Origin of the sequence: Agrobacterium tumefaciens, assembly GCF_017726655.1 — a bacterium.
Classification (GTDB): Bacteria; Pseudomonadota; Alphaproteobacteria; order Rhizobiales; family Rhizobiaceae; genus Agrobacterium; species Agrobacterium tumefaciens_B.
In genome coordinates this window covers 2,336,930-2,394,600 of record NZ_CP072308.1, presented here as the reverse complement: position 1 = coordinate 2,394,600, position 57,671 = coordinate 2,336,930, and the positions used below count along the sequence as shown (strand labels likewise).

Genomic DNA, 57,671 nt, shown 5'->3' with positions numbered 1-57,671 from the left:
CACTTCAAGCGGGTCAAGGGAGCGGAAATCTCCAGCATGGTGAAGGACGAGGTGGAGCCGCTCGGCGGCTTTACCGGCGACGCCTTCGTCCAGCCGGCGCTTCTCGGCGGTCAGGCGCTGTCCGCGCTGTTCTTCATCCTCGTCCAGAACTTCTGGCTGGGCCTGATCGCAGCTTTCATGGCGGCGATCCAGGTCGGCATCATTCCGAAAATGCGCCGCCGCCTGATCGAACTCGGCCGCCAGCGGCAGCTGAGTGCACGTCAGCTTGCCGGACGCATCGGCGAAATGGTTGACGGTATCGGCACGATCCATGCCTATGACACGTCCAACTACGAGCGCGCGGATGCTTCCCATCGCCTCGGCGATATCTTCAAGATCCGCTACGATCTCTACCAGTGGAAGTTTCTGGTCAAGTTCATCAATAACTTCCTTGCCCAGCTTACTCCCTTTTTCTTCTATGCGCTCGGAGGCTATCTCACCCTCAAAGGCAGCCTCGACGTGGGCCAGCTCGTCGCCGTCATCAATGCCTATAAGGAACTTCCCGGCCCTCTGAAGGAGCTGATCGACTGGGATCAGGCCCGGCAGGACGTGCAGGTGAAATACGAGCAGGTCTTCGAACAGTTCGATGCGCCGAACATGATCGACGAGAAGGTGCAGAAACTCTCGCCGGGCGCCGTCGCGGCCATCAGCGCACCGCTCGTCGTCGCCAATCTGACGCTGGAAGACGATAGCGGCAGCCGCCTTCTGGAGCAGGCTTCGCTGAAGATCGAGCCGGGCGAGGTGATCGCGATCGTCGGCGGGTCCGGAGCCGAGGCGCTTGCGGATGCGATCGGCCGCACGCTCTGGCCGATATCGGGCAAGATCAGCCTCAATGACGTCGACATCCTAGAACTGCCGGAATCGCTGACGGGGCGACGGATTTCCTACGTGTCGTCGGACAGCTATTTCTTCCACGCCAGCCTGAAGGATAATCTGCTTTACGGCCTGAAACACGCGCCTCTCTCGGACAAGGAGTATGAGGGCGCCGCACTGGAACACCGCAAGTGGGAAATCCGTGAGGCGAAGATGGCGGGAAATCCGCTCATCGATATCAACAGTGAATGGATCGACTACGCCTCGAGCCCCGCGGGCGACGGCCGCCCGGAAAATCTGATCCAGGCCATTCTAGACGTACTCGACAGCGTCGAACTCTCCCAGGATATTCTGGAGTTTGCCCTGCGCTCCTCGATCGATCCTCTGACGGACCTGCATCTTGCCGCCCGTATCGTGGAGCTGCGGCATGTGCTGCGTGCCGAACTGGAAAAGGAAAACCTGAGCGGCCTTATCGCTCCCTTCGAACTGGAGAGCTACAATAGCGAGGCGACGGTCGGTGAAAACCTGCTGTTCGGCACCATGCGCGACTCGTCGCAATCCATCAGGACCGTTATCGAAAGCGATTATTTCCGCTCGCTGATGCGTGAAACGGGGCTCGTCAAAACCCTGTTCGAAATGGGGTACACGATCGCGGAAAACATCGTGGAAATCTTCGCCGACCTGCCGGGAGACCACCCGTTCTTCCAGCAGCTGACCTTCATGACGCCGGATGACGTTCCGGTCTATCAGCAGATGCTGCAACGTCTTCAGAGCCGCAGTTTCGACGAGGCCAATGAAAACGAAAAACGGGCGATGCTGCGGCTCAGCTTCTTCTACATCGAACCTCGCCAGCGTTTTGGTCTTCTGACGCCTGAGATCATGAACAGGATTGTCGAGGTCCGGCACATGTTCCATGAGAACCTGCCCGACAGCCTGAAAAACGTGATCGAAATCTACGATCCAACCAAATACATGAGCGCGACCAGCCTTCTGGACAACATCCTCTTCGGCAAGGTCAGCCACCGTTACACCGACGCCTCGCGCCGCATCACCCGGATCGTGGCCGATGTGATGCGCAAGCAGGGCGTTTACGAGCGGGTGCTGGCCGTCGGTCTCGATTTCAACCTCGGCGCCGGTGGCAAGCGGCTCGGACCGCTCCAGCGCCAGAAGCTAAACCTTGCAAGGGCGCTTATCCGCAAATCCGACTACTACGTCTTCAACCGCCCTCTCCCGGGGCTCGACCCAAGACAGCAGGAAGAAATCGTCGAACGCGTCATCACACTCCTGAAACAGAACAACAATAATCCGGCGATCATCTGGGTTCTGTCGAACGCGCATCTGTCGCGCCTGTTCGAGCGGATCATCGTTGTGCACCAGGGGTCGATAACGGCTGACGGAAGTTTCGAGACTTTGGCCGAGGAAAACGGTACATTCAAGGAAATGGTCGCGACATAACGTAAACAATGTGGCCGAGGTGGAACAGGAACAGGGTAAGACAATGCTGTTTAAAGACGAAATTCAGATGCTGAAGCGGGTTCCGTTTTTTTCGGAAATGGAGCCATCGAAACTCAAGCTGCTGGCATTCGCATCAGACCGGGTCTCCTATCACGCTGGCGATACACTGTTCCGCCAGGGCGATGTGGGCGATGCCGCCTATGTTCTTCTTACCGGCAAGGTGGATGTCCTGGTCGATTCCCCCTCTGGCACCCTGAAGGTCGCCGAAATGACCGGAAACGCCATCGTCGGCGAAATCGCCATCCTGTGCGACAGCGTCAGAACGGCGACCATTCGTGCCTCCACCAATGTGGAAGCCCTGCGCATCGGCAAGGAGCAGTTCTTCAAACTGATGTCGGACTTCCCCGATATCACGATCAAGGTCATGCGCGTTCTTGCCGAACGCCTCACCCAGACCACGGCAGAACTCAGCAAAGCGCGTACCACCTCCAAAACATGAATGGCATATCTGTGCTACCGGACGCGGCGACATTGGAAAAATAAATGTCGTACTATTGCAATATAAATGAAATGCTGACTGAATAAGGGGAAAGGCGGCCGCTCCAACGAGGGCGGATATAAGAATCTGTAGAGACAACGGGCTTCATGGGAGGAAAGCGTGCAAGTTTCCGTTGTTATTGGGGTGTGCCATGGCGTTCAATTCCGACACAACACGTCGGGAAAGTAATAGGAATTTTCGGGTAAAGATCTGGGGTGCGCGGGGAACGCTTCCCGTTTCAGGTGAAAACTTCCGAAAATACGGCGGGAATACCATCTGCATCGAGGTGAGATGCGGTGATCACGTTCTGTTGTTCGATGCGGGTTCGGGCCTTCATCCGGCGGGTCTTGCCCTGCGCGCCGAAGGCGTTACCGACGTCAATCTCTTCTTTTCCCACTGTCACTACGATCACATCGTTGGCTTCCCCTATTTTAAACCCTTCTATAACAGCGCCAATGACGTTGCCATCTGGTCGGGCCACCTCTGCGGCTCCATGACGACGAGGGAAATGCTCAAAGACTTCATGAGCCCCCCCTGGTTCCCGGTCCCACTGGAGATTTGCTGCGCGAAGATGGCGACGCGGGACTTCCTGCCGGGCGATGTGCTCGATGTTCATCCCGGACTCTCGATCAGAACCGGCATGCTCAATCATCCCGGCAACGCCGTTGGGTACCGTCTGGACTGGGAAGGAAAGTCGCTGGCCATCATCACCGATACGGAGCATGAGCCGGGACAAATCGACGAAAACGTGCTCGAACTGATCAGGGACGTCGATCTCTTTCTCTACGACGCCATGTTTACAGATGAGGAAATGGGTCTCTACCGCGGTTATGGCCACTCTTCCTGGCAACAGGCGATCCGTCTTGCCAAACTTGCCGATGCTAAGAATGTCGGCTTCATCCACCACGCGCCCAGCCGCAGCGACGAGGAACTGGATACTATCGTCAAACTGGCGAAAGCCGAGTTCAGCGGTGCGTTTGCCGCCATGGATGGCCAGATTATCGACATCTAAGCGAGCCAATCTGATATGGCTGTCGCCGGCGCGATAGTTTTCCCAGCGCCTATGAAGTAGCTTCATTGGAGCGTGCGATCGAACACGCACAATTGACCGCATGCGATCGATTGCTCCACGATATTGCCACGAGGCGGCCCGCATTAAGGGGCCACCACATCATACTGCATTTTGATTCCATGCCGTGAAGGCTATCTGACGGGACTTGCATGATCCGTTTCTTTTCAGAAACCAATTTGAGACGTGCCCGGATCCTCTCCGGCCTCATCATATTTTCTTTCGTTTTCTCCCATCTTTTCAACCACTCCCTCGCGCTCATCTCGATCGACACTGCTGAGCGCGCGCGCAAATGGTTCAGCCTGATCTGGCTCAACCCTGTCAGCAGCCTGCTGTTTTACGGTTCGGTTCTGGTTCACGTCTGTCTCGTGTTGCGCTCGCTCTACCTGCGGCAGACACTGCGCATGCCGCTACGGGAAGCGCTGCAGATCGTCTTTGGCCTTTCGATCCCATTCCTGATCATCAGCCACGCGGTCAACATCCGCGTGTCGCATATGATGTATGGCATCGATGTCGGCTATTATTCGGTGGTGCGGCGGCTCTGGATCAACAATCCCATGGGCGGCGCCTGGCAAAGCCTCGCCTTGGTTGTCATCTGGGTCCACGGATGTATCGGCCTTTATTTCTGGCTGCGGTACCGGGACTGGTATCCGCGCATCGCCGGCCTTTTCATGACCGTGGCGGTCATGCTGCCGCTTCTGGCGCTCCTGGGCTTCAGTGATGCCGGCCGCTGGCTTCAGGAAATCGATCAGAAATACGCTCTTCCACCTGGGCTGATGGACAGCACCATCCAGAGAGACGAACTGCCGCTGCAGCGGGAGATGGAGACCCGGATCAGTTTCGTCACAGGCACAATAGAAGCGGTTTTCGCCGGCGCTGTTCTCCTCGTCTTCATGTTGCGTGGGGTGCGCAGTTTTCGCCAGCGATTGACCGCCATCGGCATCAACTACGAACATGGCGCGCAGGCGCGTGTTCCGGCGGGGTTCAGCATTCTCGAAGCGAGCCGGCTTGCGGGCATCCCGCACTACTCCGTCTGCGGCGGCAAGGGACGGTGCTCGACCTGTCGCGTCAAGGTTTTGCATAGCAATGGGCCGCTTCCCCCGCCCGGCGACATCGAACAGACGACGTTACGGCGCATTCATGCCGATTCCGATGTACGGCTGGGCTGCCAGCTGCGTCCCACCAAAGATCTGGATATCGCACTTCTGGTCTCACCGCCCCAGCAAAGCGACCTGCCGGCAGATGCCCAGCCGGCCAGGCCTGGCCGCGAAGAGGAAATAGCCATCCTCTTCTGCGATCTCAGAAACTTTACAACGCTATCCGAAGCAAAGCTTCCTTACGACGTCGTCTTCCTGCTCAACCGCTATTTCACCATCGTCGGCCAGGCCGTCGAACATGCGGGCGGCCATCTGGACAAATTTATCGGCGACGGCGCCATGGCGCTTTTCGGACTGGGTGACGATGCGGAGAATGGCTGTCGCGATGCCATGAAGGCGGCCGCGACCATTTTACGCGATATAGCAACGCTTAACGAGGGGCTAGAAAAGCAATTTTCTGTCCGTCTGGACGTGGTGGTCGGCATTCATTCGGGCCCGAGCATCGTCGGCGTCATGGGATACGGTGCTGCAAAAACATTGACGGCCATCGGCGATACCGTCAATGTTGCAAGCAGGCTCGAATCCAAAGCCAAGGAGTTCGGCGCCGCCATCGTGGTTTCCGAACCTGCCATCATTCAGGCGGGGCAGCCGATTGCCGATCTCAGAAGCGAACAGATCGTCATTCGCGGCCGTAATTCGCAGATGAAGGTCTTCCTGCTCTCTGCAGAAGAGAGCCAACGCTATCTATGAGATAGCGCCGTGCCAAGCATGGGGGAACGCCGGCATCAGATCTTTCTGTAAAGGAAATAGCGGTCCGTCGGCACGCTTTCCGGCACCGGCAACGGCTTCAGCATGGCGTGATCCAAAGGCAACCCGCTGATCGCGACGCCGCCCTTCGCCAGCATGCCGGCCGCAAGATCGGGTAACCAGGTAAGGGTCACGGCATCCTTTTCGGGGTACCCCGTACCGATATCGGCGTGCACCATGGCCGCCTCCGCGCCGATAAAGGCTGGGGCGGTTTGCGCAATTTCACCAATCACGAGATCGCCCTCCGCTGGAACCGAGGAAGCGTGTGCGCCCATGGCCCTGTCGAAGGCAATGATGCGCCGGTCGGGAAAAAGCTCGCGCAGATGATTGAACGTTCGGCCGTTTCCGAGCCCGATTTCCATGAGCGCCCCCTCGCGCGGCAAATCGAGATCAGCGGCGACATGATTGAGGATGTCCCGCTGCGCGCTCAGCCGTCGAATGAAACTGTCCAGTCTGCTCATGCTATCAGGCCTTGATAATGTGTTTTGCAGCGATATTACGCCGCGCGAAGACATTGCGTGTGTCGATGATTAGGGGTGACCATGTGCTCAGGGCGGCATAGTCGACATCATCGTGGTCGGTTGCCACAAGAACCGCGTCGAAGCGGCCAATTGTGGCTCTGTCCCACGCCACCGATTTCATGCCCATGAGATGACTGTATTCACGCGTTTTCGGGATTTCGGCAACGAAAGGATCGAAATAGGCAGCGTCGCCACCGCGCTCCTTGATAATCTCGAGCAGCTTGAGCGAAGGGCTTTCGCGAATGTCGGGCACGTTCTTTTTATAAGCGAGCCCAATCACCAGCACCCTGGAACGGCTGAGCGCCTTGCCGGCATGAATATCGAGCGCTTCGGCAAGCCGGCCGATGACATGCCTCGGCATGCCGGTGTTGATTTCGCCGGCAAGCTCGATGAAGCGTGTGGGCAGCTCGTATTCCCGCGATTTCCAGGTGAGATAGAATGGGTCGATCGGGATACAATGGCCGCCGAGACCCGGACCTGGATAAAAAGGCATGAAACCAAACGGCTTGGTTTTTGCCGCGTCGATGACTTCCCAGATGTCGATACCCATCGCCTCGTAGACGACCTTCAGTTCATTGACGAGGGCGATATTGACGGCACGGAAGACGTTTTCGGTGATCTTCACGGCCTCGGCGGTGGCGTTGGTCGAGACCGGAACGATTTTTTTGACCACCGAGCCGTAAAAAGCCGCCATCAACTCGCCGGCCGCGCCCCCATCGCCGGCAACGACCTTGGGGATTGTCGAGGTCTCGAAATCGCGATTGCCGGGGTCTTCACGTTCGGGCGAAAAGCCAAGGAAGAAATCGACGCCAGAAACAAGCCCGGTGCTTTCCAGAATGGTCTTCACCACACCATTAGTCGTTCCGGGATAGGTAGTCGATTCCAGAACTATCAGCTGTCCCTTGCGCAGATGGGCAGCAATGTCCCGACAGGTTTTTTCAACATAGGAAAGGTCCGGCTCACGATATCTGGTCAAGGGCGTCGGCACACAGATGGCGATGACGTCGCATTCGGCCAGTCTGGAAAAATCGTTGGTTGCGACGAAACCGTCGTCCTGCCGGACATCGCCGAGCACCTCGTCCGAAACCGCCTCGATATAGCTTCGACCGGCGTCGATCGCCGTGATTTTACCGGGATCGATATCGAAACCCACAACCTTGAAACCGCCCCTGGCGATCGTCATGGCAAGCGGCAGGCCGACATAGCCAAGCCCGATCACGCCAGCTTTGGCGCTTTTGTTTTGAATGCTGGAAAGCAGGTTCTTGGAGATGTCTGGGGAAGTCAAAGCGTGTCACGCTCCGCGCATGTGCAAAAGATGCTTCTCAGTTGGGCAAGAATGAGGAGCCTGTCAAGGCTCGGCCCTTTCAAATTCCGGTTGACGCCCAAGCCGTCGGCAACGCACAACCATCGCCATGAAGATCGCCTTTTATGCGCCGCTCAAATCGCCCAACCATCCCGTTCCCTCCGGCGACCGGCTGATGGCACGTTTGCTGATGAAGGCGATGACGATGGGTGGCCATGAGGTTTTTGTCGCTTCAGAACTGCGCAGCTTTCTGAAACAACCGGACGAGCCGGCACGGTCATTGCTTGCCGATGAGGCCAGGCTCGAAATCGAAACGATCGCGGAGCTATGGCGTCAGGACGGCGCACCGGACCTCTGGTTCTGCTACCATCCCTATTACAAGGCCCCGGATCTGCTCGGACCGGAACTGGTGAAGCGTTTCGGCATCCCCTATGTCACGGCCGAGGCATCCTATTCGCCGAAACGCAACGATGTGGGTTGGCAGGCAGTTCAGGACGCGCTGCTCGCCGCACTGAACGGGGCCGCGGTCAATATCTGCTTTACCGCGCGGGATCGTGAAGGGCTTGTACGCGCTTCCCCGAGCCTGCAATGGGCCATGTTACCACCCTTTATCGACGCCGGGTCGTTTCGCGGCAACGCGCCCCGGCCACGGCCATCAAGGCTCATCACCGTCGCCATGATGCGGGCGGGCGATAAGCTCTCAAGCTATCGTAGCCTGTCCGAAGCGCTCGCTTTATTGCCTGAAACTCTCGGCTGGACGCTGGACATCGTCGGCGACGGCCCGGAACGCACGGCCGTGGAGAGTATGTTCAGCGTGTTTCCCGATCACCGCCTTGTCTGGCATGGGGAAAAGAGCCCGACAGACATCGCGGCACTTCTTTCAAGAGCATCCCTCTATGTTTGGCCGGGCCATGGCGAGGCTTATGGTCTCGCCTATCTCGAAGCGCAGGCTGCCGGCCTGCCCGTCGTGGCCGAAAAGGTGGCCGGTGTTCCCGAAGTGGTAAAATCCGGCACAACAGGATTACTGACACCGGAAAATGATACAGCCGCTTATGCCGAGGCGATCAAGACCCTGCTCGGCGATGACAGGCAGCGTGAGGAACTGGCAAAAGCGGCCCGCCAATTCGTCATCAATGAACGATCTCTGGAAAACGCCGCAGCGAAGCTGAACCATATCCTTTTGCAGGCAAAGGCGCGACGATCATGAGTCTGGAAAAACTTAACGCGGCATTGGATGAATGCAGCCGGCGCGGCATAAAGGCCGATCTCTGGCTTCGGGACGACGATGCGGTGGAACCGACACCGGCACTCGATACGCTGCTCGATCTCTGCGCCGACTTCAGCGCTCCAGTGACGCTCGCGGTCATTCCCGAAAAGACGACGGAGAAACTCGCACGCCATCTTGAGGCTTCGCTTATCGCGAAGGTTGCCGTCCACGGTTGGTCGCACACGAACTATGCCAGCGAAAAAGAAAAGAAGCAGGAACTCGGATCGCATCGTGAGGCTGCTGTAGTGCTTGACGAATTGCAGTCCGGGCTTGAAAAGCTGCGCGATTTGCATGGCAGCCGTTTCGTGCCAATGCTCGTGCCACCATGGAACCGCATCGACGCCGGTATCGTGGAAAGGCTGGCGGGTCTTGGCTACCGCGCCCTCTCCGTTTTCGGTCCGGAGAAACCCGGTCTTCCGCCACGCCTGAACACCCATGTTGACGTGATTGACTGGCACGGTAGCCGAGGTGGTCGCGACGCTGATGTGCTATTCGCAGAAACCGCCGCCCGTATTCTGAGCGCAGCCGAAAGCGGCGCTGCGACCGGGATCCTTGCCCATCATCTCGTGCATGATGGCGCGGTTTGGGATTTCCTGAGACGGCTTTTCGAGGTCACCTGCGGTCATCCGGCCGCCCGCTGGCGGTCTTCGAAGGACCTCGTCGACAACATCTCACCATGATTTCCAGGCGATGAGCATGCCGCTCGCCGCGTTCGAAAGTGTGCGTCTGATCGCCTCGACCTCTTCAAAGGGCGCGCGATCCTGAAGAGACGCGGCGACGAAACCCGCCGGCGCAAGGCTGATGCTTCCCGCTCGCGCTGTGATGGTGAAGATCAGCGGGCCGGTGGACCACCAGGCCGGCGCACGCGGCATGTCCCTCAAAATCCCTGGAAATGACTCGAGCATCTTGCGGAAGACCGGATGGCCAACAGGTGTAGCAATGAAGGAATTGGCAAGCAGCGTGCTGCCCTGCCCCGTGTCGCGCGGCGTTTTTTCATCGAACACCGTCAACCCCACCAGAGGGAGAAAGGCGTCAAAGCTCACATCGTCGCTGGCCGGATACCAGTCGCAGTCAAGATAGATCCCGCCAAAACGCTCCAGCAGGATGTAACGGGCAACATCCACCGCGCCCGGATAATCGCCTTCATCCAGCATCGCCTTAAAGACGCCGTTCGATAAGACCCCTTCCCGCTCCAGATCGGCCTCGCGCCAGAGGCGATAGTCATAGCCGTGCTTCGCAGCGTGCGCCGCCCAGGCCTCAACCGACACGGGGGGCGGTTTGTTTCCGATCCATATCTGGTGGATACATCTTGGCACGGGCTCGCGGCTTTTGAGGCTGATCAAGCGGCGCTCCTCCGTGGAAAACCGCGCATATTTCTCCAGCGCCTGCGGCGGCGGAACCAGCGTATATTGATACCCGATCCTGGCGACCAGATCACCTTCGGCCTTGGCAAGCCGCAACCTTGCCGCATGCAGCCGGCGCGGCAGGCCAAGCACGGTCTGCTCCCCCATCAGGTGCGCATCTTTTGCTGCAGCCAGTGATAGGAGAAGCGCATGCGCTTCCGCATATTGGCCATCAGTTTGCAACTGACGGGCTTTCTCCAGCTGGCCGTCGTAATATTTCTTATCGGGCATGGATCCTCGTCCAGAAAGGCTCGTTAACTTATGGTCAAACAAAAGGCATGAGGCAGGCACCGCATTTCGGAAGCCGGCTTTGAATTTGCTAAACAATTCATTGTTTCAGAGGCATAGACAGACAACAAGCCCTACGATAACGTGAATTTAAGCCCTCCTGAGCAATTGTCACAAGGCAACGATAGAGAGACGGCAAGGAACACTTTGGCATGAGCGCTGGCGCAGATTTGCTCCGTATCGAAAATCTGCGGGTCTCATTTTCTCTCATGGGCGGCACCATCGATGCCGTCAGGGACACCAGCCTTCGCATTCTTCCGGGAAAAGTGACAGCCTTGGTGGGCGAATCCGGCTCAGGCAAGTCGGTCATCGGCCAGACGATCATGGGCATTCATCCCAAGACGGCGCGGGTGAGCGGCCGCGTGCTCTTTACCGATCCAGAAAATGCCGCCGCCGGCCCCGTCGATCTCTTGCAATTGCCGAAGGATGGACGGGAAATACGCTCGATCCGCGGCAATCGCATCGGCCTGATCTTTCAGGAACCCATGACCTCCTTTTCGCCGCTGCACACAATCGGCAACCAGATCGATGAAGCGCTTCGCATTCACAGCATCCTGTCACCGGCAGAGCGTGCTGAAAAAATGTACGAGACCCTCGACCTCGTCGGCTTTTCGAATCCAAAGAAGGTCGTGAACATGTACCCGTTCGAACTGTCGGGCGGCATGCGACAGCGCGCGATGATCGCCATGGCGCTCATCTGTCGTCCGGCACTTCTCATCGCCGATGAGCCGACGACCGCGCTTGATGTGACGATACAGGCGCAGATTCTGAAACTGCTGCGCGATCTTCAGAGCCGGCTCAACATGAGCATGCTGCTCATCACCCACGATCTGGGCGTGGTGGCAAACATCGCCGACGAGGTTGCCGTGATCTATCAGGGCGAAATCATGGAAGCCGGCACCGTCGACGACATTTTCAAGGCGCCTGCCCACCCTTATCTGAAGGGGCTGATGGCGGCTGTGCCTCACTTCGACATGAAGCCGGGCGAAAGGCTGAAGGCGCTGCGTGAAATCAACATCGACCACGAAAGTCTGGTCGGCAAGAAGACCGCCGCGGTTAACAAGACCCCAGGCCCGCTGCTGACGGTAGACAATATCAGCAAGACCTTCACGACCCGCAAATCGAGCTGGTTCCGCAAAGGCGCTGCCAATGCGACGAAGGCTGTCGATAGCGTCAGTTTCGAAATCCGCCGTGGCGAATGTCTCGGCCTGGTCGGCGAAAGCGGCAGCGGCAAAACAACCGTCAGCAAAATCCTGATGCGCGCGGTTCGCCCCGATGAGGGCTCGATAACTTTCCATCGGAAGGAAGGCGATATCGATGTGCTCAATGCCAAGGACGGCGAGCTGAAAGAGCTTCGCTCGAAGATACAGATGGTCTTCCAGGACCCGATTTCCTCGCTCTCGCCGCGCATGACCATCGGCAACATTCTGAGCGAACCGCTTGAAATCCATGGACGCGGCGACGCCAAATACCGGGCGGAAAAAGTTCGCGGTCTGGTCAGGGCGATCGGCCTTGGCGAAAGCGCACTGAACCGTTATCCGCACAGCTTCTCCGGTGGCCAGCGGCAGCGTATCGGTATTGCCAGGGCGCTGGCACTCGGACCGGAACTGCTGATCTGCGATGAACCCGTTTCTGCCCTCGACGTGTCCGTGCAGGCACAAATCCTCAATCTACTGAAGGACTTGCAGCAGGATCTCGGGCTGACCTATCTCTTCATCTCGCACAATCTGGCGGTCGTGGACTATATGGCGGACCGTGTAGCTGTCATGTGTGAAGGCCGTATCGTGGAGCTGGCGCCGCGCGAGAGCCTGATGCGCGCTCCCGTCCACCCCTATACAAAATCGCTGCTCGCAGCCGTGCCCTTCCCCGATCTCGATCGCCCGCTTGATTTTAGCACCATCGGCAAAATCAGCGCGACGGGCAAATTCGACTGGGGCAAACAATTCCGGGATGACGGCGACGGCCAGATGGTTTCAGCCGACCTCGGCGAGGGTCATTTCGTGCTGGCCAACGGCAATGCCGATATCAGGGAGCTTCGCCCTTGATCACGCGTCGCACCACCCTTGCCCTTCTGGCCTCCGTTTTTATGCCGGCCTTTGCGCGCGCCGCTTATGTTGATCCTGACTACTTCAAGGAAAAGCGCGAGAAAGGCGAATTACCGGGCGTCGCCGACCGGCTGCCGAAAAACCCGCGTGTGATCGACGTGAAAGCGCTCGGACGCGAGCCCGGAAAACACGGCGGCACGGTGCGCATGCTGATCGGTGGGCAGCGAGATATCCGCCTGATGCCCATCAGCAACTATGCCCGGCTCGTCGGATATGATGAGAAATTCGAGCTGCATCCGGATATCCTCGAAAGCTACGAGGTCCAGGAAGAGCGCATCTTCACCTTCAAGCTGCGTGAGGGCCACAAATGGTCCGATGGCAGCGATTTCACGTCAGAGGATTTTCGCTATTTCTGGGAGGATGTCGCTCTCAATAAGGAAATCCACAAGGGTGGCCCGCCAATCGAGCTTCTCGTCAACAACAAGCCACCCCAGATCGAGGTGATCGACAAGCTGACCGTGCGTTACAGCTGGGATGGCCCGAACCCGGATTTTCTGGCGAAGCTTGCGGCAGCGTCGCCGGCGCGGCTGTTCTTGCCAGCCGCGTACATGAAGCAGTTCCACGTCAAATATCAGACGCCGGAAAACCTCGCCAAGCTCATCAAGAAAAACAAGGCGGATGACTGGAGCGGTCTGCACATCAAGATGTCGCGGCAGGTGCGCCCGGAAAACCCTGCTCTGCCAACACTTGACGCCTGGCGCAACACCACCGCACCACCGGCCGAACAATTCGTCTTCGAACGCAATCCCTACTACCACCGCGTCGATGAAAACGGGCTGCAACTGCCCTATCTCGACCGCTTCCTGCTGAACGTCACCTCGTCCGACATCATTTCCGCCAAGACAGCCTCGGGCGATAGCGACCTGCAATATTTCGGCCTCGATTTTGCCGATTACACGTTCCTGAAGGACGCGGAGAAGCGTTTTCCCCTGAAGGTTAATCTCTACAAGCGCTCCCAGGGCTCGCGCATCGCGCTCCTGCCAAATCTCAACTGCGCCGATCCGGTCTGGCGAAGCACGTTCCAGGACGTGCGTGTGCGCCGCGCTCTGTCGCTTGCCATCAACCGGCACGAAATCAACATGGTCTGCTTTTACGGGCTCGCCAAGGAAAGCGCCGACACCGTTCTACCGGAAAGCCCGCTTTACCGGCAGGAATTTGCGGACGCCTGGAGCGCCTTTGACCGCGCAGCGGCAAATAGATTGCTCGATGAGGTCGGTCTCGACAAACGCGACGATGCCGGCCTTCGTCTTCTGCCGGACGGCCGCCCGGCTTACATTATCGTCGAGACCACGGGCGAAAGCACGCTGGAAACCGACGTGATGGAGCTGGTCACGGACCACTGGCGGCATATCGGCATCGCGGTTTCCGTTCGTCCTACCCAGCGTGATGTTTTCCGAAAGCGCGCCATGGGCGGCGAAGTCTTGATGTCGGTGTGGATGGGGATGGATAATGGCGTGCCCACGGCCGACATGCTGCCGTCAGGGCTTGCCCCCACAGGCGACGACCAGCTTCAATGGCCGGTCTGGGGCATTCACTATCTCTCGGGCGGCCGCGAGGGGAAGGAGCCCGACCTGAAGGAAGCAGCCCATCTGCTCGATCTCCTGAAGACCTGGCGCAGAAGCGTGACAGAGGAAGAACGCGAGGCGATCTGGCTGGAAATGCTTGGCGTTTACACCCAGCAGGTCTTTTCCATCGGCATTGTCAACGGCGCGCTGCAACCGGTTGTCCATGTGAAGCGCATGCGAAACGTGCCGGACAAGGCGCTTTTCGGTTATGAACCGACATCGTATCTCGGCGTCTACATGCCGGATACGTTCTGGTATGACGGAGAGGCCTGATATGCTGCGGTATATTTTAAAGCGCATCCTCGTCATGATCCCAACGCTGATCCTGATTTCGATGCTTGTCTTCACCATCATCGAGCTGCCGCCGGGTGACTATTTCGAAAGTTATGTCGCCGAGTTGCGCGCCATGGGCGAGACGGCGAACCTTGCTGAAATCGAGGAGTTGCGCGCCCGCTATGGTTTCGACCAGCCTGCACCGATCCGCTACTTCCGCTGGGCGACGGGTATGTTGGTCGGCGATTTCGGATATTCCTTCGAATATCAGCTGCCCGTCAGCGATGTCGTGGGCGACCGCCTCTGGCTGACGGTGCTCGTGTCCTTCCTGACGATCATCGTCACGTGGCTCATTGCCTTCCCGATCGGCATCTATTCCGCCACCCACAAATACAGCTGGGGCGATTATGGCCTCACCTTCCTCGGCCTGCTCGGCATCGCCATTCCAAACTTCATGTTGGCGTTGATCCTGATGTATTTCGCCAACATCTGGTTCGGCATCTCCATCGGCCACCTGATGGACCGGGAGTACCTCAATCAGGCGATGAGCTGGGCGAAGTTCAAGTCGATCCTCGAGCATATCTGGATACCGGTGCTCATCATTGGCACGGCGGGCACCGCCGGCATGATCCGTCGGCTGCGCGCCAACCTTCTGGATGAGCTGCAGAAACAATATGTGGTGACCGCTCGCGCCAAGGGTCTGCACCCCTTTAAGGTGCTGACCAAATATCCGCTACGCATGGCTCTCAACTTCTTCATCTCGGATATCGGCTCTATCCTGCCCGCCATTATATCGGGAGCGGAAATCACAGCGGTCGTCCTGTCGCTGGAAACAACCGGCCCGATGCTGATCAGGGCGTTGCAGAGTCAGGACATGTATCTGGCCGGCTCGTTCCTGATGTTCCTTGCCTTCCTGACGGTCATCGGCGTTCTGGTTTCGGACATAGCCCTTGCCATACTCGATCCCCGAATCCGCTTTGGAGGTGGTAACGTCAAATGACTTCATCCATCCCGAAGCCCGGCGACGCCCTTCCCCATTATGTCTCGACAGCGCCTTTCGATCCTTCTCTGATCGAACCCAACACATCGGGCATGGCCGCCTTCAGCAAGGCGTCGCAGCTGCGCCTGATGTGGTGGCAGTTCCGCCAGCACAAGATTGCCGTCTGGTCCGGCGCTTTTCTGCTGGTGCTTTATCTGTCCATCCTCATCTGCGAATTCCTTGCGCCCTATAATCTGCACACCCGCAACATCGATCATATCTACGCGCCGCCGCAGTCCATTCATCTCTTCAACGACGGAAAATTTGTCGGGCCCTTCGTTTATGGCCGCGAGATGACGCTCGACATGGATAATCTGCGGCGCGTCTACCGCGACGTGCCAACGGATATCCAGCCGCTGCGCTTCTTCTGCAAGGGTGACACCTATCGTTTCTGGGGCCTGTTTGAAGGCAGAACCCACTTCGTCTGCCCGGCCGAAGGCGGAGAAATGTTCCTGCTTGGCACCGACCGGCTCGGCCGTGACGTGCTTTCCCGCATCATCTACGGCGCGCGCATTTCGTTGACTATCGGCCTTCTCGGCGTCGCGATGAGCTTCGTTCTCGGCATTGTGATCGGTGGTCTCGCGGGATATCGCGGCGGCACATTCGACCTGATCGTCCAGCGCATCATCGAGGTGCTGCAATCCATTCCGAGCATTCCGCTCTGGCTGGCGCTCGCCGCAATCATGCCGGTGACCTGGAGCCCCATCCTCGTCTATCTCGGCATCACCATTATTCTCGGCATGCTGGACTGGACGGGCCTTGCGCGCGCCGTGCGTTCCAAACTGCTGGCGCTTCGCGAAGAAGACTATGTTTTGTCAGCACAATTGATGGGCGCCGGAACTTCGCGCATCATTGGCCGACACCTCATTCCCGGCTTCATGTCACATCTCATCGCTTCGGCGACGCTCACCATTCCCGGCATGATCCTCGGCGAGACTGCGTTGAGCTTCCTCGGCCTCGGTCTTCGGCCACCGATCACAAGTTGGGGAATTCTGCTCACGGAGGCGCGCAGCGTCAGCGTCATTGCGCTATATCCGTGGCTTCTCATCCCGACGATCCCGGTCGTTCTCGTCATCCTGGCCTTTAATTTCTTCGGCGACGGACTACGTGATGCGGCGGACCCCTTCAGATAAAATGGAATACACCTTGATCTATTGCCCTTCAGCCATCGCCTTTTTTGTGGAAGGCAAAAAGAGGTGTGGCCCATGAGCTCCCGTTTGAACGACGCGCGCATTCTCATGTACAGCCATGATTCCTTCGGTCTCGGCCATCTGCGGCGCTGTCGCACGATCGCGCACGCGCTGGTGGAGGACTATCGCGGCCTGAACGTTCTCATCATTTCAGGCGCCACCATTGCCGGTGCATTCGATTACCGCGCCCGCGTCGATTTCGTGAAAATCCCGAGCGTCATCAAGCTCCGCAATGGTGAATACACCTCGATGGACAGGCACATCGATCTTCAGGAAACGCTGAAGATGCGCCGCTCCATCATCTATCATACCGCCGAAAGCTTTAAGCCTGACATCTTCATCGTCGACAAGGAGCCCATGGGCTTGCGCGGCGAGGTGGAAGAGACGCTCGCCTATCTCAAGGGACAGGGCACCAAGCTCGTCATCGGCCTGCGCGACGTCATGGATGCGCCGCAGCTGCTCGAGGCCGAGTGGAAGCGCAACAATGTCATGAACAAGATCGGCAAGCTCTATGACCATGTCTGGGTCTATGGTCCGCCTGATTTTCACGATCCGCTGACAGGGCTCGACGTTCCGAAGACCGTTCGCGACAAGATGGATTTCGTCGGCTTTCTCCAGCGATCCAAGACGCAGGCCGAGACAGTGGCTCACCGGCCGGAAGGCGATTATCTTCTCATCACCACCGGCGGCGGCGGCGACGGCAGTGAATTGATCGACGACGTCATCAACGCCTATCACCATGACCCAGAACTCACCCACAAGGCGCTCGTCGTGCTTGGCCCCTATATGCCGGCAGACCAGCGCCAGCGCTTCATGAGCAGCGTCGCCGATATCCCGCATATCGAGATCATCGAATTCGATAACCGCATGGAAGACCTCGTCGCTGGTGCGCAGGCCGTTGTCTCGATGGGCGGCTACAATACTGTTTGCGAGATATTATCCTTCGATAAGCCCGCCCTCGTTGTGCCCCGCACGGTACCGCGGGAAGAACAGCTGATCCGCGCCAGTCGTGCATCCGAGCTTGGTCTTTTCGACATGCTGCTGCCGGAAGATGCCGAAAACCCGGCAAAAATGGCGGCAGCGCTGAAGGCCCTGCCCAATCGCGCGCCGCCTTCGGTCAGCGCGCGCGGCTTGAAGCTCGACGGTCTCGAAAACATCTCCCGCAGAATTGCCGAATGGCTGCCGCCCGAGGGTGAGAGATCACAGATGACGCTGAGCGCCTGATGTCGGCTCGACACCAATTTTTAGAGACATACACGCTGTGACTGATACGAAAAAGATCGTGGTGCTCCTGAAGGGCTACCCGCGCCTGTCTGAGACGTTCATCGCCCAGGAACTTCTGGGGCTGGAAAAGGCGGGGCTGGAACTCGAACTCGTGTCGATGCGCCGGCCGACGGACAAGAAACGTCATCCTGTCCACGATGAAATCCGGGCGCCCGTCACATATCTGCCGGAATATCTGCATGAAGAGCCTTTGCGGGTCCTGAAAGCGCTCTGGGCCTGCCGCAAGAAGCGCGGTTTCAGCAGAGCGCTTCGCCGTTTTTTCAGCGACCTGCCGCATGATTTCAGCCGAAACCGCTTCCGCCGCTTTGGGCAGGCCGCGGTGCTCGCGCATGAATGGCCAGAGGATGCCGAATGGCTGCATGTCCATTTCATCCACACGCCCGCGTCGGTCGCAGCCTATACCCATCTCATCACGGGCGTGCCGTGGACGATTTCGGCGCACGCAAAGGACATCTGGACCTCCGGCGACCGCGACCTTGCCGCCAAGCTGCAAAGCGCCCGCTGGGCCGTTACCTGCACCGCTGGTGGCTTTCAGCACCTGCAGACCCTTTCCGGGGCGCGGCGGAATGTGCATCTAAGCTATCACGGTCTCGATCTCACCCGATTTCCGCATTTCGAAACGCCCCGCCCAGCGCGGGACGGATCCAATCCGGATGACCCCGTTCGGATTTTGAGCGTCGGTCGGGCAGTGAAGAAAAAGGGCATCGATATTCTGCTGCGGGCACTCGCTTCGCTTCCCCATGGCATCCATTGGCGCTTCACCCATATCGGCGGCGGTGACGAACTGACCCCACTGAAAAAACTGGCCGACGAACTCGGCATCGCCGACAGGATCGTCTGGACCGGCGCCATGGACCAGAAGCAGGTGCTGCAGAATTATCGGGAAGCCGACCTCTTTGCGCTGGCCTGCCGCATCACCAGCGATGGCGATCGCGACGGTCTACCCAATGTGCTGGTCGAGGCAGCGAGCCAGGCGCTGACCTGCGTTTCCACCAATATTTCAGGCATTCCGGAGTTCTTCGTCAATGGCGAAAACGGTCTGCTGACGGAGCCGGAAAATCCGGCAGCCTTTGCGGAAGCGCTGCGCAGCGCGATCACCGATCCGCAACTGCGCCAACGTCTGGGCGCTGCCGCAGAAAACCGTGTGCGAACCGCCTTCGATCATCGCACCAGTATCGCGGAATTGAAGGCTCTGTTCGAGACCGAGTGGGAAAAGACACCATGACCGAGATGGAAAAACGTCCCTGTGTTTTCTTTTACGTCCAGCATCTTCTCGGCATCGGCCATATTGCCCGCGCCAGCCGCATCGCCAATGCTCTGCAGGCGGATGGCTTTGACGTTGTTCTCGTCACCGGCGGTACTCCAGTTCCGGGTTTTCCGGGTGAAGGCATCCGCCATGTGGAGTTGCCGCCGATCGCCGTGAGTGACGGCAGCTTTTCCGGCCTTGTCGACAGTGCCGGTAAGCCGGTTGACGACGCCTTCAAGAACCTCAGAACCGATATGCTGATCGGCGCCTATCACGGCGCGAAACCCGATATCGTCATCATCGAGGCTTTCCCCTTTGGCCGCAGACAGGTGCGCTTCGAATTGCTGCCGCTGCTGGACGAGATTGAAGACAGCGAACAACGCCCGCTGGTCATGACATCGCTGCGTGATATCCTGCAGGAAAAGACCAAGCCGGGCCGGGACGAAGAGACCGTTTCCCTGGTGAAGAAACATTTCGACGCGGTGCTGGTGCACGGTGATCCCGACTTCGCCAGGCTGGAAGATACCTTCCCCCTCGCGAACGAGATCAGCCAGCGCATTGTCTATACCGGGCTCGTCGCCCCGCTGCCACCGCCGGAGCCGGTGGAAAAATTCGATATCGTCGTTTCCGCAGGTGGCGGTGCTGTCGGTGCAGCGCTCATCCGGGCAGCGCTTGAGGCCGTCCCGTTGCTCCCTGGCATCAAAAGCTGGTGCCTCGTCACCGGCCCGAACATGCCGCAGACGGATTTCGATGCGATCTCCGCTGAAGCGCCGGACAATGTCTCCGTCTTCCGCTTCCGCAAGGATTTCGCCAGTCTTCTGGCAGGCGCGCGGCTTTCGGTCTCGCAGGCGGGCTACAACACCGTTTGCGACATCCTCCAGGCGAAATGCCGCTCGCTCCTGATCCCCTTCGCAGCCGGTGGCGAGACGGAGCAGAGCGCCCGCGCGGAACGGCTGGCGCGGCTCGGGCTGGCGCAGGTGCTGGAGGAAAAAAACATCTCTGGACAGTCCATGGCCGACGCCGTCGAGGCAGCTCTGGCGCTGCCGGAACCGGGCAAGGTTCACCTCGATCTCGATGGCGCCGCCGGCACCGCTAGAGCGCTACGCCGCCTTTATGACGAGCGGTGAGAATTGCCTTTAATTGGCGCACGGCGGCTTCGTCCGTCGCCTTCCGCCCTGCACCGGTGAAACCAAGCTTCGCCACCATGCTTTCCGGATCATAGGATGGCACGGCGGAACAGGAAGCGTGGATTTCCGTGATCGGAAAGCGACACAGCAAAGCCTGAACGCTTTGCGGGCGCACACCGGCACCCGGCATGATGACGATGCGGCCCTTGGCGACATCTGACAGACGCGCCAAAGTCTCGATGCCCTCCAGCGCCGAGCGCGCACCGCCTGAGCTGAGGACGCGAGGAAAACCGAGCGAGATAGCAGCCTCCAGAGCCTCATCCAAATCGGGCGCGACATCGAACGCGCGGTGAAGCGTCATGTCCAGCCCATCCGCGTGGCGGCGCAATTCTTCAAGCAACAGCATATCAAGCGAGCCATCGGCACGCGATGCGCCGATCACCACGCCGGAAAGCCCTGCCACGCGTGCCGCATCGATATCGCGCTTCATCACGTCGGCCTCGTCGCGCGTGAACACGAAATCGCCGGCGCGCGGCCGGATCATCACGCTCACGGGCAGTCCATAGGTCGCCGCCCGCTGCATGAACCCTGCCGATGGGGTGACCCCGCCGCCCGAGAGCGCGGCACAAAGTTCGATACGGTCTGCCCCGCCCCTCACGGCCGCTTCCAGACCCGCCACATCGTCCACGCAAATTTCGAGAATCATAGGTACCTCTTTCATCCGGGTGGCCGTTACCTGCGGCGGCCGGTCCCATCAAGCGTGTAGAGCATATAAACGCCGCCCAAACCGACGATCGCACCGAGTATCGACGTGCCGGAATAGCTGGTGACCAGCGTTCCCAAAGCAAAAATGAGAGCGCCGAGACCAGCCCCAAGGAAGATGTTCACGGCGATCAGCGAGCTTCCGAGCCCCGGCCGGTCTGCGATCAACTCCTGTAGATAGGTGATGGGAATACTGATGATGGCGGCTGCACCCAGCGCGCTGATGAGGGTTTGCGCGTAAATGTGCCATGGCGCGGTCGCGAGCCCCTGCAGGACAAGGTATATCGCATAAAGTACCGAGCCAGCCGCAAGCGTGAGCGTTTGCGGCATCTTCTTCTCGATCCAGCCCCAAAAGAGAATGAAAACGATTTCCAGCGCGGCAACGATACCGGCGACGATGCCGATATCTGCGACCGTACCCCTTGCCTGTCCGGTGATGATGAGCGAGCGGATAGAGTCGTTCAGATGCAGCATCGAGCAGATCAGCGCGATGGCGATGATCCGCAACAGCACCCGCCGCGATCCGATTTCCGAAAGCGAAGCCATAAAGCCGAAGCGCGCCTCCGTATTGACCACCGCCGGCGTCGCCGCGCGTGGCAAGCAGAAAGCAACCAACAGGAAGCAGACAAGCGCGCAAATGCCCGAGAACAGGAAGGCCAGAAGCATATTGCCGGAGTTCACAAGGAAAATGCCGACGATACCGGGCACCAGAACCCAGGACAGGGAGATGGTGGCGCGCATGATCGAATTCACCGCGATCATGTCGCCGGTCGAGAGGTTGCGTGCGTCCGCGCGCACATGCGCGAAGATCAGCGAATTCATCGCCCCGAAAATCGGAAGCAGAAGGAGCTTGGCGCTGACGAAAGCCGTGGCGTTGCCGACCAGATAGACCAGAAGATAACCGCTAACGCCGAAAAGCGCGATGAACAGCATGGGTTTACGATATTCTCCCAGCCTGTCGGCCACGATCCCCATCAACACGCTGGCACTGACGTTGATGATGGCGGCAAACAGCATCAGCATCGAATAGACGCTGTTGCTGAGCCCGATTTCGCGAATACCGATGACTGCCTGATAGGGGGCCGTCGCGGCATTCGAGAAGCCAAAAAACAGGATGGCGAGCGCCCCGATGCGGATCGACGGATTGTTGATGACGATGGAAAGAGCCGATGGCATGGGAATTCGCCTGGATGTGATCCGGCTTTGCCGGATCGGGGTAAACTATCGGAGCGCCGTCATCGCCAGCGGGCCGACAGAACGGGTGTGGGTGAATAATCGAAATCCGGTTTCCAGGGGTAAAAATCGCCGTCCCGACGTTGGTTCGGCAGGTTCTCGATATCCTGGTTGATGACCCCTTCGGTCAGAGCCATCAAATTCGGGTTAGCGATGGGCGCAAGCTCCGGTGAAAGATAACCGGACTTGACGACCAGTAGCCGCACCTCCTTTGGATTAAAGCCAAGACGGGTGAAATCGGAAATCATGTGATAGGGCCTGCGCCGCGCCGCCAGAATGACCGTGATGCCGCCGATGGCGACCACCGCCTGCCGTTGGTCAGCAGCACCTGGATCGTCCAGTTTCACAACACGGGCCTCGACGGTCACGGACGGGCTCTGCGGATCGAGACTGCCACCGATCTTCAGAGAAAGATGCGCGCCCTCACCAGCAGCAAAACAAGCGTCAACAGCCGGCCGGTCGGTTATGCCGCCCAGCAACGCACCCTGCCAGTTGCGCTCAATCAGCGCCGCCATTACATCGGCGCGGTCGCCCACTCCGCCGCCCGTCGGATTATCGCCGGAGTCGGCAAGAATGATCGGCCGTGTAGCGGTCCTTTCGGCAATCCCCAGGATGGTGTCGAGCGGCTCCGTCACCGGACCAAAACGAAAATCCTGCCTTGCATCCCAGTAGGATTGCGCAATTTCGGTGGCGACAGCCTTTGCCGCCGCCTTGTCGGTCCCCGTCACCACCGCGCAAGCGGTCGCCCTCGGCTCATCGGCCCAGACGTAACCGATCATGAAATTCGCATCCCACACGCCGGACCGTGCATCGTAATCCGGCAGGGCGGCATAGAGGCTTTTGGCAGGCTCGTCTTCCGTGGACGTCTTTTCGCCCGGCAGCAGAACCGGAATTTTCGCCCAGGCCACGCCGGGCTTCTCTCCCGTCTTCAGGGCCTTGTTCAGCATCGTCCAGGCACGCACCATCGTTTCGCGTACGTCGATATGCGGGGCTGTCCGATAGGCGGCGAAAATATCCAGCTGATCGATGATGGTCTGGCTGACATTGCCATGCAAATCGTAGCTCGCCGCGACAACAACATCCGGGCCAACCAAAGCTCGGGCACTGGAAATCCAGTCGCCTTCCGCATCATCCATGCCCTCGACATTCATCGCGCCATGCATGGCGAGATAAAGCCCGTCCAGCGGCAATGCGGTCTTCAGACGCTCGAGGAATTCGTCCTTGAACGCATCATAGGCGGCGCGTGAAATCGGGCCGCCCGGCACCGCCCGCGCATGCAGCAGCGGCAGCAGTTCCGCCCCGCCCTCGCCAAGGAAATTGAAATATTCCGCCTCCAGAAGATCTACGCCGCGAAAGACGCGAAAATCCTCCTGCACCATCAACACGGGGGAATAGGTGCTGCACTCGGTATGAATACCGCCAATGGCAATGCGCATCCCACCCTCCTCAATAAACCGGGTTCAACGGAACGATGGCTGCAAAACGCAACCAGTCCTTTTGCGCCTTCGGCGTCCACGCCGCCTCGGCAATGGCCGGAAGCCTTGGGAAAACGAGGTGGTTGAAATAGGCGCGGTTGAGGAAATGTTCGGACCAGATGCAGGCCTGAACGCCTTTCATCCTTTCCTTCAATTCGTCGGGAAAGTGGCCAACGGCCTCATACGCGTAGGTATGCGACGGCGGAACGGTGCCAGCCCAGCTTGCCCCCGGCTCCTGCCAGGCCTCATCCTGCACCATGTCGAGATAATAGGCCTGACCTGGCGTCATCACCACGTCATAACCCTGCTTTGCCAGCTCAAGCCCGACCTCCGGCTTTTGCCACGCCATCAACAATGTTCCCGACGGATCGACGCCGCCGCCGTGAGAAACCTCATCCCAGCCGGCAAGCTGGCGGCCGCGCTCATGCAGCATGGTCTGAACGCGCTTCATGAAGTAGGACTGAATACCGAAAGTGCCATCGAGCCCTTCCTTCTCCATGAGACCCCTCGCAAGCGGCGAGGCCAGCCACGATCCGTCCGCAACCTCGTCACCGCCGACATGGATCAGCCGTGACGGAAAGAGTTCAACCATCTCGTCAAAGATCTTGCCGAGGAATTCGTAAGTCTGCTCGATCGCGGGGTTAAGTGCATTGTTCGGGTATCCCTGCACGGAACGGTAGCTGTCAGGTGCTTCCTGCCCATCCGTCAGCTCCGGATAGGCAACCAAAGCCGCCGTGCTATGACCGGGAATATCGACCTCCGGCACGACCTCGATATTCAATGCCGCCGCATGCGCCACCACGAGACGCACATCGTCCTGCGTGTAAAAGCCGGAAACCGGCTCCGCCCCATTGCCGAGCTGTGGCAGGAGCGGCGCATCCGGGCCACGCGTCGCACCGACAGTCGTGAGCAGCGGATAGGCCTTGATTTCCAGACGCCATGCCTCATCGTCCGTCAGATGCCAGTGGAAGCGGTTCATACGCAGCCATGCGAGAATATCGATCAGCCGTAGCACATCGTCTGTCGGATAAAACTGCCGCGAAACATCGAGATGGCAGCCGCGCCAGCTATAGCGCGGCGCATCGCCGATGGTGCCCGAAGCTGGGAACCGGAATTTCGGATCGACGCGCGCGCCATGCAGCAGCTGCGCCAGAACCGTCAGACCATATTGCAGACCGGCAGCAGCCGAATATTCGACTGTCACAGCGTCGCTGGAGAAGGAAATGCGGTAACCTTCCGCTTCCAGCCCGCTATGCCGCTTGAAATGCAGTGGTTTTCCTTCATGCACCGGCGCAAGGCTGAAAGGCACATGCCCGACGGCAAAGAGCCTGCGGAACAGCGACAGCACGGTTTCCACCGCAAGCACTTCTTCGGCTCCCGCATCTTCCGTCGGGAAGAGTGCGACGGGAAAGCCCTCGCCGGGCTCGGCGTCGATTTCGGCGGGCCAGGGCTGAATGGCGAAGGGCAGATCGAGCTTGCCTTCGGGAAGCAGCACCGGCGCCGGTTCGCTGTGACGGCCATCCAGCATCAAGTCACCCACATCCACGGCGCGATGCGTGCCATCGGCAAGGCTGATGTAAGCAGACTTTGCCCCATCCGTGCGGTGCCTCGCCGGTCGCAGCAGGCCATCGACGGTAAAGCGCCAGGATTGTCCGGCTTCCAGCACGAAGCCGACCGGCGGCGCAAATTCATGGAAATTGGCATTGCGGCGCAGGTAAACCGCGTTGTCGCAAACCGGCTTGTCCACCGTCCGCGTCAGCGACGTGTAAACGATGCGGAAATCCGTCAACGGCTCACGCGACAGATTGACCAGGGTGAAAGTGAAGCCGCCAGATGCGGAGTCGGCAAGCGGATGCCAGGAATTTTCGAGACGATACTGTGCGAGCGCCATGATGCTCCCCTATATTGCGCATTAAACCCGTAAAAGGGTTTTGATCAGTAGTGTTCGGATTGCGAAAACGTCCGCGCCAGCGGCGCCTGCCCGGCCGTCAGGCCACAATCGACCGGCAGGCACACGCCGCTGATGGCAGCAGCCTGAGGACCCGACAGAAAAGCGACCGCATTTGCGACATCTTCGGGCTTGACGATCCGTTGCAGCGGGTACCAATGCTGCGCTTCCTCAAATACCCTGGGATTGGTCGCGGCACGGGCCTCCCACGCCTGTGTGCGCACCGTGCCGGGCGCAACGGCGTTGGCGCGAATGCCGAACTTGCCATATTCAACGGCGATCAGTTTCGTCAGATGGATCAAGCCGGCCTTCGCCGCGCTGTAAGCCGGATGACCGAAGACTGCCATGCCGTTGACGGAGGTGATGTTGACCACAGAGCCCTGCGTGCGCTTCAACGCTTCCTCGAATGCCCTGAAGCAGAGAAACGGCGCTTCCAGATTGAGCGCATTGTCCTTGCGCCAGATTTCGGGCGTCGTATCATGCAGGCTGACGGCTCTTGCAGCACCCGCATTGTTAACGAGGGTGGCGACATCACCCAGTTCGGCGACTTCAGCCGCCAGCCTTGAAAGGTCCTGCGGGTCCGTAACGTCGCAGGTCTTCGCAATGACTTCGGAATCGGACAACAGCGAAACAGCCCCAGAAAGGGCGTCAGCGTCGATATCGACCAACACCACCCTTGCATGGGTCTCAGCGAGTGCCGCGGCAATTGCCCGGCCAATATCGCCGGCCGCGCCGGTTACCACGGCAAGTTGGTCTTTTCTGTCTTGCATGTCCTGCAACTCCCTTGAAGCTTGCAACCCATCGTTAAGCGGGTTCAGGCAAAGCACCTGTTTTGTCGATCATTCCGCCCTCAATCACCGAGCAATTGCCTGTCGTCCGGGTCACGATGCTCGACAAGCTGCTGCTTGATGTGACGCAGGGTCACCATTGACCTTTGCCGTTGATGGTAGGCAGCAAGCGTCGCCAGAACATCGACGGCGGCGAGATAGGCATAGCGCGATGAGGTCGGGCGGAAGATATTGTTTCCCTCGGGCACATTGACCGCCACCACCATATCCGCGGCGGCGGCGACGGGCGTGTCGCTCTGGGTGAGTGCAATCGTCGTCACGCCCATTTCGCGCGCCAGCCTGAAGCACTTCACCAACTCCATATTGCGCCCCGAAAAGGACGAGCCGATAATCACGTCTTCCTTGCGTGCTGCGGCCGTCATCATCAGCTGCATGCTGTGATCGGCACTGGTCGAAACCCGCAACCCAAGGCGGAACAGTCGGTTCTGAATCTCGGAAGCGATCATCGACGAATTGCCGCCCGCTCCGAAGGCATAGATCATGCCGCTATTGGCAATCTTTGTCGCCGCCGCATCTGCAAGCGCCGGATCGAGCGTCCTGTGTAGCAGAAACAGAGCTTCCTGCGCCTTGGCCAATACCTCTTCAGCAACGTCTGACGGGCTGGTGCTGGAGGGCTCGGACGTCAGATATCGAACGCCGACATAAGCCGTCTTGGCAAGGCTCACCTTGAAATCGGAAAAGCTCTGGCAGCCCAGCCGCCGGCAAAAACGCGTCACCGTTGGCGGCGATACTTCCGCGCGGGCCGCAAGCTCGATGATCGACGCATTGACCGCAAATTCGAAATCCGAGACCAGAATGTCGGCTATCCGCCGCTCCGACTGCGAGAACTGTCCCCTGTCTTCCTGAATCTTTGCAAAAATATCCATGCTCGCCGGTCTCCGTTGTGCCAAAACCTAAAGTCTGGCCCCGTTCCCGATGCATCCTATTAAGATGCGCCGGTCAACCGCATTCCTCCTTGAAACAAGCGTATTTCGTCCCTCTGACGACAGCACCGACATCTCCTTGATGAAAATAATTTTCTCTGTTGATTGAGAGATGAGCATATGCCAACAATATTCACCAGATAAATATCCAAAATCTGAAAATAATTTCAACACTGGATCCGAATGATGCGCGACCCCTTCAAAAATCCCTTCCCCGAAAGCGACAGTGCCCGCCACTCCATCTGGGAGATGCTGGTGACGCGCGACATCGATGCCTTCCTCGCCGCTGACTGGTCGAGGGTCGCGGGCGATTTCGTCGAGGATGGCTTTCTCGGAATCAATGCCAACAGAGATCCAAACCCGGACAACTGGCGCCTGTCTTTCCCATCTCTTTCGGCCTATCGGGAGGAATGGCTGCGGCAGGCGCATGATTTCCAGACCCAGAAATTTGCGGACGATCCGCGCCACGCCATTTTCACGACAACCACGCTCGAAGAGATCGAAGTGGAAGGAGAAACCGCGCTGGTGCGCAAGAAGTTCGACGGCGGGCTTCGCAAGGCCGATGGCGGCTTTGACGTCATGAAATGGCAGACGCTCTATTATTGCAGGCTGCACGAAGGGCTCTGGAAAATCAGCGGCTTCACCGGCTACATGCCCAACCCCATGCCTTGAACCAACAAGCATCAGAGAAAGATGTGAACGCCGGGCAGAACGTCCGGCGTTGTTTTTTCGTCTCGAGACAGAAGACCGCCGGACACGGGTCGTGTCGGAAACAGCCGGGCATGGGTCAACAGATGTCATGGCCCGGCTCCAGCCCCTATTGTATCAACTTCAGAACGGAGAGATCGACGCGTCGCTCGAGCGCAATGCCGCTCTCATCGAACAGATGGCAATCGGCGGCCTTGATGCCGGTGACAATGGGCTCGTCCACGACAACAGGTGCCGAGCCCGACAGCAGGGCGCAATAATTCTCGCCCGTCGGCGCGACCCCGTAAGCGATCGTGTTGATCCCGAGCCGCTCGATCACACTCGGCGCAACCTTGATATTAAGATCGGCGGCTTCAAGCAGGGTATGTTCCGGGCGAATGCCAAGCGTCAGCTTAGAACCCTGAAGACCCGCACGAGGCTCCACCGGCACGGTGATTGTCTGGCCTTCATATGCCACAGTCACGCCCTCTGCGCTGACTGATTTGCAGGTGACCTTCAGGAAATTCATTTTGGGATTGCCGATGAAACCGGCCACGAACAGGTTTGCCGGCTTGTGATATAGCTCGAGCGGTGCACCGACCTGGGCGATTTCGCCGGCATTCAGCACCACGATGCGGTCGGCCATGGTCATGGCTTCCACCTGATCGTGAGTGACATAGATCATCGTCGCCTTCAGCGTCTTGTGAAGATTGGTAAGCTCGATACGCATGTCGGCGCGAAGGGCGGCATCGAGGTTTGAGAGCGGCTCGTCGAAGAGGAATATCTTCGGCTCCCGCACAATCGCACGGCCGATAGCGACGCGCTGGCGCTGGCCGCCGGACAACATGCCGGGCCGCTGCTGCAGGCGCTGGTCGAGCTGAAGGATTTTCGCAACGCCTTCAACCTTCTGCTTGATCTTCTCCTCCTCCATCTTCTCGACCCGGAGGGGAAATGCGATGTTTTCGAAAACAGTCATATGCGGATAGAGTGCATAGGACTGGAAAACCATGGCGATGCCGCGCTTGACAGGCGGCAGTTCGTTGACCTTCACGCCATTGATGACGACGTCGCCGGCGGAAATGTCTTCAAGGCCGGCGATCATGCGAAGCAATGTGGATTTACCGCATCCGGAAGGACCGACAAAAACGACGAACTCGCCATCCCTGATGTCGAGCTGAACGCCCTTGATGACTTCGAAATGTCCATAGTTCTTGCGGACGTTGTTGAGATAAAGCTGACCCAAGACTTGCCTCTCCCGGCAGCGGCCGACATCAGGCCGCGTTCAGAGATGTCCCGAACCCGCGCCACACCGCGCCGGATCGAAACCGTTGAAAAAACACGGGAGAAGCACCTGAAGGCGCCGGCATTCCCGCGGCGAAAACCGATCGGATGCGGGCAACGTTGCGCCCGCATCCTCCTCATGGATGTTTACTTGTACTGCTCGAGAGCGGCGGATGCCTTCTTCGCGGCATCTTCCGGTGTTGCCTTGCCAGTCACGACAGACTGCACCATCTCGATCATGGTATCCTGGAAGCCCTTGTAGTCGGTGAAGAGCGGCTCGGGACCACCGTAGGCGATGCCATCGATCAGCGGCTTCCAGAAGGGGTCCTTCGCGACGAATTCATCGACCTTGGCCGACGGGCGCAGCGGGGTCAGGCCGGCGCCGCCCTGCAGCTCATATTCGCCCTGCGGGCCAGGCGAAGTGATGAATTTGGCAAACTCGGTCGCCTTTTCTTCAACACCGGTTCCCTTGAAGATCGCAAGGCTGTCGGTGATGAGCAGGGTGCCGGGCCCCTTGGCTTCAGGACCGAGCGGAAGCGTCGTGATGCCCCAGTTGATCTTGGTTTCCTGAAGACGGGTTGCAGCACCCGACCCGGCCTGGATCATGCCGACCTTGCCATCGAGGAAGATGGCGCGGATTTCGTTCTGCTCATAGGCCGTTGGACCTTCGACGGAATAAGGCGTGATGTCCTTGTAGGCCTTCAGGGCTTCAACAACCTGCGGGCTGTCGACGGTGATCTTGTCGCCGTCGATGACCTTGCCGTTGTTGGTGTAAACCCAGTGCATGAACTGGTGCATGGTGTTATCGAAGGTCTTGGCAGGCAGGCCGTAACCGGCAATGCCCGTCTTTTCCTTGATCTGCTTGGCGAAGGCGATTTCTTCCGCCCATGTCTTTGGCGGCGTTTCCGGATCGAGGCCAGCCTGCTTGAACAGGTCCTTGTTCCAGTAAAGCGCCTTGGTGGAGAAGGCCACCGGTACGCCCCACTGCGTATCCTCGAAGGTCACGGTGTCGACGATGTGCGGGTAGTAGCTCTTCTTCTCTTCATCCGACATCGGCACCGGAACGATGAGATCGTTCTGCGCAAACTGCTTCAGTGTGCGCGAACCGACATAGGCCATGGCGACCGGCGTGCCAGCGGCAGCGAGCGTGGTGGCCTTATCCTGGCACTGTTCCCAGCCGACGACCTCAGGCACCACCTTCCAGCCGGCATTCTTGCCTTCCCATTCCTTGATGTATTTCTCATGGATCGGGTCCATCTTGTCGCCGCAGTAGATCCAGCTGATCTCCTTGTCGGCGGCATGTGCCGTCACCGTGCCAAGGGCGGTGGAACCGGCAAATGCGAAGGCGCAGAGCGCCAAACCGTAATGTTTCAGTGCCATTGTAGTCTCCCGTTTTGGTGGTCGTTCCGGTTATTGCTTTATTTCACCGCGCCGGCGGTCAGCCCGCCGACGAGATATCGTTGCATCAGGAAAATCGCGATCATTGCTGGCGCGATGCCGACGAAGCTTGCCGCCATCAACTCGTTCCAGACCACTTCCTGCCGGCCGAAATAGGCAAACAGTCCAACCGGCAGCGGCATATATTCGGTCTTGGAATTGAAGGTCAGAGCGTAGATGAACTGCTGCGCATAGGCCTCGATGAACGAGGAAATGGCAACGACAGCGATGCCCGGCGTTGCAATCGGCAGAACCACGCGGCGCAGCGTGTAAAGGCGGCTTGCACCGTCCACATAGGCCGCCTCCTCCAGCTCGCGCGGTATGCGGCGCATATAGGTTACCAGAAGCAGGATGCCCGTCGGGATGATGAAGGCGACGCCGGGGATGATCATCGCAAAATAGGTGTTCAGCACGCCGATCGACCGCATGAGGCGAAACAGCGGAATGAGCAGCACCGCGCCCGAGAACATCTTCACCGCGAGGAATATGCCCAGCAGCAGACCGGCGCCCTTGAAATTGAAGCGGGCAAATGCATAGGAAGCGGGTATCACCAGCACGAGAACGATGAGCGTGATGCTGCCGGCGATAAAGAAGGAATTGAAGATATAGATGGCAAAGCCGGGAACGCTGACCCACATCGTCCGGTAGGCTTCAAACGAACCATTCTCGGGCCAGAATTTGTAAGGCGACGAAAAAAGCAGGCTGAGCGGCTTCAGCGAAACCAGAAAACCTTCCACAAAGGGCGCCAGAACGAAGGTCAGGAACACGGCGACGCCGCAATAAATTCCGATGATTTCATACCAGGCGTAGCGGTTGATCCTCGCATGTCTGTCGCTCATCGGCTGGCCTCCTGCGAGATACGGCTGGTGATACGGAAATAGAAGAAGGTGAAGATCGACAGGAAGATGCAGATCAGCACGGCGCGGGCAGCGCCTTCGCCATATTTGTAGGCCCCGATCGCCGTCTTGTAGGTGTCGATGATCATCGTCGTGGTTTCGCCATTCGGTCCGCCACGGGTGAGAATCCAGATGATATCGAAGGAATTGAACGTCGAAATCAAGGACAGGACCGACATGGTAATCATGGCCGGCAGCATCAGCGGCAGTGTTATGCGACGGAAGCGATAGGCGCGGCTTGCGCCATCCGTCCAGGCGGCCTCATACAGGTCCTGTGGAATGGATTGGATGGCGGCCAACAGGTAAAGCGTCACCATGGGAACACCGATCCAGACATCCGTCACGATCGTTGCCCAGAAGGCCGTTTTGCCATAGGCGAGGAAGGCGATGGGGCCGTCCACCAGGCCGAGATTCTGCAGCACTCCGGAAATCATGCCGAACTGACCGTTATACATCCAGCCCCACATGAAGATACCGATAGCCATCGGCACGATCCATGGCGGCATGGTGAGGATGCGAAACAGCGCCCGGCCGGGAACGGCGGAATTCAACAGCACTGCACCAAATGTGCCGATGATCATCTTTATCGAGACGGAAAAAAACGTCCAGATAAAGGTCCGCGTGATGACATCGGCGAAAGTCGCATTGAAAATCTTCTCGTAATTGACGAAACCTACCCAGTTCGTCACCTTTTTAAGCGACGCATCGGTGAACGACAGAATGAAGGTGTCGACCAGCGGGTAAGCAACGACAAGCGTTATATAGAGAAGCGCCGGGACAAGAAGGAGCCAGGCGAAAATGACTGCGCTGCGTTTAGCATCCATCGCGCAGTCCCCCTCAAGCCGATTTCACGGCGGGGGAGTGCAGCTGACCGTGCAGCGCCAGATCATATGCCTCCCACACCGGTTTGAGATCGACTACCTTGCGGCCATGGCGCGCCTCATCCATGGCCAACGCCAGAATGCCGGCCTCGATCGCATCCAGAGCGGAAACCGGTAAGGGCGCTCCCTTGACGACATGGGCGATGACGTCCTCGGCCATCTGCTCGTCCGCACCATAATGCTGTGAGAGCGTTGTCGCCGCCGAATAGGTCTTGGCGACCGTCTTCTCGTTGGTGCGGGCATTGTGCACGTTGAGGAAACCGCGCACGAAATCACCTTCAGCCATACCCTTGGCGCCGATCACGCAGAAGCGGCGGAAATCGTCGGGAACGTTGAGATTGGTGTGGAAGGCCAACGATGCGCCATTTTCATATTCGACGATCGCAGTCTGGTAATCAATGATATCGCCATCGCTGTCGAACACCTTGTCGGATCCCATCCAGCCGCTCGGCTTGCGATGGTAGACTTCCATGTCGTTGATGCCGTCATTCTGGGGCGCATTGGCCGGCGTGAAGCTCTTGCGGCCACCGAAGCTCGAGACGAAACGCGGCCGCGCACCGACCACGCCGTTATAGAGATCGAGATCGTGGCAGCATTTTTCCAGCATGAACGAGCCCGAATAGTGCTCGTAACGCCGCCAGTCGCGCATGAAAAAGGCGCCATGGTAGGGAGGAATATGTTCGGATGCCTCGATGGAGACGACATCGCCAAGCTTGCCTTCGGCCTGCGCGGCGCGCAGATCGCGGTAAAGCGGCGAATATCGCAGGACAAGGCCGACCAGCAGCCGCTCATGGCCGTGCTTGTTGAGCAGCCGGGCGAGTTCGAGACTTTCCTCGATGCTGACGACGATGGGTTTTTCGGAGAATATGGTGCAGCCGGCCTCAAGACCGATCCTGATATGGTCCAGATGCATGTGGTTCGGCGAGCCGATCATCAGGAGATCGAATTTCTCGTTTTCGATCAAGGCTTCAGGTCTGTCGTAAGCCTTGCCGACCGAGATGCCCTTCTCCTGCAAGCCAGGAAGACCAGCCGGGGCGGGATCGACATAGCCAACGATCTCGAAATCCTTGTCGATCTCATGAAAAACGTAGCCCAGATACCCAAGACGGAATCCGAGTCCGATTATTCCCACCTTCATGAACTTTGTTCCCTGCTCACTCGTAAATAATTTTCGCAGAAGCAACCATTTCTACGTCGGTTGTTCACTTATCTGCGACAATCTCCAACCATGATGAAATTAGTTTTCAAAACGGTCAAGCAAAATTCGGCTCACTCTGGCAAGTCACGGACAAGAAACCGATTCTTCCAGGCCAGCGGGATGCGCAACAGCTATCCACCGGCAACCGATGCCAAAACAATACCAAAAAAATGCCAATCGTCTAGAGCAATTACAGCAATAGGAAAATTTTTTTGGTTAATGCGGAAATTTCGACCAATAGGCCTGAAATTGAGGCAAAAACCCGAAAAATGCTCCCATCAGTAATACATGTTCGATAATGGTTCTATTTTGGTATTGCCCATCGGCCATCGTGTGGTATAGCCAGAGGCAGCCACATCGGGATTGTGACAGAGGTTATGGATGAACGGGGCAGCGCTAAATCTGGACGACCTGCAATCAGGCGGCGGCCCGCTTTACCTGAAGCTGCGCCAGACGATTGAAGACGCCATCAATGGGGGCCGCCTGAAACATGGCGACGCGCTACCGCCGGAACGCGACATTGCAGAAAGCGCGTGCGTTAGCCGCGTGACCGTGCGCAAGGCAGTGGACGACCTCGTCCGCGATGGCCTTCTCGTCCGCCGCCACGGTTCCGGTACGTTTGTTGTCAAGCCCATCACCCGCATGCAGCAGCCCCTGACCAAGCTTACCTCCTTTACCGAGGACATGCGAAGGCGCGGCATGACGGCAAGCACCCGCTGGCTGGACAGGGGCTTGTTCCACCCGACCGGCGACGAAATGATGGCGCTCGGTCTTTCCCAGTCAGCCATGGTGGCGCGTCTCACGCGTTTGCGACTTGCCAACGACCAACCGATTGCGCTCGAAGTCACCAGCCTGCCGGGCGACATTTTGCCGGATCCGCAACTGGTCGAAAATTCGCTCTATCTCGAACTTGAGAAAAGCGGCATCCGCCCGGTGCGCGCCATCCAGCGCATCTCTGCCCGCAACCTCACCGATGAAGAAACCCTGCTGCTGGGTGTCCCCCCTGGCTCGGCGGCGCTCTCGGTGCAGCGCATGGCCTATCTGGAAAGCGGACGCCTCATGGAAATATCCCGCGCGCTGTACCGCAGCGATGCCTATGACCTCGTCGCCGAGCTGACAATGGGGCCTGAATGACAAACACCGATCGAGGATACGACACAATGACAACCCTGATGCGCCAGGAAATCAACGAGATTCCCGATGCAGTCGCACGCCTGCTTGATAATGCCAGTGCGGACTTCCAGGAGGCCGGCGCCAAGCTGAAGGCGCGTGATCCGGCTGTTATCGTCACCATCGCGCGTGGCTCGTCGGACCACGCCGCGCATTTCCTGAAATATGCCATCGAGTTGCAGACCGGGTTACCGGTCGCTTCGCTCGGCCCTTCACTCGCATCCATCTACCAGACGCAGCTGCGGCTGGAGCGGGCGGCAGCTTTTGCCGTTTCGCAATCCGGTAAGAGCCCTGACATCGTCGCTCTCACGCAAAGCGCCCGCAAGGGTGGCGCGCTCACCTTTTCGCTTGTCAACACCCTTCCCTCGCCCCTCGGCGACGCGGCCGATCACGCCATCAACATTCAGGCAGGCCCGGAAAAGGCCGTCGCGGCGACCAAGTCCTTCGTTAACTCCATCGTCGCGGGCCTCGCAATCCTTGCCGCGTGGACAGAAGACGAACAGCTTGCCGAAGCCGTCGGTGCCCTTCCCCAGAATTTCGCATCGGCCGTGGCGCTGGACTGGAGCCAGATCGGCGAGGCAGTCAAAGGTGAGGAATCGCTTTATATGCTGGGCCGTGGACCAGCTCTCGCTATCGCCGCGGAAGCCGCGCTGAAATGCAAGGAAACCTGCGAACTGCACGCCGAGGCCTACTCCTCCGCGGAGGTCATGCATGGCCCGGTGTCGCTCGTTGCACCGAAATTCCCCATTATCGCTTTTGCAGCCCGTGACCGCGCCGAGACCTCCGTCACGGAAATCGCTTCGGGTCTTGCGGGCAAGGGCGCGAGCGTTTTTGTCACCTCCGCCAAGGGTAGCCCAGCGAAATCCCTGCCTTTCGTGGAAACAAACCATCCGCTGACAGACGCCCTGTTGCTGATCGCGCCGTTCTACGGCTTTATCGAGCAATTGTCGCGCGCCCGCGGCTTCAACCCGGATGCGCCCGTGGCATTGAAGAAGGTAACGGAAACCCAATGAGCAGCAGCAAGGCATTTGTCGGCGCCCGCATTTTCGATGGCGCCACATGGCATGACGGCGAGGTTCTCGTCATCGGCAACGGCGAGGTTGCGACACTATCGAGTGGGGCGCCTGCGGATGCTGAGGTCATCGCGGCCGAGGGACTGCTCATCGCCCCGGGCTTCATCGACCTTCAGGTCAATGGCGGCGGCGGGGTGATGTTTAATAATGAGCCCAACGTTGACGGCATTGCCCGCATCTGCGCCGCCCACGCCAAATTTGGCACCACCGCGCTGATGGTCACCCTCATCACCGACCGGCCGGATATCACAGCCAAGGCCGCTGGAGCAGGCGTCGCCGCTCATAAAGCGGGTGTTCCCGGCTTTCTCGGGTTGCATTTCGAAGGGCCGCACCTGTCTATCGCCCGCAAGGGCACCCATGATCCGGCGCTGATCCGGAAGATGGAACCGGCCGATCTTGACGTTCTGGCCGCCTGCAGGGCGCAGCTTCCCCTCGTGTTGACGACAATCGCTCCGGAGAACGTCACTGAGGAGCAGGTGACGGCCCTGCAAAAAGCTGGCGTCATCGTCAGCCTTGGCCATAGCGATGTCGGCTTCGCCGTCGCGATGGCCTATGCCGAGGCCGGCGCATCCATGGTAACCCATCTCTTCAACGCCATGAGCCCTCTCGGCCATCGCGAGCCAGGCGTGGTTGGCGCTGCCCTTTCGAACGGCCGGCTGGATTGTGGACTGATCGCCGACGGTTTTCATGTCGATCCGGCGGCGATGGGTATCGCGCTACGCGCCAAGAATGGTCCGGGCCGCATCTTCCTCGTTACCGATGCGATGTCGACGATCGGCACGGATGATGACGGCTTTGAACTGAATGGCAGACGCGTTTACCGCAACGGCGGCCGGCTGACCCTTGAGGATGGTACGCTGGCGGGAGCAGATATCGATATGCTCTCCTGCGTCCGCTTCATGCACGAAAAATTGGGAACGCCACTTGAGGAAGCGCTGAGAATGGCCTCCGCCTATCCCGCCGCAGCCATCGGCGTATCGCATAAGGGGAAACTTATGCCCGGTTTCGATGCCGATTTCGTCATGCTGACATCAGACCTTCAGATGCATTCCACATGGATAGCGGGCGAAAAAATCTTTGACGCCGCACGGACCGGAGCCTGACTCATGATCGTCTGTTTCGACATCGGTGGAACGACCATCAAGGGGGCAGTGGCCTATGCTCCTGACGATATCCGCCCTGTACCACGCATCCCGACGCCAAAGACAAGTTTCGAAGATTTCGCCGCCGGCCTGAAATCCGTCATCGATCAAAGCGGCGGCGAGCCCGGCTGCGTGTCGCTGTCGATTGCCGGCGTCATCGATCCCGACACCGGCAAGGCAACCGTCGCCAATATCCCAAGCATCCACGGCCGCGCTCTGCAAGACGAGCTCGAAAAAGCGCTGGGTCTGCCCGTCATCGTATCGAACGACGCGGATTGTTTCGTGATCGCCGAATCCGAAATCGGTTCCGGTCGCGGTCATCGCGTGGTCTTCGGCGTCATCCTCGGAACCGGTGTCGGAGGTGGCCTCGTCATCGATGGTAAGCTTATCAACAGCGATGGCGGCTTCGCCGGAGAATGGGGCCACGGCCCTGTGGCGGCGACGCTCGCCGGAAACCCGCCGGTCTGCCTGCCGCGCTTCGAATGCGGCTGTGGCCTTGTCGGCTGTATCGACGCCATCGGTAGCGCTCGCGGCATGGAAAAACTGCACGCGCACCTTCACCAAAAAGAGATGAGCAGCGAGGCCATTATTGCCGCGTGGCAGGGGGGCGATACGGGGGCTGCCAGAACCATCGACATCCTCGTCGATATTCTCGCCTCGCCCCTGGCAATGGTGATCAACGTGACCGGCGCAACCATCGTCCCGGTCGGCGGTGGACTTTCAAATTCCAGGGAGCTGATTACTGCGCTCGATGTTGCCGTCAGAACCCGCATCCTCAGGCGCTTTGATCGCCCCCTGGTCGTGCCCGCCATATGCCGCATCGAACCTGGGCTGATCGGTTCAGCGGTCATCGGCCTGAAATATGCTAACGAGGTCGCGGTTCCGGCCTAGCATCCGAAGATGCTCCGGGCGAGATCAGATCGTGTGGATCGTTTCCCGGCGAAAGCCCAGTCCGACCAATCGGCCGGTGAGGTGCGCCAGAAACGGAAATCGCATGATCGCCAGCACAAAGGCCGGCGGCCCTTTCTTTTTTTCCGCGTCATCGACCTGCTTGTTTTTGCGACCGACACGCATCATCCGCTGGAGAAACTGCGTTGCCTTGGTGGGAAAGGATCGCCGGTTTTCGATTGCGGCGAGATCGTCGTCTGAAACACCGCGACCGGAAAGAACTGCCGGTACAAGCACATTCGCTGCCGCGACGGCGTCCTGAACCGCGAGATTGACGCCAACGCCGCCGACGGGCGACATCGCATGGGCCGCATCGCCGATGCAGATCAGGCCGGGTTTCCACCAGCGCTTCAGCCGATCGATACGGACGGTCAGAAGATAAATGTCATCCCAGCTTTTAAGCTCATCCAGCCTTTCTCGGGGAAAGGGGCAGATTTCGGCCACCCTACGCCTGAAAGCTTCGATGCCTTCAAGCTTTATGTCAGCGAAAAACCCTTTCCGCACGACATAACCGCATTGCCAGTAATCACCACGGTCGATCATGACGAAACCCTGTCGCGGACCGGCATGCCCCATGGTTTCCTTGGGATCGCCGGGCTGTTTCGAGAGCCGCATCCACAACACCTCGGTCGGAACACCGAAGCGCTGGACCTCCAGGCCTGCGGCCTCACGGACGACGGAACTGCGGCCATCAGCCCCCACCACAAGATCGGCCTCGATCTCTATCTCTCCCTGCGGCGTATCGATCCTGATACCGCCGACCTTTCCGCCGCGCTCAACAAGGCCCGTCACCGGCGCATTCATCAGCAATCTGAAATTTTCGTATTGCCCGGCTTTCCCCACGAGGAAATTGAGAAAATCCCATTGCGGCATGAAGGCAATGAAGCGATGTCGGACCGGAAGGCGGGAAAAGTCGGCAATCGTCACGCGCTCGCCGCCAATGACCGCATGAAGCGCCGGTGCACGCGTATGCGGAAGGCTCAGAAACTCATCGATGAAACCGAGTTGCTCGATCAGATCGAGCGTGGAGGGGTGGATGGTGTCGCCACGAAAATCACGCAGAAAATCCCCGTGTTTTTCAACCACGACGACGTCGATCCCGCTCCGCGCCAGCAGCAGGCCGAGCATCACGCCCGCCGGTCCGCCGCCGGCGATGGCAATGGTGGTGCGGATATGCTGGGCGGCCCCGCTATCGTCTCCCAGAGCGCTCTTCACGGTGTCCATGACTTCTCTACCCCCACGCATCGTCTTCACCGCGGATCGGCGGAGGGAAGGCTCACATTTTTCGGTTGCGGCCAGCCCTGCGCATCGAACTTAAACAGCATCTGCGACCGCGCGAAGATAAAGGCGAAGGCCATTGCCGTCCACGTCCCGAGAAACAATCCGGCGGCGACATCGCTCGGATAATGGGCGCCGACGATGACGCGCGAAATCCCGATGACGAGGGCAAGCAGCAGGAATACCCAGCGGAAGCGTGGCATCAGCATGGCGAAGGCGCCGAAGAAGGCCCCCGCCGCCGTCGAATGTCCTGACGGGAAGCTTTCGTAAAGATTGTCGCCGGTGAAAGGTGTGAGACTATAGGCACCCATTTCCAGAAAAAGCTCAGGCCGCGCCCGCCCGATCAGGAATTTCAGCGTGTGGACGAGAATACTTGCTGTTCCGATCGTCAGGAAAAAATAGGAAAGAAGCCGCCACGCCGTTCGCAGGCGCCCGCCATAGGTCCGCGCTTGCAGGACACGCGCGGCAATATAGGTGAGAATGGCTAGCGCCCCAGTGGAATAGAGCATCCAGCGGAACGTTCCGAAGTCCGTGATGGCGCGGTTGAAAGAGACGATTTTACCCGGCAGGGCCTGCGCGGTTTCAGAAAGATGCGGATCAAAAGGAATGAAAACGAGAACCAGCAGAAGGCTTGCCGCAAAAATCCAGCCACTGGAAACCACGAAACGTCGCATCGATGTCCTCTTCTGTTTTCCTGCATATGGCTTTGTCGGCAACAAAAACAATAGCTGGGCTTTGTCCTTGTTATGGCAGGTTTTCGCGGGTAGAGCCTAATTTGCCAAATAAATAAACGGGCCAAAGATGACGAATGCCAGCAAATTGCCACGCAAGCTCACCATATTGGGTTCGACGGGCTCGATAGGCACCAACACGATTGATGTCGTTCGCCAGTTGGGAGGCCGAGAGGCGTTTGAGATCGCCGCCCTTACAGGTGCGGGAAACATCGCACTTCTGGCGGAACAGGCCGTAGAATTTGGTGCGCAGCTCGCGGTGACAGCCGAGGAAGAGAATTACCAAGCGCTGAAATCGGCGCTGGCCGGCACCGGCATAACGGTTGCAGCGGGCAAGGCAGGCCTCGAAGAGGCAGCCTCCATTGATGCCGGCTGGGTGATGGCGGCAATTGCCGGTACGCCCGGCCTCGCCCCGACGCTCACGGCGGCACGGCGCGGAGCGGACATTGCGCTTGCGAACAAGGAATGTCTGGTATCAGCCGGCGATATTTTCCTTCGAACCGTGAAGAAGGGTGGTGGCCGGCTGATCCCGGTCGACAGCGAGCATAGTGCGATCTTCCAATGCCTGACGGGCGACCATCAGCAGGCGGTGGAGCGCATCGTCCTGACAGCATCCGGTGGCCCTTTCCGCACCTGGTCTCGCGATGAGATGGCGAATGTCACGGCCGATGTCGCCCGCGCCCACCCCAACTGGTCGATGGGCCTCAAAGTTTCCATCGGCAGCGCCTCGATGTTCAACAAGGGGCTGGAAATGATCGAAGCGAAATATCTCTTCGATCTCCGGCCCGAGCAGGTGGAGGTGATCGTCCATCCACAGTCGATCATTCATTCGATGGTGGGCTACACGGACGGTTCCTATATCGCCCAACTCGGCGCGCCGGACATGCGCACCGCCATTTCCTATGCCCTCACCTTTCCGCAGCGTGGCAATCTGAATGTCGAGAGACTGGATTTCGCAAAGCTGGCGCGGCTGGATTTCGAAGCGCCGGATGAAGTGCGATTCCCGGCGATCCGCCTTGCCCGCACTGCACTGGAGCGCGGCGGCCTGCAGGGTGCGGCCCTGAATGCCGCCGAGGAAACCGCATTTCATGCCTTCGTTGAGGGAAGCATTGGCTTCCTTGACATGGCCGAGATCGTTGAAACGGTCATGGACCACCTGCATGACGGCCGATCCGCGACAACGATCGACGATGTTTTCGCGACGGACGAGGAAGCCCGCCGCCATGCGCTTGCAATCATCGCCGCAAAAGAAAAGGCCGCGTGAACGCGGCCCGAAAGTCTTCGATCCAGAAACCGGCCTTACGCCACGGCACGCGCCAGCGCGCAGTGCGACCAAAGCTGGTGCAGTGCGCCCACCAGGTTTTCGATATCCGCATCGCTATGCAGCGGGGTCGGGGTGATACGCAGGCGCTCGGTCTTGCGCGGAACGGTCGGGTAGTTGATCGGCTGCACATAAACACCGTGGCTATCGAGCAGGATATCCGAAATCCATTTGCACTTGGCAGCATCGCCAACCATGACCGGCACGATGTGGCTGGGATTGTCCATATGCGGAATACCGCGAGCGTCGAGAAGCCCGCGCAGCTTGCGCACGCGGTCCTGATGCCGGGCCCGCTCGAAAGGGCTCGCCTTCAGGTGCTGGATCGAAGCAATCGCGCCGGCGGCGAGCGACGGCGGCAGTGCCGTCGTGAAGATGAAACCGGAAGCGAAGGAGCGGACGAAATCGCAGACCGCGGCGGAGCCGGTAATGTACCCGCCCATGACGCCGAAGGCCTTGCCGAGCGTTCCCTCGATGATCGTCAGGCGATCCATCAGGCCTTCGCGCTCGGCAATGCCGCCGCCGCGCGGGCCGTACATGCCCACAGCGTGGACTTCGTCGAGATAGGTCATGGCGCCATAACGATCGGCGAGATCGCAGATTTCCCTGATCGGCGCGATATCGCCGTCCATGGAGTAAACGGATTCGAAAGCGATCAGCTTCGGCGCGTTCGGATCAGCGGCTTGGAGCTTGGCCTCGAGGTCCTCCAGATCATTGTGCTTCCAGATCACCCGCTCACAACGGCCATACCGGATGCCCTCGATCATCGAGGCATGGTTGAGCGCGTCCGAAAAGATGATCAGGCCAGGTATCTTCTGGCCGAGCGTGCCGAGGGTGGCCCAGTTCGAAACATAACCCGAGGTGAAGATCAGCGCCGATTCCTTGCCATGGAGGTCAGCAAGCTCGCGCTCCAGCAGGACGTGATAGTGGTTGGTGCCAGAAATATTCCGGGTGCCTCCCGCACCCGCGCCACAGTGATCAATGGCGGCTTTCATGGCTTCGATGACTTTCGGGTTCTGGCCCATGCCGAGGTAGTCGTTGGAGCACCAGACGGTAACGTCCTTCCGCTCACCATCGGCGTTGTAGCGTGTCGCGCGGGGAAAGTTGCCCTGCTGCCGCTCTATATCCGCAAAAACGCGATAACGTCCCTCAGAATGCAGGCTTTGCAGTTCCGTCGTGAAAAATGCCTCGAAGTCCATGCCATGCTCCAGAATTGACCAGATCGTTCTCTGCCTCGTTGCCGGGACCGTCAACCCTTGCGGGTCATTTTAGCCGCCACTGCGTCAATTCGCCGTTGTTTTGAACCATTCCAATAAACCGTTTATAGCCGCTCATGAAAAGCGCAAAATTGATTCACATCAAAAAAGCGGATTTTTGGAACCTTTTTTGCGCCGCGCCGTTGTTTGGGGCACAATCGATTTACGCTCGGAGGAATGCCTTGGTGGAGGCTTCCCTAAACGACATCGAATTGTTAGTTATCTGTGGCGGTCGGAGGTAGCAGTCGCCGCAGATAAATATGGGACGCCTACCGAGCCAAAGAGCTCATTGTAACGTTGGAGAGAGTTTCATGAAAAAGGCAATCATATTTGCGCTGGTCGGCCTGTCGCTCGCAAGCTGCACGCAGACTGAAAAGGGTGCTTCGATTGGTGCCGTTTCCGGCGCTGTCATCGGTGGCGCGGTCACTGGTAACGTTCGTGGTGCGGCTGTTGGCGCAGCGATCGGTGGCGTCGGTGGTGCTCTGATCGGCAACGCTTCCGAGCCTGGCTATTGCTATTATCGCGACCAGTACGGCCAGCGTTACACGGCACGTTGCCGCTAATCGCTTCGCGAATAACAGTTGCACAGAAGCCCCGGTCACCCGGGGCTTTTTGCGTTATTGGCTGCAAAACAGCTGCCCAAGGGTCCTCAAAGCCGTTTATTTATGATTAAATTGCAACGTTAACGGACAGGAAACGGGTTAGGGCGACAATAAAGCCTCAACCATAAAGCAGCTTATGCGAAGAACACGAACTAACCCGAAGACAGGTATTGCGTATCGGAAAGCTGGCACCGCTCTTGCGGTCGCTTTCACGTTCGTCCTGTATCCAGCGTTTGCGCGTGATGCCTTTGCCTTCAAGCTCTTCGGCGTCCGCCTCTGGGGTTCCGAGGAACCGGAGGTCGAGGTCATCAATCCCGTCGCGTTTTCCGTCACCCTGAATGCCCCGGACGCCGATGCATCCTTAAAGGAAAGCCTGGAAAACAGCTCTCTTCTTCTGTCAGACAAGGACAAGCCAGCCTCCGGCGACCTCGGCCTTTTGATAAAGGCGAGGGACGACCGGGACAGGCTGATCGCGTCGCTCTACGAAAACGCCCGTTACGGCGGCCTCGTGAACGTGACGGTCGCCGGCAAAAATGTCGATGACCTGCCGCCCAACCCTGTATTCGATCATCGTGCGCCCGTTCCCGTTGTCATAACCGTAACGGCGGGCCCGAAATTCACGCTTGGGAACGTGCGCCTGGAAGGCGATGTTACGGGCCGCAATCTCGAAGAATATGGCCTCGTCACCGGTGGTGATGCCGGATCGCTCGCGATCATCCGCGCCGGCAACAAGCTCATCGACGACCTGAAAGCCGAAGGCCGGCCACTTGCCAAGTTGACGAAACGCGAAGCGGTGGCCAACCACGCGACGAACACGGTCGATATCACCATGGCGGCCGAAGGTGGCCCGGTAGCACCGCTCGGCACCGTTACCGTGACCGGCGAAAAGACCGTCGACGGCGATTTCATCCGCCGTTATTCCCGCCTCAATGGGGGCGAGCCATATTCGCCTGAGAAGCTGCGAAAGGCTGCGGACCGTTTGCGTCAGCTTGGCGTCTTTTCCAGTCTGACGATCAAGGAAGCGGGAACCCTCGCGCGCGACGGCACCATTCCGCTGACAATCGAAGTGTCCGAAGGCAAACACCGCTATTTTGGCGCTGGCGCGCAATATTCCACCACGGAAGGCATCGGGCTTCAGGGATACTGGGGCCACCGAAACCTGTTCGGCCAGGCGGAATCACTGCGCATCGAAGGATCCGTTTCCCGCATCGCCGAAGCATCAAGCGTCGACGGCATGGATTATTCGGCTGGCATTACCTTCACCAAGCCCGGCATGTTCAACCCGCGTACCACCTTCAAGACGAGCCTGATCGCCAAGACCGAGCACCCCGACACCTATGACGCAAAGACCGTGACGGGCACGGCCGGCTTTGCCTATGAACTGAACGATACCGATACGGCCGCAGCCGGCCTCGAGGTCCAATGGGCGGATACGGAAGATGCCTTCGGCAAGAACCAGTATCTGACGACATCCATACCTCTGGAGTTCGTGCGCGACGCGCGTGACGACAAGCTGAATCCAACCGAGGGTTTTCGTGCATCGGTCGCCGCGAAGCCGAGCTACGAGGCACTCAACGGCACGTTCTTCTCCTCCTTCGAAGGCTCGATCACAGGCTACAAGGGCCTCGGCGCCGAAGACCGGCTGATCATGGCGGGAAAACTTGCCGGCGGCGTGCTGGTTGGCGGTAGCGATCTGCAGGACATTCCCACCACCAGACGCTTTTATGCTGGCGGCGGCGGCTCCGTCCGCGGCTATAGCTACCAGGAAATATCACCCTATAATGCCGCTGGCGACGCAACCGGCGGCCGCTCGTATGTCGTGGGCTCCGTTGAAGCCCGCATCAAGGTCACCGATACGATTGGCATCGTGCCTTTCATCGATGCGGGCGTTGTTTCAGACGAGGTAACCCCGGATTTTTCCGATATCCGGGCTGGTGCCGGTATCGGTTTGCGTTACGCGACACCGTTCGGGCCTCTGCGTCTCGATGTCGCCATGCCGCTTGAAAAATATGATGGCGGTAACAGTTTCGGCATTTATGCGGGCATTGGCCAGTCATTTTAAAAGCCGCAGTCGAACACCCTTACAATAGAGTGTAGTTTACTTTTGATGAGAACTTTGATTCGATTGCTGAAATGGTTGGGCTACGCTGCGCTCTGCGGCGTCGCGCTGGTCGTGCTTGCGGTTTTATTCATCGGCTTTACCCCGATGGGGGCGAGAATCGCAGCAAAACAGATTTCGTCGCTCATCTCGACGCCGGATCAGATGATCGCACTCTCGACACCGAGCGGTCTTCTGACAGGGCGACTGCGGCTCGACAATGTCACGCTCTCGGACCGGCAGGGCCCCTATGCCCGCATCAACGAGATCGCCGTCGACTGGTCGCCGCTTTCGCTGCTGGCCGGAACCTTCCATGCCGACCGGGTGTCGGCCGGATCGATCAATGTTGAGCGCAAACCGCTGCCATCGGAGCAGAATAACAGCAGCAAGAGTTCCAGCAGTTCATCGTTGCCCATCGAGATCACGGTCGATAGTTTCAGCTTCCCGGAGATCAGCCTCGGCGAACCGCTTCTCGGTCGCGCCTTCGATCTCTCCGCGGAAGGCAATCTCAAGGCTGCCCCGGATGACATGCGCCTTTCGCTTGCCGCACACAGACGAAATGCCGTCGATGCGGAAGTCAACGCCGACATCGCCTTCCTGCCGAACGAAAATGTCCTGAAGCTGAAGGCAGAGATGAAGGAGCCGGAAGGCGGCCTCCTCGCAACGCTGCTGTCGCTGCCGGGCACGCCCTCCGTGGCGCTGGACCTGAACGGCGACGGCCCTCTTTCCAGCTGGACGGGTACGCTGCGCGGCAGTGTCGCCGGCAACGCCGTCGTCAACGTGACCGGCCGCCACCTCCTCGGAGATGACGGCACGCGGCGGATCGAGATTGCCGGCGGCGGTCAGCCGGATATGCTTCTGCCTCCCGCCTTCCGCCTGCTTTTTGCTGGCGAGACGAAGCTCGATGCAAATGCAACGCTTTTTCCACAGGGGCGCATCGAAATCGGCAGCAGCACCCTTGAAACCGGCACCCTGCTGTTGACGGCATCAGGCTCTGTCGATCCGAACGGTCAGAACGATCTTGCCGCGAACCTTATCGGCACTGCCGGCCCTGTGGATTTCCGCTGGCCGCTCGAGAATGGCGAAGTCCAGGCGCTGATTAACGGCCTCGATCTCTCTCTCAAGGGAAACGCTGACGCCGCGCATCTCAACACGACCGCTTCCTTGCGGAGCTTATCCCTGCCGCAGGGCAGGCTCGACGATGTCAAGCTGACAGCCCAGAGCGCCGATCTCAACATCGCCAACCGTAGCGGCACGATTGCAACCGTTCTGTCCATTGCGCAGTCGTCCTTCGTGAGTGCGGATATCGACCGGCTCGTGCGCGCTCCCCTCACCATAAAGGCGCCACTTGGCCTCACCTCCTCGGCCGTCAGCTTCAGTGGTGCAACGCTTGAGAGTGCAAGCGTCGGCGGCACGCTGAATGGCAGTTTTGATTTTGCCGGTAACCGCCTCACCTCCAGCGTTCAATTCTTCGCATTGCCTGCGACGCTTCCTCCAGCGCTCGCGGAAAAATTCGACAGCACCATCGCCCTTCAGGGTGATGTCGACGTGACGATCGGCGGGCGCACCAGTGTCGAGAACCTGGCTATCAAGTCCGGAACGATCGAGGCGGAAGGTAATGTCAGTCTCGAAAATGATGCGCTGAGCGCCAACCTCAAGGGCAAATTCCCGGCGCTGGAAAAGCTGACGCCCCAGGCGAAGGGTGTCGCCGATTTCACCATCGAAGCGAGCGGCGCGCTCGCCGCCCCTGACTTCAATGTGAGCCTGACGTCCGAAAGTGCGCTGCTTGCGGGACGGCGGCTAGAGGCCCTGACCGTCAACGCCTCCGGCAAGGCTGACCCGGCGGCGCCCCAGGCCAAGCTGACGGCGAGCGGAAGTCTTGACCGGCAGAAGATCGACGCCAATGCCAATGTGGTGCAGACCGAAAAAGGCACGGCAATACCGGAACTCAATATCACCGTTGGCCGTAACGTCCTGAACGGAAAGCTGGAATTTTCGCAGCAATTCCTGCCGACGGGCAATCTTTCCTTTAATTTTCCCGATCTTTCCCTGCTGGCGGCCCTCGCGGCCCAGCAGGCGGATGGCGACATCGCCGGCGATATCGCGCTAAGCAACACCGACGGCAAGATCGCCGCAACGATCAAGGCTAACGGCGGCAGCATTCGCCAGGGCACGACAACGATTTCAAAACTGGCCGCCGATATCGCCATCGACGACCTCAAGGCGCTCGCCATCAATGGCAGGATCAGTGCCGACAGCATCAATGCCGGTGCCGCCGCAATATCCGGCCTGAGCGCCACCATCGGTCATTCCGGCACGACGACGCAATTTGATGTCAACGGCCGCTATGACAATGCGCCGCTGGTGGTGAAAGGCAGTGCCGAAACCGGCGGATCGCCGATGACGGTCCGGCTCGACGCTTTCTCGGCGGCGCCGAGGGGCATTCCGGTGCGTCTGGACAAACCCAGCACCATCGCTATTCAGAACGGCACTACCCGAATTTCCGGTTTGACCATCGTGACCGGCGACGGACGCATCGAGGTCAGCGGAACGGCTGGATCCACGCTCGACATCAACGCCGAGATCCGTTCGCTGCCGGCCAGCCTCGCCAATGCCTTCGCCACCGGCCTGGATGCAGCAGGCAGCATTTCCGGCACCGTCAGCGCCAAGGGCGCAGCGTCCAACCCCTCCGTCGATTATAATCTGAACTGGGCCAATGCGGAGGTCGCGCAGACCCGCGCTGCAGGGCTTGCTGCGCTCGGCATCAAGGCCAATGGTCGTTTTACTGGCGGAAACCTTCAGATCGACACCAACGTCTCAGGCCAGGGCGGCATGTTGCTCTCCGGCGGGGGCTCGCTCGGCATCGCTGGCAACCAACCGCTTTCTATGTCGTTTTCAGGCAGGTTGCCGTTCTCCGCCGTCGCAGCGCAGACCGCAGCGCAAGGGCTTGATGTCGACGGCACCGCAGCCATTGACGTGAAAATTTCCGGCAGTGCTTCGGCTCCTGTTGTGACCGGCACTATCACCACGGACGGTACGCGCCTGACCGACGTGCGCAGGAACCTCACCGTCAACGACCTTGGCGCGACCATCACTTTCGACCGCGACCGCGCCGTCATTTCCCGGTTGAGCGGCAGGCTCGCCGGTGGCGGAACGATCTCGGGAACGGGCAGCGTCGGCATATCAGGCGGCGGATTCCCGGCAGATATATCGATCAGGCTGGATCGTGCCGGTTACAATGACGGCACGCTGGTGACGACAGTGGTCAGCGGCACGCTGACGCTGAAGGGCCCGTTGCTGAATTCCCCTGTGCTTGGCGGTAATCTGACGCTGGACAGGAGTGCCATCACCATTCCGGAAAAACTTCCGGCCTCGCTGACGGAAATCGACGTCAAACACAAGAATGCGCCGCCAAAGGTGCGTGCACAGGCCAAGGCGCTTGGGGCTGATCAGGGTGGCAGCGGCAGTTCCTCGACGATCAATCTCGACTTGCAAGTGAACGCCCCGAGCGGAATCTTCGTTCGCGGACGTGGCATCGATGCAGAACTCACCGGCAACCTCACCATTCGCGGCACCGCTGCCGCTCCCGCCATTTCCGGCGGATTCGAAATGCGTCGCGGCCGGCTGGAAATCCTCACCCGTCGCCTGGATTTCACAACGGGCAATATCACCTTCGGTGGCGGGCTTGTTCCCGTTCTGGACATGAAGGCGGATTCGACGGTGGGATCGACAACCGTTACGGTGTCGGTGTCAGGCAATGCCAACGATCCAACCTTTGCCTTCTCTTCCGCCCCTGCCCTCCCGCAGGATGAAGTGATGGCACAGCTGATCTTCGGCCAGTCCATGTCGAAGCTATCGGCGCTGCAGATCGCGCGGCTGGCCGATGCCGCCGCTCAGCTGGCGGGCGGGCGCTCCACCTCCCTGTTCGATAAGCTCAGAAGTAATCTCGGTGTCGACGATCTCGATATTTCCACCGATTCCCAGGGACAGGCTCGCGTTTCCGCCGGCAAGTATCTCAATGAAAGAACCTATCTGGAACTGCAGCAGAGCGGCGATTCCGGTGCAAAGGCCATCATCAATCTTGATGTTGGCCGTGGTGTAAAACTGCGCGGGGAGGCCGGCGGCAACGGTGAAGGCGCGGCGGGCATTTTTTACGAGAAGGAATATTAGCCTTTCTAGTAAAACTGTGAAGCGGTTTTACGCAAGGACGCTGCGTAATATAAAAAAGGCTTTTTCCTGATCTGAAAAAGCGAAAAGTCTGCTTGACCGCTTCGCATTTAGGTTTGCGAAACCATCTCGTGCTACGACTCTGCCATTGAAGACGGAAATATTTTTTCCGGCTGTTCAGGCACCAGGCAGAACGCCAAATTCGCATTGCAAGTGTCGGTGCACTTGCGCCGGCCTCCACAGCGAGCATTGGGAAGAATTCTGATGGCAATGATTAACTCTACCAATTTTGGCGGTGAGACGCTCGAAATCATCGCATTCCGCCTGCATGATCAGGAATTCTGCGTGAAGACGACGACCATTCGCGAAATCCGCGGCTGGGCGCCTTCCACGCCCATTCCACACGCGCCGAAAGACGTCATCGGCGTCATGAACCTGCGTGGCTCGGTTATTCCGATCATCGATCTTGCACACAAGCTCGGCATGAAGAGCACCGTTGCCAACGAACGCAGTGCCATCGTGGTGGCAGAAGTGCACAACATGGTCATTGGCATGCTGGTAGACCGGGTGTCGGACATCCTGACGATCCCGGCAAACCAGGTTCAGCCGGTTCCGGAGATCTCGGCATCTTTCGATAAGTCTTATTCTGAAGGCATCATTGCCAACGAACACGGCATGATCTGCTTCCTGAACCTTGCGAAGATGTTCAAGGGCACAGAGGCAGAAGACCTCGCAGCATAAGCGCACCTTGCCCGCTGGCAGCATCAAGTGTGACGACTGACCAATCCAGACCGCCGGAGCCGCCGCCCGGCGGTTTAGTTTTATGCTGTCGAGGGCAATATTAAAATAAGAACATTTTAATATTATCGATATCTAATATTAAAAGCCATAGATCAGAACCGCGCCGACTTGTAATCGTAAACGGACGATACCTGACCCAGGGCCGACATAGAGAAGTGCCTGCATCGCCGCTTCGCGGCAAACCTGTTCGTTGTTCAACGTGATATGGCGTGGCGCACACCCGGGTGTGCAGCTTGCCGCGCCCTAGGCTGATTTTGGGGGACGTGTAATGCTGGGTTTAGGGAAAAGTGCCGACAATAAAAACATGCTCGACGCCATTTCGCGATCGCAGGCGGTTATTGAATTCGATCTTAAAGGAAACATCCTGACGGCGAATAAGAACTTCTGTGCGGCGCTCGGTTATGAGCTCACCGAGATCGTCGGCAAACACCATCGCATCTTCTGCGACAACACGCTTGCCACGTCGCGCGCCTACGACGAATTCTGGGCATCTCTCGCCCGCGGCGAGTTTCAGGCCAAAGAGTATCGCCGTGTCCGCAAGGACGGCGGCGTTATCTGGATCGAGGCCTCCTACAACCCGGTTTTCCGCTCCGGCAAACCATACAAGGTCATCAAGATCGCCACCGACATCACCGCCAAGAAGATCAAGGCGGTGGACGATGCCGGCAAGCTTGAGGCACTGTCCCGCTCGCAGGCAACCATCGAGTTTCTGCCCGACGGCACCATCATCACCGCCAATCCCAACTTCTGCGCAACGGTGAATTACGATCTGAAGGAAATCGAAGGCAGGCACCATCGGATGTTTTGCGACCCTGCCTATGCCGCCTCTACAGACTACGCGAATTTCTGGCCGCGTCTGGCAAGCGGAGAGTTCATTTCCGACGAATTTGTTCGTTACGGCAAGAACGGCAAGGAAATATGGATTCAGGCGGCTTACAATCCCGTTGTCGATGATGCCGGAAAGGTGGTGAAGGTGGTGAAATTCGCCACCGATGTCACGCCGCGCATGAGCGCCATCAGCGCTCTCGCTGGAGCGCTGCGATCACTCGCCGAGGGCGATCTTGTCCAGCGCCTCGACACCAGTTTCGTGCCAAGCATGGAGAAGCTCAGAGCCGACTTCAACGAAGTAGTCGGCAAATTGCAGGCCACGATGCAGACCATCGCTCACAATGCCTCGACAATCGCCTCAGGCTCCGGTGAAATCAGGATCGCCGCCGATCAGCTCTCCCAGCGGACCGAGCAACAGGCGGCGTCACTGGAAGAGACCGCTGCCGCCCTTGAAGAAATCACCACCACCGTTGCCGATGCCAGCCAGCGTGCTGGTGAAGCGGGTAAGCTGGTGCTGCGGACAAGGGAACATGCCGAACATTCCGGCGATGTCGTGCAGCAGGCCATATCCGCCATGGATGCGATTTCGCGCTCGTCAGGCGAGATCACCAATATCATCGGCGTCATCGATGACATTGCTTTCCAAACCAACCTGCTGGCATTGAACGCAGGCGTTGAAGCGGCCCGTGCCGGTGAAGCGGGCAAGGGCTTTGCGGTGGTCGCGCAGGAAGTCCGGGAGTTGGCGCAGCGCTCTGCTGTCGCCGCCAAGGAGATCAAGTCGCTGATCAACACATCCCGTCAGCAGGTTGCGAGCGGCGTCGATCTCGTCGGCAAGACGGGCGACGCGTTGCGCGATATTCAGTCGCAGATGGGAGAAATAGACGCCAACGTTTCGGCCATTGTTGAAGCATCACGCGAGCAGGCAAACGGGCTGAAGGAAATTAACCAGGCGGTCAACATCATGGATCAGGCGACCCAGAAAAACGCGGCCATGGTTGAAGAAACCACGGCCGCCAGCCACGGCCTCGCCAATGAGGCAGACAATCTCTACGAGCTGCTGCGACAGTTCAAGATTTCCCGCGAGGCTGCAGCGTCATCTCATCAGCCTCTCGACAGAAAGGCCGCCACTGTTACACGCCTGCAGGCCCCTCAGCAAACACGATTCGCTCCGGCAAAAACATATGGAAACGCGGCTGCGGAATGGGCCGAATTCTAAAATATTTGCAGCCGAAGCGTATTCGCTTCGGCGTCGAATAATGCGGTAAAAACAGAAAAGATCATTTTCGGTAATCGCGTGATCAGCGGAAATGCTCTGAAGTCACCGACCTGACCAACGCACGGATCTTAAAAAATCATCCGGTCTGGACGGGTGAAGATTTCAAAATCTTCACCCCGGACCAGCGCGACAAGAGTAATCCCGGCTCGTTCCGCGGTCTCAATCGCCAGTCCGGTGGGCGCAGAAATGGCGGCCACCACGGGGCAGCCCAGGAGTGCGGTTTTCTGGACCATTTCCACTGAGAGGCGGCTGGTGACCACCACAATCCCGCTCGCTGCGGAGATGCCCGCATTGACGACGGCGCCCGCCAGCTTGTCGAGCGCATTGTGACGCCCGACATCCTCACGCGCGGCCCGCAGGCCGCTTCCCGGCTGGTAAAAGCCAGCGCCATGAACCGCTCTCGTCTCACGGTTCAATGCTTGAGCGTCATTCAAGGCTCTCATGGCGGCGACGATGTGCTCACTTCCAACCGACATCGAGATACCGCTGACATCGGGCACGATGCGAACCGCCTGTTCGATCGACTCGATGCCGCAAAGACCGCAGCCAACGGGGCCAGCCATGTGCCGGCGGCGCGCGCGCAACGCATCCGCCTCCGCATCCATGAGATCCACCTGGACGTCGAATCCCTCTCCGGCTTCAACGACCTCGATGGCGTTGATATCGCCGCGCGCCGATATGATGCCCTCGGTCAGGCTAAAACCCACCGCGAAATCTTCCAGATCCGCCGGGCTCGCCATCATTACGGCGTGGGTGCTGCCACCATAAGAAAATGCGATCGGCACTTCCTCAGGGACCGCACGGTCGCCTTCGGCCAGAATGCCGTCGCGCATGGCGTTTCTCGAAACGACCCGAAAGCTTGTTTGTGCCGACACCGGGACACATCCTCCGTAAACATGAAGCGCCGCTTCATTCTGCGGTGGCAGCCACAGTGCCACCTGATCCTCGCTACAACATCTAACCCATAGTGCAGAAATTCGGAATCGATTTGGGAAGATTTACGCTGGTTCAATTTGTATCGGAATGATCCGGCCGCTGCCTCCCCAACTGCGCGGCGCTTGAAACAAAAAAGCGACCCTGAAGGCCGCTTTCTGCTTTATCTTTTTTGTGGGCAGTCATTCCGAAGAACCCGCCCGGTGCTTTCAAGCAGCAACGAGAACCTCATGCAGGTTCGTCAGTTCGTAAAGATGCTTCTCAAGCTTTGTCAGATGCTCGTGGTGATGATTGCCTTCTTCGATTTCCGCCTTAGCCGCGTCGATGCGCCGCTGCAGCGTGTCGGGAGACATATCATCGGCCGAAACGGCGGATTCGGCAAGAAGCGTGCAGCCCGTCGGAAGAATATCGGCGAAGCCACCGAAAACGACATATTTATGCGTTTCACCGGAGGCGAACTTCACGGTTACAAGACCCGGCTTGATCGTGGTCATCGTCGGCGCATGGTTGGCCAGAACGGTCATTTCACCCAGCGTAGCCGGGATGACGACTTCCGTAACCGTTTCGGAAACGAGCAGACGCTCCGGGGAAACGAGATCGAATTTGAAACTGTCAGCCATGGCTATTCACTTCTTTTCAATTACGCGGGCGTGACGGACTTGTCTGTTACAATGCCGACAAAGCCTTTTTGGTTTCGCCATCATTGCCGGCAAGGCGCGCGGTTAAACCACGCGCCCGCCAATTCATCATCAGGCAGCTTCGCCAGCCAGCTTCTTTGCCTTTTCGATGGCTTCTTCCATCGAACCGACCATGTAGAAGGCAGCTTCCGGCAGATTGTCATATTCGCCGTTGACCAGGCCCTTGAAGCCCTTGATCGTGTCTTCGAGAGCAACCAGCTTACCCGGAGAGCCGGTGAAGACTTCAGCGACGAAGAACGGCTGCGACAGGAAGCGCTCGATCTTGCGGGCGCGGGCAACCGTCAGCTTGTCTTCTTCCGACAGTTCATCCATGCCGAGGATGGCGATGATGTCCTGAAGGGACTTGTAGCGCTGCAGGGTCGACTGAACCTTACGAGCCACTTCATAGTGCTCTTCGCCGACGATCATCGGGTCCAGCATACGCGAGGTGGAGTCGAGCGGGTCAACAGCCGGGTAGATGCCCTTTTCAGCGATCGAGCGCGACAGAACCGTCGTTGCGTCCAGGTGGGCGAACGAGGTGGCCGGTGCCGGGTCGGTCAAGTCGTCGGCGGGAACGTAAATGGCCTGAACCGAGGTGATCGAGCCCTTGGTCGTCGTGGTGATGCGTTCCTGCATCTGACCCATGTCGGTTGCGAGCGTCGGCTGATAACCAACGGCCGAAGGAATACGACCGAGAAGAGCCGACACTTCCGAACCAGCCTGCGTGAAGCGGAAAATGTTGTCCACGAAGAACAGAACGTCCTGGCCTTCGTCACGGAAGTTCTCAGCGATCGTCAGACCGGTCAGAGCGACGCGAGCGCGAGCGCCCGGCGGTTCGTTCATCTGTCCGTAAACCAGCGCAGCCTTGGAGCCTTCGCCACCGCCGAGCTTGTTGACGTTCGATTCGATCATTTCGTGGTAAAGGTCGTTACCTTCACGGGTACGCTCACCAACGCCGGCGAATACGGAGTAACCACCGTGTGCCTTGGCAACGTTGTTGATGAGTTCCATGATGAGAACGGTCTTGCCAACGCCAGCGCCGCCGAACAGACCGATCTTACCGCCCTTGGCGTAAGGAGCCAGAAGGTCGACGACCTTGATGCCGGTGACGAGGATCTGTGCCTCGGTCGACTGTTCGACATAAGCAGGGGCGTCCTGGTGGATGGCGCGCTTGGAAGCGGTCACGATCGGACCAGCTTCGTCAACCGGCTCGCCGATGACGTTCATGATACGGCCGAGCGTTTCCGGACCAACCGGAACCGAGATCGGAGCGCCGGTGTTCGAAACGCTCTGACCGCGAACCAGACCTTCGGTCGAGTCCATGGCGATCGTGCGAACGACGTTTTCACCGAGGTGCTGCGCGACTTCCAGAACGAGGCGGTTGCCGTTGTTCTCGGTTTCGAGCGCGTTCAGGATCGGAGGCAGTTCGCCTTCGAACGCCACGTCGACAACAGCGCCGATAACCTGGGTAACCTTGCCCGCGCCGTTCACCGCTGCGGTTTTCTTGGGGGTAGCTGCCTTAGCCATTATCCTTACCCTCTTTCCTTACCTCAGAGCGCTTCCGCGCCCGAAATGATTTCAATGAGTTCCTTGGTGATCTGAGCCTGACGCTGACGGTTGTAGGACAGCGTCAGCTTGTTGATCATCTCACCGGCATTGCGCGTTGCATTATCCATCGCGCTCATCTTGGCGCCCATTTCACCGGCAACGTTTTCCAGCAGAGCCCGGAAAACCTGAACCGAAATGTTGCGCGGAATAAGGTCTTCCAGAATAGAAGCCGCATCCGGCTCATATTCGTAGACGGCGTTTTGCGTTGCGGCATCCTCTTCCACAACGGGCGTTGCGGCGGGAATGAGCTGCAGGCCGGTCGGGATCTGGCTGATGACGGACTTGAATTCCGAATAGATCAGCGTGCAGACATCGAACTCACCGGCGTTGAAGAGCGAAATCACCTTCTTGGCGATCTGGTCGGCGTTTTCAAAACCGACCTTCTTCACGTCGCGCAACTCGATACGCTCGATGATGTTGGCTGCAAATTCGCGACGCAGCGCGTCGTAACCCTTCTTGCCGACCGTGATGATCTTGACCGTCTTGCCTTCCGAAATCAGCTTGCGGGCGTGATCGCGGGCAAAACGGGCGATTTGCGAGTTGAAACCGCCGCAAAGGCCACGCTCAGCCGTGCAGACGACGAGCAGATGCACATCGTCCTTGCCGGTGCCGGTCATCAGCGCCGGAGCAACGTCCGCCTCAACCGCATTCGCGATATTGGCAAGAACGGCGCTCATGCGCTGCGAATAAGGCCGGGCGGCCTCCGCAGCTTCCTGGGCGCGCCGAAGCTTCGCCGCGGCGACCATTTTCATCGCCTTGGTAATCTTCTGCGTCGCCTTTACGGAGGCAATGCGGTTTTTCAGATCCTTTAGTGAAGGCATCCGTTATCCGTCCGAGTAAAAGAGCCCTGATTTAAGAGAAAGACTTGGCGAAATTATCAAGAGCGGCCTTGAGCTTGCCCTTGGTATCGTCGCTGATAGCCTTTTCCGTGCGGATGGTGTCGAGGATCGCCTTGCCTTCCGACCGGAGGTAGGAGAGCAGACCCTGCTCGAACTTGCCGACCTGTGCGACTGCAACCTTGTCGAGGTAACCGTTGACGCCGGCGAAGATCACCGCAACCTGCTCTTCCGTCTTGAGCGGCGAGAACTGCGGCTGCTTCAGAAGCTCGGTCAGGCGAGCACCGCGGTTCAGGAGGCGCTGCGTGGAAGCATCGAGGTCTGAACCGAACTGGGCAAAAGCGGCCATTTCGCGATACTGAGCAAGTTCACCCTTGATCGAGCCGGCAACCTGCTTCATCGCCTTGATCTGGGCGGCAGAGCCAACACGCGAAACCGACAGACCGACGTTAACAGCCGGGCGGATACCCTGATAGAACAGGTCGGTTTCGAGGAAGATCTGGCCGTCGGTGATCGAGATCACGTTGGTCGGAATGAACGCCGAAACGTCGTTACCCTGGGTTTCGATGACAGGCAGAGCCGTCAGCGAGCCAGCGCCCATTTCGTCGGAGAGCTTTGCAGCGCGCTCGAGAAGACGCGAGTGGAGGTAGAAAACGTCGCCTGGATAAGCTTCGCGGCCCGGAGGACGGCGCAGCAGCAGCGACATCTGACGATAAGCAACGGCCTGCTTGGAAAGGTCGTCGTAGCCGATGAGAGCGTGCTTGCCGTTGTCACGGAAGTACTCGCCCATGGCGCAACCGGCAAACGGAGCAAGGTACTGCATCGGAGCCGGATCGGAAGCGGTCGCAGCAACGATGATCGAATACTGCAGCGCGCCGCGCTCTTCCAGAACCTTCACGAACTGGGCAACGGTCGACCGCTTCTGGCCGAT

The 57,671-nt window shown here is 58.8% G+C and carries 46 protein-coding genes (2 of these 46 running past the window's edge); 24 read left to right on the top strand and 22 right to left on the bottom strand.

Translation table 11 applies throughout. The features are described 5' to 3' along the window. The 4 genes from AT6N2_RS11710 to AT6N2_RS11695 form a co-directional block, all read left to right on the top strand. Positions 1-2,307: the 3' portion of an ABC transporter ATP-binding protein gene (locus tag AT6N2_RS11710; RefSeq protein WP_209086993.1), read on the top strand. The gene continues 411 nt to the left of window position 1, outside the view; 2,307 of the gene's 2,718 nt are visible here — the last part of the coding sequence; the start codon falls outside the window, past its left edge; its stop codon occupies positions 2,305-2,307. 43 nt (positions 2,308-2,350) lie between these two features. Beyond that, the gene (locus tag AT6N2_RS11705; protein ID WP_063948480.1) at positions 2,351-2,806 is read left to right on the top strand and encodes a cyclic nucleotide-binding domain-containing protein; all 456 of its coding nucleotides are present in this window, start codon (positions 2,351-2,353) and stop codon (positions 2,804-2,806) included. 349 nt (positions 2,807-3,155) lie between these two features. Further along, positions 3,156-3,857, top strand: a complete 702-nt coding sequence (locus tag AT6N2_RS11700) for an MBL fold metallo-hydrolase (protein WP_186376977.1) — start codon at positions 3,156-3,158, stop codon at positions 3,855-3,857. A gap of 209 nt (positions 3,858-4,066) precedes the next feature. Then, complete coding sequence (locus tag AT6N2_RS11695) at positions 4,067-5,761, top strand: adenylate/guanylate cyclase domain-containing protein (protein WP_209086985.1); 1,695 nt, start codon at positions 4,067-4,069, stop codon at positions 5,759-5,761. 35 nt (positions 5,762-5,796) lie between these two features. Here AT6N2_RS11695 and AT6N2_RS11690 read toward each other — a convergent pair whose 3' ends face one another. Together AT6N2_RS11690 and AT6N2_RS11685 are read right to left on the bottom strand one after the other, a co-directional pair. Then, a complete protein-coding gene (locus AT6N2_RS11690) occupies positions 5,797-6,279 on the bottom strand; it encodes a class I SAM-dependent methyltransferase (RefSeq protein WP_063948420.1) in 483 nt (160 codons plus the stop codon). 4 nt (positions 6,280-6,283) lie between these two features. Further along, on the bottom strand, positions 6,284-7,624 hold the full coding sequence (locus AT6N2_RS11685) for a nucleotide sugar dehydrogenase (protein WP_209086983.1): 1,341 nt from the start codon (positions 7,622-7,624) through the stop codon (positions 6,284-6,286). A gap of 127 nt (positions 7,625-7,751) precedes the next feature. Here AT6N2_RS11685 and AT6N2_RS11680 point away from each other — a divergent pair, with 127 nt between their 5' ends. Beyond that, a complete protein-coding gene (locus tag AT6N2_RS11680) occupies positions 7,752-8,849 on the top strand; it encodes a glycosyltransferase family 4 protein (protein ID WP_209086981.1) in 1,098 nt (365 codons plus the stop codon). Beyond that, positions 8,846-9,589 (top strand): polysaccharide deacetylase family protein, encoded by a 744-nt coding sequence (locus AT6N2_RS11675; protein WP_209086973.1) that lies wholly within the window; start codon positions 8,846-8,848, stop codon positions 9,587-9,589. The genes AT6N2_RS11680 and AT6N2_RS11675 overlap by 4 nt, the downstream gene beginning before the upstream one ends. On the opposite strand, the gene AT6N2_RS11670 is transcribed toward AT6N2_RS11675, so the two are convergent. Next, positions 9,581-10,543 (bottom strand): glycosyltransferase family 32 protein, encoded by a 963-nt coding sequence (locus AT6N2_RS11670; protein ID WP_209086971.1) that lies wholly within the window; start codon positions 10,541-10,543, stop codon positions 9,581-9,583. The two genes, AT6N2_RS11675 and AT6N2_RS11670, sit on opposite strands and share 9 nt — an antisense overlap. Before the next feature lie 209 nt (positions 10,544-10,752). On the opposite strand from AT6N2_RS11670, the gene AT6N2_RS11665 reads away from it, so the two are divergent. From AT6N2_RS11665 to AT6N2_RS11635, 7 genes are all read left to right on the top strand, one after another. Further along, a complete protein-coding gene (locus tag AT6N2_RS11665) occupies positions 10,753-12,645 on the top strand; it encodes an ABC transporter ATP-binding protein (protein ID WP_144579235.1) in 1,893 nt (630 codons plus the stop codon). Then, complete coding sequence (locus AT6N2_RS11660) at positions 12,642-14,543, top strand: ABC transporter substrate-binding protein (RefSeq protein ID WP_063948407.1); 1,902 nt, start codon at positions 12,642-12,644, stop codon at positions 14,541-14,543. The genes AT6N2_RS11665 and AT6N2_RS11660 overlap by 4 nt, the downstream gene beginning before the upstream one ends. 1 nt (position 14,544) lies before the next feature. Beyond that, the gene (locus tag AT6N2_RS11655) at positions 14,545-15,543 is read left to right on the top strand and encodes an ABC transporter permease (protein WP_144579236.1); all 999 of its coding nucleotides are present in this window, start codon (positions 14,545-14,547) and stop codon (positions 15,541-15,543) included. Continuing rightward, on the top strand, positions 15,540-16,715 hold the full coding sequence (locus tag AT6N2_RS11650; protein WP_063948403.1) for an ABC transporter permease: 1,176 nt from the start codon (positions 15,540-15,542) through the stop codon (positions 16,713-16,715). The genes AT6N2_RS11655 and AT6N2_RS11650 overlap by 4 nt, the downstream gene beginning before the upstream one ends. Before the next feature lie 72 nt (positions 16,716-16,787). Continuing rightward, positions 16,788-17,996, top strand: a complete 1,209-nt coding sequence (locus tag AT6N2_RS11645; protein ID WP_063948401.1) for a glycosyltransferase family protein — start codon at positions 16,788-16,790, stop codon at positions 17,994-17,996. A gap of 37 nt (positions 17,997-18,033) precedes the next feature. After that, positions 18,034-19,281: a glycosyltransferase gene (locus tag AT6N2_RS11640; protein ID WP_209086969.1), complete on the top strand. Its 1,248-nt coding sequence runs from the start codon at positions 18,034-18,036 to the stop codon at positions 19,279-19,281. Beyond that, entirely contained in the window at positions 19,278-20,429 is a 1,152-nt protein-coding gene (locus tag AT6N2_RS11635; RefSeq protein ID WP_209086966.1) for a glycosyltransferase family protein, read from the top strand. Before AT6N2_RS11640 ends, AT6N2_RS11635 begins: the two co-directional genes overlap by 4 nt. Here the strand turns inward: AT6N2_RS11635 and AT6N2_RS11630 are convergent. The 6 genes from AT6N2_RS11630 to AT6N2_RS11605 all read right to left on the bottom strand — a co-directional run bounded on the left by AT6N2_RS11630 (position 20,395) and on the right by AT6N2_RS11605 (position 27,561). Continuing rightward, positions 20,395-21,135, bottom strand: a complete 741-nt coding sequence (locus AT6N2_RS11630) for a copper homeostasis protein CutC (RefSeq protein WP_209086964.1) — start codon at positions 21,133-21,135, stop codon at positions 20,395-20,397. The two genes, AT6N2_RS11635 and AT6N2_RS11630, sit on opposite strands and share 35 nt — an antisense overlap. A 26-nt stretch (positions 21,136-21,161) precedes the next feature. Next, positions 21,162-22,367 carry an MFS transporter gene (locus tag AT6N2_RS11625; protein ID WP_063948393.1) on the bottom strand — a complete coding sequence of 402 codons (1,206 nt, stop codon included), beginning with the start codon at positions 22,365-22,367 and terminating at the stop codon, positions 21,162-21,164. 59 nt (positions 22,368-22,426) lie between these two features. Then, a complete protein-coding gene (locus tag AT6N2_RS11620) occupies positions 22,427-23,860 on the bottom strand; it encodes a M81 family metallopeptidase (RefSeq protein ID WP_209086956.1) in 1,434 nt (477 codons plus the stop codon). Positions 23,861-23,870: 10 nt separating this feature from the next. Next, the gene (locus AT6N2_RS11615) at positions 23,871-25,790 is read right to left on the bottom strand and encodes a beta-N-acetylhexosaminidase (protein ID WP_209086954.1); all 1,920 of its coding nucleotides are present in this window, start codon (positions 25,788-25,790) and stop codon (positions 23,871-23,873) included. A gap of 44 nt (positions 25,791-25,834) precedes the next feature. Further along, the gene (locus AT6N2_RS11610; protein WP_063948387.1) at positions 25,835-26,617 is read right to left on the bottom strand and encodes an SDR family oxidoreductase; all 783 of its coding nucleotides are present in this window, start codon (positions 26,615-26,617) and stop codon (positions 25,835-25,837) included. An 80-nt stretch (positions 26,618-26,697) separates the two neighbouring features. After that, complete coding sequence (locus AT6N2_RS11605; RefSeq protein WP_063948385.1) at positions 26,698-27,561, bottom strand: MurR/RpiR family transcriptional regulator; 864 nt, start codon at positions 27,559-27,561, stop codon at positions 26,698-26,700. A 243-nt stretch (positions 27,562-27,804) separates the two neighbouring features. On the opposite strand from AT6N2_RS11605, the gene AT6N2_RS11600 reads away from it, so the two are divergent. Next, positions 27,805-28,290 (top strand): hypothetical protein, encoded by a 486-nt coding sequence (locus tag AT6N2_RS11600; protein ID WP_209089667.1) that lies wholly within the window; start codon positions 27,805-27,807, stop codon positions 28,288-28,290. Positions 28,291-28,435: 145 nt separating this feature from the next. Here the strand turns inward: AT6N2_RS11600 and AT6N2_RS11595 are convergent, their stop codons facing one another. From AT6N2_RS11595 to AT6N2_RS11575, 5 genes are all read right to left on the bottom strand, one after another. After that, positions 28,436-29,548, bottom strand: a complete 1,113-nt coding sequence (locus AT6N2_RS11595) for an ABC transporter ATP-binding protein (protein ID WP_209086952.1) — start codon at positions 29,546-29,548, stop codon at positions 28,436-28,438. A 185-nt stretch (positions 29,549-29,733) separates the two neighbouring features. Beyond that, positions 29,734-30,966, bottom strand: coding sequence for an ABC transporter substrate-binding protein (locus AT6N2_RS11590; protein ID WP_209086950.1), 1,233 nt, complete (start codon positions 30,964-30,966; stop codon positions 29,734-29,736). Positions 30,967-31,004: 38 nt separating this feature from the next. Then, positions 31,005-31,862: a carbohydrate ABC transporter permease gene (locus AT6N2_RS11585; protein WP_063948380.1), complete on the bottom strand. Its 858-nt coding sequence runs from the start codon at positions 31,860-31,862 to the stop codon at positions 31,005-31,007. Next, positions 31,859-32,743, bottom strand: a complete 885-nt coding sequence (locus AT6N2_RS11580) for a carbohydrate ABC transporter permease (RefSeq protein WP_063948378.1) — start codon at positions 32,741-32,743, stop codon at positions 31,859-31,861. Before AT6N2_RS11580 ends, AT6N2_RS11585 begins: the two co-directional genes overlap by 4 nt. 13 nt (positions 32,744-32,756) lie before the next feature. Continuing rightward, a complete protein-coding gene (locus AT6N2_RS11575) occupies positions 32,757-33,938 on the bottom strand; it encodes a Gfo/Idh/MocA family protein (RefSeq protein WP_209086948.1) in 1,182 nt (393 codons plus the stop codon). 441 nt (positions 33,939-34,379) lie between these two features. Here AT6N2_RS11575 and AT6N2_RS11570 point away from each other — a divergent pair, with 441 nt between their 5' ends. The 4 genes from AT6N2_RS11570 to AT6N2_RS11555 are packed head-to-tail and all read left to right on the top strand — an operon-like array spanning position 34,380 to position 38,274. Continuing rightward, a complete protein-coding gene (locus tag AT6N2_RS11570) occupies positions 34,380-35,132 on the top strand; it encodes a GntR family transcriptional regulator (protein WP_003504923.1) in 753 nt (250 codons plus the stop codon). 26 nt (positions 35,133-35,158) lie between these two features. Then, positions 35,159-36,181, top strand: a complete 1,023-nt coding sequence (locus tag AT6N2_RS11565) for an SIS domain-containing protein (protein WP_209086946.1) — start codon at positions 35,159-35,161, stop codon at positions 36,179-36,181. After that, positions 36,178-37,344 carry an N-acetylglucosamine-6-phosphate deacetylase gene (gene nagA / locus AT6N2_RS11560; RefSeq protein WP_209086944.1) on the top strand — a complete coding sequence of 389 codons (1,167 nt, stop codon included), beginning with the start codon at positions 36,178-36,180 and terminating at the stop codon, positions 37,342-37,344. The genes AT6N2_RS11565 and nagA overlap by 4 nt, the downstream gene beginning before the upstream one ends. A gap of 3 nt (positions 37,345-37,347) precedes the next feature. Beyond that, a complete protein-coding gene (locus AT6N2_RS11555; RefSeq protein WP_209086942.1) occupies positions 37,348-38,274 on the top strand; it encodes an ROK family protein in 927 nt (308 codons plus the stop codon). 24 nt (positions 38,275-38,298) lie between these two features. Here AT6N2_RS11555 and AT6N2_RS11550 read toward each other — a convergent pair whose 3' ends face one another. Further along, complete coding sequence (locus AT6N2_RS11550; RefSeq protein WP_209089665.1) at positions 38,299-39,555, bottom strand: FAD-dependent oxidoreductase; 1,257 nt, start codon at positions 39,553-39,555, stop codon at positions 38,299-38,301. Between the two features lie 26 nt (positions 39,556-39,581). Then, the gene (locus AT6N2_RS11545) at positions 39,582-40,283 is read right to left on the bottom strand and encodes a phosphatase PAP2 family protein (RefSeq protein WP_209086940.1); all 702 of its coding nucleotides are present in this window, start codon (positions 40,281-40,283) and stop codon (positions 39,582-39,584) included. A gap of 127 nt (positions 40,284-40,410) precedes the next feature. Here AT6N2_RS11545 and dxr point away from each other — a divergent pair, with 127 nt between their 5' ends. Beyond that, complete coding sequence (gene dxr / locus AT6N2_RS11540) at positions 40,411-41,604, top strand: 1-deoxy-D-xylulose-5-phosphate reductoisomerase (RefSeq protein ID WP_209086938.1); 1,194 nt, start codon at positions 40,411-40,413, stop codon at positions 41,602-41,604. 35 nt (positions 41,605-41,639) lie between these two features. On the opposite strand, the gene hemA is transcribed toward dxr, so the two are convergent. Further along, the gene (gene hemA, locus AT6N2_RS11535) at positions 41,640-42,857 is read right to left on the bottom strand and encodes a 5-aminolevulinate synthase (protein ID WP_209086936.1); all 1,218 of its coding nucleotides are present in this window, start codon (positions 42,855-42,857) and stop codon (positions 41,640-41,642) included. Between the two features lie 368 nt (positions 42,858-43,225). Here hemA and AT6N2_RS11530 point away from each other — a divergent pair, with 368 nt between their 5' ends. From AT6N2_RS11530 to AT6N2_RS11510, 5 genes are all read left to right on the top strand, one after another. Beyond that, entirely contained in the window at positions 43,226-43,477 is a 252-nt protein-coding gene (locus AT6N2_RS11530; protein ID WP_004443753.1) for a YMGG-like glycine zipper-containing protein, read from the top strand. 175 nt (positions 43,478-43,652) lie between these two features. Beyond that, positions 43,653-45,578 carry an autotransporter assembly complex protein TamA gene (locus AT6N2_RS11525; protein ID WP_209086934.1) on the top strand — a complete coding sequence of 642 codons (1,926 nt, stop codon included), beginning with the start codon at positions 43,653-43,655 and terminating at the stop codon, positions 45,576-45,578. Between the two features lie 45 nt (positions 45,579-45,623). Next, positions 45,624-49,784, top strand: a complete 4,161-nt coding sequence (locus AT6N2_RS11520) for a translocation/assembly module TamB domain-containing protein (RefSeq protein ID WP_209086932.1) — start codon at positions 45,624-45,626, stop codon at positions 49,782-49,784. A gap of 261 nt (positions 49,785-50,045) precedes the next feature. Further along, a complete protein-coding gene (locus AT6N2_RS11515) occupies positions 50,046-50,522 on the top strand; it encodes a chemotaxis protein CheW (RefSeq protein WP_003504949.1) in 477 nt (158 codons plus the stop codon). 328 nt (positions 50,523-50,850) lie between these two features. Beyond that, a complete protein-coding gene (locus AT6N2_RS11510; RefSeq protein ID WP_233282439.1) occupies positions 50,851-52,626 on the top strand; it encodes a methyl-accepting chemotaxis protein in 1,776 nt (591 codons plus the stop codon). A 128-nt stretch (positions 52,627-52,754) separates the two neighbouring features. Here the strand turns inward: AT6N2_RS11510 and fdhD are convergent, their stop codons facing one another. From fdhD to atpA, 5 genes are all read right to left on the bottom strand, one after another. Further along, positions 52,755-53,519 (bottom strand): formate dehydrogenase accessory sulfurtransferase FdhD, encoded by a 765-nt coding sequence (gene fdhD / locus AT6N2_RS11505; RefSeq protein ID WP_233282438.1) that lies wholly within the window; start codon positions 53,517-53,519, stop codon positions 52,755-52,757. 309 nt (positions 53,520-53,828) lie between these two features. Continuing rightward, the gene (locus AT6N2_RS11500; protein ID WP_004443766.1) at positions 53,829-54,239 is read right to left on the bottom strand and encodes a F0F1 ATP synthase subunit epsilon; all 411 of its coding nucleotides are present in this window, start codon (positions 54,237-54,239) and stop codon (positions 53,829-53,831) included. A gap of 129 nt (positions 54,240-54,368) precedes the next feature. Further along, positions 54,369-55,823 (bottom strand): F0F1 ATP synthase subunit beta, encoded by a 1,455-nt coding sequence (atpD, locus tag AT6N2_RS11495; RefSeq protein ID WP_063948353.1) that lies wholly within the window; start codon positions 55,821-55,823, stop codon positions 54,369-54,371. Between the two features lie 23 nt (positions 55,824-55,846). Continuing rightward, positions 55,847-56,725, bottom strand: a complete 879-nt coding sequence (locus tag AT6N2_RS11490; protein ID WP_063948352.1) for a F0F1 ATP synthase subunit gamma — start codon at positions 56,723-56,725, stop codon at positions 55,847-55,849. A 31-nt stretch (positions 56,726-56,756) separates the two neighbouring features. Beyond that, positions 56,757-57,671: the 3' portion of a F0F1 ATP synthase subunit alpha gene (gene atpA, locus AT6N2_RS11485; RefSeq protein ID WP_063948351.1), read on the bottom strand. Its footprint extends 615 nt past the window's final position; the window shows 915 of its 1,530 coding nt (coding positions 616-1,530); its start codon lies off the right edge, out of view; it ends in the stop codon at positions 56,757-56,759.

Bases quoted from the DNA above. Each gene is read 5' to 3' on its own strand.
- AT6N2_RS11705 (WP_063948480.1), top strand. From the start codon at position 2,351: ATGCTGTTTAAAGACGAAATTCAGATGCTGAAGCGGGTTCCGTTTTTT.
- AT6N2_RS11695 (WP_209086985.1), top strand. From the start codon at position 4,067: ATGATCCGTTTCTTTTCAGAAACCAATTTGAGACGTGCCCGGATCCTC.
- AT6N2_RS11690 (WP_063948420.1), bottom strand. From the start codon at position 6,279: ATGAGCAGACTGGACAGTTTCATTCGACGGCTGAGCGCGCAGCGGGAC.
- AT6N2_RS11680 (WP_209086981.1), top strand. From the start codon at position 7,752: ATGAAGATCGCCTTTTATGCGCCGCTCAAATCGCCCAACCATCCCGTT.
- AT6N2_RS11675 (WP_209086973.1), top strand. From the start codon at position 8,846: ATGAGTCTGGAAAAACTTAACGCGGCATTGGATGAATGCAGCCGGCGC.
- AT6N2_RS11670 (WP_209086971.1), bottom strand. From the start codon at position 10,543: ATGCCCGATAAGAAATATTACGACGGCCAGCTGGAGAAAGCCCGTCAG.
- AT6N2_RS11665 (WP_144579235.1), top strand. From the start codon at position 10,753: ATGAGCGCTGGCGCAGATTTGCTCCGTATCGAAAATCTGCGGGTCTCA.
- AT6N2_RS11655 (WP_144579236.1), top strand. From the start codon at position 14,545: ATGCTGCGGTATATTTTAAAGCGCATCCTCGTCATGATCCCAACGCTG.
- AT6N2_RS11650 (WP_063948403.1), top strand. From the start codon at position 15,540: ATGACTTCATCCATCCCGAAGCCCGGCGACGCCCTTCCCCATTATGTC.
- AT6N2_RS11645 (WP_063948401.1), top strand. From the start codon at position 16,788: ATGAGCTCCCGTTTGAACGACGCGCGCATTCTCATGTACAGCCATGAT.
- AT6N2_RS11635 (WP_209086966.1), top strand. From the start codon at position 19,278: ATGACCGAGATGGAAAAACGTCCCTGTGTTTTCTTTTACGTCCAGCAT.
- AT6N2_RS11630 (WP_209086964.1), bottom strand. From the start codon at position 21,135: ATGATTCTCGAAATTTGCGTGGACGATGTGGCGGGTCTGGAAGCGGCC.
- AT6N2_RS11625 (WP_063948393.1), bottom strand. From the start codon at position 22,367: ATGCCATCGGCTCTTTCCATCGTCATCAACAATCCGTCGATCCGCATC.
- AT6N2_RS11620 (WP_209086956.1), bottom strand. From the start codon at position 23,860: ATGCGCATTGCCATTGGCGGTATTCATACCGAGTGCAGCACCTATTCC.
- AT6N2_RS11615 (WP_209086954.1), bottom strand. From the start codon at position 25,790: ATGGCGCTCGCACAGTATCGTCTCGAAAATTCCTGGCATCCGCTTGCC.
- AT6N2_RS11610 (WP_063948387.1), bottom strand. From the start codon at position 26,617: ATGCAAGACAGAAAAGACCAACTTGCCGTGGTAACCGGCGCGGCCGGC.
- AT6N2_RS11605 (WP_063948385.1), bottom strand. From the start codon at position 27,561: ATGGATATTTTTGCAAAGATTCAGGAAGACAGGGGACAGTTCTCGCAG.
- AT6N2_RS11600 (WP_209089667.1), top strand. From the start codon at position 27,805: ATGCGCGACCCCTTCAAAAATCCCTTCCCCGAAAGCGACAGTGCCCGC.
- AT6N2_RS11590 (WP_209086950.1), bottom strand. From the start codon at position 30,966: ATGGCACTGAAACATTACGGTTTGGCGCTCTGCGCCTTCGCATTTGCC.
- AT6N2_RS11585 (WP_063948380.1), bottom strand. From the start codon at position 31,862: ATGAGCGACAGACATGCGAGGATCAACCGCTACGCCTGGTATGAAATC.
- AT6N2_RS11580 (WP_063948378.1), bottom strand. From the start codon at position 32,743: ATGGATGCTAAACGCAGCGCAGTCATTTTCGCCTGGCTCCTTCTTGTC.
- AT6N2_RS11575 (WP_209086948.1), bottom strand. From the start codon at position 33,938: ATGAAGGTGGGAATAATCGGACTCGGATTCCGTCTTGGGTATCTGGGC.
- AT6N2_RS11570 (WP_003504923.1), top strand. From the start codon at position 34,380: ATGAACGGGGCAGCGCTAAATCTGGACGACCTGCAATCAGGCGGCGGC.
- AT6N2_RS11565 (WP_209086946.1), top strand. From the start codon at position 35,159: ATGACAACCCTGATGCGCCAGGAAATCAACGAGATTCCCGATGCAGTC.
- nagA (WP_209086944.1), top strand. From the start codon at position 36,178: ATGAGCAGCAGCAAGGCATTTGTCGGCGCCCGCATTTTCGATGGCGCC.
- AT6N2_RS11555 (WP_209086942.1), top strand. From the start codon at position 37,348: ATGATCGTCTGTTTCGACATCGGTGGAACGACCATCAAGGGGGCAGTG.
- AT6N2_RS11550 (WP_209089665.1), bottom strand. From the start codon at position 39,555: ATGGACACCGTGAAGAGCGCTCTGGGAGACGATAGCGGGGCCGCCCAG.
- AT6N2_RS11545 (WP_209086940.1), bottom strand. From the start codon at position 40,283: ATGCGACGTTTCGTGGTTTCCAGTGGCTGGATTTTTGCGGCAAGCCTT.
- dxr (WP_209086938.1), top strand. From the start codon at position 40,411: ATGACGAATGCCAGCAAATTGCCACGCAAGCTCACCATATTGGGTTCG.
- hemA (WP_209086936.1), bottom strand. From the start codon at position 42,857: ATGGACTTCGAGGCATTTTTCACGACGGAACTGCAAAGCCTGCATTCT.
- AT6N2_RS11530 (WP_004443753.1), top strand. From the start codon at position 43,226: ATGAAAAAGGCAATCATATTTGCGCTGGTCGGCCTGTCGCTCGCAAGC.
- AT6N2_RS11525 (WP_209086934.1), top strand. From the start codon at position 43,653: ATGCGAAGAACACGAACTAACCCGAAGACAGGTATTGCGTATCGGAAA.
- AT6N2_RS11520 (WP_209086932.1), top strand. From the start codon at position 45,624: ATGAGAACTTTGATTCGATTGCTGAAATGGTTGGGCTACGCTGCGCTC.
- AT6N2_RS11515 (WP_003504949.1), top strand. From the start codon at position 50,046: ATGGCAATGATTAACTCTACCAATTTTGGCGGTGAGACGCTCGAAATC.
- AT6N2_RS11510 (WP_233282439.1), top strand. From the start codon at position 50,851: ATGCTGGGTTTAGGGAAAAGTGCCGACAATAAAAACATGCTCGACGCC.
- fdhD (WP_233282438.1), bottom strand. From the start codon at position 53,519: ATGCGCGACGGCATTCTGGCCGAAGGCGACCGTGCGGTCCCTGAGGAA.
- AT6N2_RS11500 (WP_004443766.1), bottom strand. From the start codon at position 54,239: ATGGCTGACAGTTTCAAATTCGATCTCGTTTCCCCGGAGCGTCTGCTC.
- atpD (WP_063948353.1), bottom strand. From the start codon at position 55,823: ATGGCTAAGGCAGCTACCCCCAAGAAAACCGCAGCGGTGAACGGCGCG.
- AT6N2_RS11490 (WP_063948352.1), bottom strand. From the start codon at position 56,725: ATGCCTTCACTAAAGGATCTGAAAAACCGCATTGCCTCCGTAAAGGCG.